This window comes from Stappia sp. (genome assembly GCF_965276915.1).
GTDB lineage: Bacteria > Pseudomonadota > Alphaproteobacteria > Rhizobiales > Stappiaceae > Stappia.
In genome coordinates this window covers 4,296,414-4,352,095 of the sequence record NZ_OZ255709.1, presented here as the reverse complement: position 1 = coordinate 4,352,095, position 55,682 = coordinate 4,296,414, and the positions used below count along the sequence as shown (strand labels likewise).

General features: G+C 66.6%; 54 protein-coding genes, 1 tRNA gene and 1 pseudogene (2 of these 56 cut by a window edge). 17 read left to right on the top strand and 39 right to left on the bottom strand.

What is annotated here, in order from left to right; genetic code table 11:
* A protein-coding gene (locus ACQY46_RS20370) for a thymidylate synthase (RefSeq protein WP_428697801.1) crosses the window boundary here: on the top strand, positions 1-79 show its 3' end. It extends 716 nt beyond the left edge of the window; 79 of the gene's 795 nt are visible here — the last part of the coding sequence; its start codon lies off the left edge, out of view; the stop codon is at positions 77-79.
* A 12-nt stretch (positions 80-91) separates the two neighbouring features.
* Here the strand turns inward: ACQY46_RS20370 and ACQY46_RS20365 are convergent, their stop codons facing one another.
* The 3 genes from ACQY46_RS20365 to ACQY46_RS20355 all read right to left on the bottom strand — a co-directional run bounded on the left by ACQY46_RS20365 (position 92) and on the right by ACQY46_RS20355 (position 2,148).
* Positions 92-853: an ABC transporter permease gene (locus ACQY46_RS20365; RefSeq protein WP_428697800.1), complete on the bottom strand. Its 762-nt coding sequence runs from the start codon at positions 851-853 to the stop codon at positions 92-94.
* Positions 850-1,776, bottom strand: coding sequence for an ABC transporter ATP-binding protein (locus ACQY46_RS20360; RefSeq protein WP_428697799.1), 927 nt, complete (start codon positions 1,774-1,776; stop codon positions 850-852). The genes ACQY46_RS20365 and ACQY46_RS20360 overlap by 4 nt, the downstream gene beginning before the upstream one ends.
* A 296-nt stretch (positions 1,777-2,072) precedes the next feature.
* Positions 2,073-2,148: transfer RNA gene (locus ACQY46_RS20355), tRNA-Lys, on the bottom strand.
* A gap of 664 nt (positions 2,149-2,812) precedes the next feature.
* On the opposite strand from ACQY46_RS20355, the gene ACQY46_RS20350 reads away from it, so the two are divergent.
* From ACQY46_RS20350 to ACQY46_RS20340, 3 genes are all read left to right on the top strand, one after another.
* Entirely contained in the window at positions 2,813-4,579 is a 1,767-nt protein-coding gene (locus ACQY46_RS20350) for an acetolactate synthase 3 large subunit (protein ID WP_428697798.1), read from the top strand.
* 21 nt (positions 4,580-4,600) lie between these two features.
* Entirely contained in the window at positions 4,601-5,173 is a 573-nt protein-coding gene (gene ilvN / locus ACQY46_RS20345) for an acetolactate synthase small subunit (protein WP_428697797.1), read from the top strand.
* A 439-nt stretch (positions 5,174-5,612) separates the two neighbouring features.
* Positions 5,613-7,160, top strand: coding sequence for a 2-isopropylmalate synthase (locus tag ACQY46_RS20340; protein WP_428697796.1), 1,548 nt, complete (start codon positions 5,613-5,615; stop codon positions 7,158-7,160).
* A gap of 99 nt (positions 7,161-7,259) precedes the next feature.
* Here the strand turns inward: ACQY46_RS20340 and ACQY46_RS20335 are convergent, their stop codons facing one another.
* Positions 7,260-7,802, bottom strand: a complete 543-nt coding sequence (locus ACQY46_RS20335; RefSeq protein WP_428697795.1) for a GNAT family N-acetyltransferase — start codon at positions 7,800-7,802, stop codon at positions 7,260-7,262.
* A gap of 255 nt (positions 7,803-8,057) precedes the next feature.
* Complete coding sequence (miaA, locus tag ACQY46_RS20330; RefSeq protein ID WP_428697794.1) at positions 8,058-8,963, bottom strand: tRNA (adenosine(37)-N6)-dimethylallyltransferase MiaA; 906 nt, start codon at positions 8,961-8,963, stop codon at positions 8,058-8,060.
* A gap of 29 nt (positions 8,964-8,992) precedes the next feature.
* Between miaA and serB the strand changes: the two genes are divergently transcribed.
* Complete coding sequence (gene serB, locus ACQY46_RS20325; protein WP_428697793.1) at positions 8,993-9,889, top strand: phosphoserine phosphatase SerB; 897 nt, start codon at positions 8,993-8,995, stop codon at positions 9,887-9,889.
* Between the two features lie 112 nt (positions 9,890-10,001).
* On the opposite strand, the gene ACQY46_RS20320 is transcribed toward serB, so the two are convergent.
* The 11 genes from ACQY46_RS20320 to ACQY46_RS20270 all read right to left on the bottom strand — a co-directional run bounded on the left by ACQY46_RS20320 (position 10,002) and on the right by ACQY46_RS20270 (position 20,417).
* Entirely contained in the window at positions 10,002-11,525 is a 1,524-nt protein-coding gene (locus ACQY46_RS20320) for a DegQ family serine endoprotease (protein ID WP_428697792.1), read from the bottom strand.
* A gap of 137 nt (positions 11,526-11,662) precedes the next feature.
* Positions 11,663-11,848: a DUF2065 domain-containing protein gene (locus ACQY46_RS20315; RefSeq protein WP_428697791.1), complete on the bottom strand. Its 186-nt coding sequence runs from the start codon at positions 11,846-11,848 to the stop codon at positions 11,663-11,665.
* Positions 11,845-12,807, bottom strand: a complete 963-nt coding sequence (hflC, locus tag ACQY46_RS20310) for a protease modulator HflC (protein ID WP_428697790.1) — start codon at positions 12,805-12,807, stop codon at positions 11,845-11,847. Before hflC ends, ACQY46_RS20315 begins: the two co-directional genes overlap by 4 nt.
* Positions 12,807-13,979, bottom strand: coding sequence for an FtsH protease activity modulator HflK (gene hflK, locus ACQY46_RS20305; protein ID WP_428697789.1), 1,173 nt, complete (start codon positions 13,977-13,979; stop codon positions 12,807-12,809). Before hflK ends, hflC begins: the two co-directional genes overlap by 1 nt.
* Before the next feature lie 329 nt (positions 13,980-14,308).
* Positions 14,309-15,151, bottom strand: a complete 843-nt coding sequence (gene fghA / locus ACQY46_RS20300; protein ID WP_428697788.1) for an S-formylglutathione hydrolase — start codon at positions 15,149-15,151, stop codon at positions 14,309-14,311.
* Positions 15,148-15,681 carry a GNAT family N-acetyltransferase gene (locus tag ACQY46_RS20295; protein WP_428697787.1) on the bottom strand — a complete coding sequence of 178 codons (534 nt, stop codon included), beginning with the start codon at positions 15,679-15,681 and terminating at the stop codon, positions 15,148-15,150. The genes fghA and ACQY46_RS20295 overlap by 4 nt, the downstream gene beginning before the upstream one ends.
* On the bottom strand, positions 15,678-16,082 hold the full coding sequence (locus ACQY46_RS20290) for a helix-turn-helix domain-containing protein (protein WP_428697786.1): 405 nt from the start codon (positions 16,080-16,082) through the stop codon (positions 15,678-15,680). Before ACQY46_RS20290 ends, ACQY46_RS20295 begins: the two co-directional genes overlap by 4 nt.
* Positions 16,083-16,158: 76 nt before the next feature.
* The gene (locus ACQY46_RS20285) at positions 16,159-17,268 is read right to left on the bottom strand and encodes an S-(hydroxymethyl)glutathione dehydrogenase/class III alcohol dehydrogenase (RefSeq protein ID WP_428697785.1); all 1,110 of its coding nucleotides are present in this window, start codon (positions 17,266-17,268) and stop codon (positions 16,159-16,161) included.
* A gap of 123 nt (positions 17,269-17,391) precedes the next feature.
* A complete protein-coding gene (locus ACQY46_RS20280) occupies positions 17,392-17,937 on the bottom strand; it encodes a dihydrofolate reductase (RefSeq protein ID WP_428697784.1) in 546 nt (181 codons plus the stop codon).
* A gap of 746 nt (positions 17,938-18,683) precedes the next feature.
* A complete protein-coding gene (gene ilvC, locus ACQY46_RS20275; RefSeq protein ID WP_428697783.1) occupies positions 18,684-19,703 on the bottom strand; it encodes a ketol-acid reductoisomerase in 1,020 nt (339 codons plus the stop codon).
* A 60-nt stretch (positions 19,704-19,763) separates the two neighbouring features.
* Positions 19,764-20,417 carry a TetR/AcrR family transcriptional regulator gene (locus ACQY46_RS20270; protein ID WP_428697782.1) on the bottom strand — a complete coding sequence of 218 codons (654 nt, stop codon included), beginning with the start codon at positions 20,415-20,417 and terminating at the stop codon, positions 19,764-19,766.
* 600 nt (positions 20,418-21,017) lie between these two features.
* On the opposite strand from ACQY46_RS20270, the gene ACQY46_RS20265 reads away from it, so the two are divergent.
* From ACQY46_RS20265 to ACQY46_RS20250, 4 genes and pseudogenes are all read left to right on the top strand, one after another.
* Positions 21,018-21,818 carry a matrixin family metalloprotease gene (locus ACQY46_RS20265; RefSeq protein WP_428697781.1) on the top strand — a complete coding sequence of 267 codons (801 nt, stop codon included), beginning with the start codon at positions 21,018-21,020 and terminating at the stop codon, positions 21,816-21,818.
* Positions 21,819-22,017: 199 nt separating this feature from the next.
* Entirely contained in the window at positions 22,018-22,611 is a 594-nt protein-coding gene (locus ACQY46_RS20260) for a PRC-barrel domain-containing protein (protein WP_428697780.1), read from the top strand.
* Positions 22,612-22,803: 192 nt separating this feature from the next.
* Entirely contained in the window at positions 22,804-23,376 is a 573-nt protein-coding gene (locus ACQY46_RS20255; protein WP_428697779.1) for a DJ-1/PfpI family protein, read from the top strand.
* A 157-nt stretch (positions 23,377-23,533) separates the two neighbouring features.
* Positions 23,534-23,875 (top strand): annotated as a pseudogene (locus ACQY46_RS20250) (ribbon-helix-helix domain-containing protein); the annotation flags it as partial.
* Between the two features lie 120 nt (positions 23,876-23,995).
* Here ACQY46_RS20250 and soxR read toward each other — a convergent pair.
* Complete coding sequence (gene soxR / locus ACQY46_RS20245; RefSeq protein WP_428697778.1) at positions 23,996-24,427, bottom strand: redox-sensitive transcriptional activator SoxR; 432 nt, start codon at positions 24,425-24,427, stop codon at positions 23,996-23,998.
* 66 nt (positions 24,428-24,493) lie between these two features.
* Here soxR and ACQY46_RS20240 point away from each other — a divergent pair, with 66 nt between their 5' ends.
* The gene (locus tag ACQY46_RS20240) at positions 24,494-25,972 is read left to right on the top strand and encodes an MFS transporter (protein WP_428697777.1); all 1,479 of its coding nucleotides are present in this window, start codon (positions 24,494-24,496) and stop codon (positions 25,970-25,972) included.
* Between the two features lie 206 nt (positions 25,973-26,178).
* On the opposite strand, the gene ACQY46_RS20235 is transcribed toward ACQY46_RS20240, so the two are convergent.
* The 5 genes from ACQY46_RS20235 to ACQY46_RS20215 form a co-directional block, all read right to left on the bottom strand.
* Positions 26,179-26,586 carry a DUF2000 family protein gene (locus ACQY46_RS20235; protein ID WP_428697776.1) on the bottom strand — a complete coding sequence of 136 codons (408 nt, stop codon included), beginning with the start codon at positions 26,584-26,586 and terminating at the stop codon, positions 26,179-26,181.
* A gap of 54 nt (positions 26,587-26,640) precedes the next feature.
* Complete coding sequence (locus ACQY46_RS20230) at positions 26,641-27,057, bottom strand: CopD family protein (protein ID WP_428697775.1); 417 nt, start codon at positions 27,055-27,057, stop codon at positions 26,641-26,643.
* Between the two features lie 5 nt (positions 27,058-27,062).
* Entirely contained in the window at positions 27,063-27,419 is a 357-nt protein-coding gene (locus ACQY46_RS20225) for a DUF3817 domain-containing protein (protein WP_428697774.1), read from the bottom strand.
* A complete protein-coding gene (locus ACQY46_RS20220; protein ID WP_428697773.1) occupies positions 27,412-28,056 on the bottom strand; it encodes a TetR/AcrR family transcriptional regulator in 645 nt (214 codons plus the stop codon). The genes ACQY46_RS20225 and ACQY46_RS20220 overlap by 8 nt, the downstream gene beginning before the upstream one ends.
* A gap of 279 nt (positions 28,057-28,335) precedes the next feature.
* Complete coding sequence (locus ACQY46_RS20215; RefSeq protein ID WP_428697772.1) at positions 28,336-29,247, bottom strand: PhzF family phenazine biosynthesis protein; 912 nt, start codon at positions 29,245-29,247, stop codon at positions 28,336-28,338.
* A 218-nt stretch (positions 29,248-29,465) separates the two neighbouring features.
* Here ACQY46_RS20215 and ACQY46_RS20210 point away from each other — a divergent pair, with 218 nt between their 5' ends.
* Positions 29,466-30,179 carry an SDR family NAD(P)-dependent oxidoreductase gene (locus ACQY46_RS20210; protein ID WP_428697771.1) on the top strand — a complete coding sequence of 238 codons (714 nt, stop codon included), beginning with the start codon at positions 29,466-29,468 and terminating at the stop codon, positions 30,177-30,179.
* 52 nt (positions 30,180-30,231) lie between these two features.
* A complete protein-coding gene (locus ACQY46_RS20205) occupies positions 30,232-31,068 on the top strand; it encodes a rhodanese-related sulfurtransferase (RefSeq protein WP_428697770.1) in 837 nt (278 codons plus the stop codon).
* On the opposite strand, the gene ACQY46_RS20200 is transcribed toward ACQY46_RS20205, so the two are convergent.
* The 3 genes from ACQY46_RS20200 to ACQY46_RS20190 all read right to left on the bottom strand — a co-directional run bounded on the left by ACQY46_RS20200 (position 31,046) and on the right by ACQY46_RS20190 (position 33,096).
* Positions 31,046-31,939 carry an SMP-30/gluconolactonase/LRE family protein gene (locus ACQY46_RS20200; RefSeq protein WP_428697769.1) on the bottom strand — a complete coding sequence of 298 codons (894 nt, stop codon included), beginning with the start codon at positions 31,937-31,939 and terminating at the stop codon, positions 31,046-31,048. The two genes, ACQY46_RS20205 and ACQY46_RS20200, sit on opposite strands and share 23 nt — an antisense overlap.
* Before the next feature lie 63 nt (positions 31,940-32,002).
* Complete coding sequence (locus tag ACQY46_RS20195; protein ID WP_428697768.1) at positions 32,003-32,485, bottom strand: response regulator; 483 nt, start codon at positions 32,483-32,485, stop codon at positions 32,003-32,005.
* A gap of 137 nt (positions 32,486-32,622) precedes the next feature.
* The gene (locus tag ACQY46_RS20190; protein WP_428697767.1) at positions 32,623-33,096 is read right to left on the bottom strand and encodes an Lrp/AsnC family transcriptional regulator; all 474 of its coding nucleotides are present in this window, start codon (positions 33,094-33,096) and stop codon (positions 32,623-32,625) included.
* Between the two features lie 161 nt (positions 33,097-33,257).
* Here ACQY46_RS20190 and ald point away from each other — a divergent pair, with 161 nt between their 5' ends.
* Entirely contained in the window at positions 33,258-34,394 is a 1,137-nt protein-coding gene (gene ald / locus ACQY46_RS20185; protein WP_428697766.1) for an alanine dehydrogenase, read from the top strand.
* Between the two features lie 96 nt (positions 34,395-34,490).
* Here ald and ACQY46_RS20180 read toward each other — a convergent pair whose 3' ends face one another.
* From ACQY46_RS20180 to ACQY46_RS20120, 13 genes are all read right to left on the bottom strand, one after another.
* Positions 34,491-34,760: a glycine zipper domain-containing protein gene (locus tag ACQY46_RS20180; RefSeq protein WP_428697765.1), complete on the bottom strand. Its 270-nt coding sequence runs from the start codon at positions 34,758-34,760 to the stop codon at positions 34,491-34,493.
* Between the two features lie 125 nt (positions 34,761-34,885).
* Positions 34,886-35,155 carry a glycine zipper domain-containing protein gene (locus ACQY46_RS20175; RefSeq protein ID WP_306029760.1) on the bottom strand — a complete coding sequence of 90 codons (270 nt, stop codon included), beginning with the start codon at positions 35,153-35,155 and terminating at the stop codon, positions 34,886-34,888.
* A gap of 157 nt (positions 35,156-35,312) precedes the next feature.
* The gene (pgi, locus tag ACQY46_RS20170; protein WP_428697764.1) at positions 35,313-36,986 is read right to left on the bottom strand and encodes a glucose-6-phosphate isomerase; all 1,674 of its coding nucleotides are present in this window, start codon (positions 36,984-36,986) and stop codon (positions 35,313-35,315) included.
* 50 nt (positions 36,987-37,036) lie between these two features.
* On the bottom strand, positions 37,037-37,966 hold the full coding sequence (locus ACQY46_RS20165; protein ID WP_428697763.1) for a calcium/sodium antiporter: 930 nt from the start codon (positions 37,964-37,966) through the stop codon (positions 37,037-37,039).
* Between the two features lie 126 nt (positions 37,967-38,092).
* Complete coding sequence (locus tag ACQY46_RS20160; RefSeq protein ID WP_428697762.1) at positions 38,093-38,392, bottom strand: hypothetical protein; 300 nt, start codon at positions 38,390-38,392, stop codon at positions 38,093-38,095.
* Positions 38,393-38,528: 136 nt separating this feature from the next.
* On the bottom strand, positions 38,529-39,164 hold the full coding sequence (eda, locus tag ACQY46_RS20155; protein ID WP_428697761.1) for a bifunctional 4-hydroxy-2-oxoglutarate aldolase/2-dehydro-3-deoxy-phosphogluconate aldolase: 636 nt from the start codon (positions 39,162-39,164) through the stop codon (positions 38,529-38,531).
* A gap of 43 nt (positions 39,165-39,207) precedes the next feature.
* On the bottom strand, positions 39,208-41,028 hold the full coding sequence (gene edd, locus ACQY46_RS20150; protein ID WP_428697760.1) for a phosphogluconate dehydratase: 1,821 nt from the start codon (positions 41,026-41,028) through the stop codon (positions 39,208-39,210).
* Positions 41,029-41,217: 189 nt separating this feature from the next.
* Positions 41,218-42,690: a glucose-6-phosphate dehydrogenase gene (gene zwf, locus ACQY46_RS20145; RefSeq protein WP_428697759.1), complete on the bottom strand. Its 1,473-nt coding sequence runs from the start codon at positions 42,688-42,690 to the stop codon at positions 41,218-41,220.
* A gap of 42 nt (positions 42,691-42,732) precedes the next feature.
* Complete coding sequence (locus ACQY46_RS20140; RefSeq protein ID WP_428697758.1) at positions 42,733-43,659, bottom strand: carbohydrate kinase family protein; 927 nt, start codon at positions 43,657-43,659, stop codon at positions 42,733-42,735.
* A gap of 110 nt (positions 43,660-43,769) precedes the next feature.
* Positions 43,770-44,552, bottom strand: a complete 783-nt coding sequence (locus ACQY46_RS20135) for an ATP-binding cassette domain-containing protein (RefSeq protein ID WP_428697757.1) — start codon at positions 44,550-44,552, stop codon at positions 43,770-43,772.
* Positions 44,549-45,625: an ABC transporter permease gene (locus ACQY46_RS20130; protein ID WP_428697756.1), complete on the bottom strand. Its 1,077-nt coding sequence runs from the start codon at positions 45,623-45,625 to the stop codon at positions 44,549-44,551. Before ACQY46_RS20130 ends, ACQY46_RS20135 begins: the two co-directional genes overlap by 4 nt.
* A gap of 122 nt (positions 45,626-45,747) precedes the next feature.
* Positions 45,748-46,764 (bottom strand): sugar ABC transporter substrate-binding protein, encoded by a 1,017-nt coding sequence (locus ACQY46_RS20125; protein WP_428697755.1) that lies wholly within the window; start codon positions 46,762-46,764, stop codon positions 45,748-45,750.
* Positions 46,765-46,828: 64 nt separating this feature from the next.
* Entirely contained in the window at positions 46,829-48,130 is a 1,302-nt protein-coding gene (locus tag ACQY46_RS20120; RefSeq protein WP_428697754.1) for an ROK family protein, read from the bottom strand.
* A gap of 263 nt (positions 48,131-48,393) precedes the next feature.
* Between ACQY46_RS20120 and ade the strand changes: the two genes are divergently transcribed.
* From ade to ACQY46_RS20105, 3 genes are all read left to right on the top strand, one after another.
* The gene (ade, locus tag ACQY46_RS20115) at positions 48,394-50,112 is read left to right on the top strand and encodes an adenine deaminase (protein ID WP_428697753.1); all 1,719 of its coding nucleotides are present in this window, start codon (positions 48,394-48,396) and stop codon (positions 50,110-50,112) included.
* A gap of 203 nt (positions 50,113-50,315) precedes the next feature.
* Positions 50,316-51,971, top strand: coding sequence for a long-chain-fatty-acid--CoA ligase (locus tag ACQY46_RS20110; protein WP_428697752.1), 1,656 nt, complete (start codon positions 50,316-50,318; stop codon positions 51,969-51,971).
* A 125-nt stretch (positions 51,972-52,096) separates the two neighbouring features.
* Positions 52,097-52,966, top strand: coding sequence for a substrate-binding domain-containing protein (locus ACQY46_RS20105; RefSeq protein ID WP_428697751.1), 870 nt, complete (start codon positions 52,097-52,099; stop codon positions 52,964-52,966).
* A gap of 19 nt (positions 52,967-52,985) precedes the next feature.
* Here the strand turns inward: ACQY46_RS20105 and ACQY46_RS20100 are convergent, their stop codons facing one another.
* Positions 52,986-54,011: a DMT family transporter gene (locus ACQY46_RS20100; protein ID WP_428697750.1), complete on the bottom strand. Its 1,026-nt coding sequence runs from the start codon at positions 54,009-54,011 to the stop codon at positions 52,986-52,988.
* 343 nt (positions 54,012-54,354) lie between these two features.
* Here ACQY46_RS20100 and ACQY46_RS20095 point away from each other — a divergent pair, with 343 nt between their 5' ends.
* A protein-coding gene (locus ACQY46_RS20095) for a xanthine dehydrogenase family protein molybdopterin-binding subunit (protein WP_428697749.1) crosses the window boundary here: on the top strand, positions 54,355-55,682 show its 5' portion. Its footprint extends 976 nt past the window's final position; the window shows 1,328 of its 2,304 coding nt (coding positions 1-1,328); its start codon is at positions 54,355-54,357; its stop codon lies beyond the right edge, outside the window.

The window sequence follows — 55,682 nt, the reverse complement described above, 5'->3', positions numbered from 1 at the left end:
CTTCGGCTTCCGCTTCGAGGATTTCGAACTCACCGGCTACGACCCGCACCCTCATATCAAGGCGCGGGTCGCTGTCTGAGAGGTTGCGACCTCAGGCTTTCAGCCGGTAGCCGGTCCTGAAGATCCAGGCGATCACCGCCAGGCAGGCGAACAGGAAGATGAATGTCATGGCGAGGCTGACCTCGACCCCGACATCGGCCTGTCCGTAGAAGCTCCAGCGGAACCCGCTGATCAGGTAGACCACCGGGTTGAACAGCGTCACCGTCTGCCAGAACGGCGGCAGCATCGAGATCGAGTAGAAGCTGCCGCCAAGGAAGGCGAGCGGCGTGATGATCAGCAGCGGCACGAATTGCAGCTTCTCGAAATTGTCGGCCCAGATGCCCAGGATGAAGCCGAGCAGCGAGAATGTGATCGCCGTCAGCACCAGGAACAGCAGCATCCAGGCCGGGTGCTGGATTTCCAGCGGTACGAACAGCCCGGCGGTGGCCAGGATGATCAGGCCGACGATGATCGCCTTCGTGGCGGCCGCGCCGACATAGGCGATGACGATCTCCAGATAGGAGACCGGCGCCGACAGCACCTCGTAGATCGTACCGGTGAAGCGCGGGAAGTAGATGCCGAACGAGGCGTTGGAGACACTCTGCGTCAGGAGCGACAGCATGATCAGCCCGGGCACGATGAAGGCGCCGTAGCTGACGCCGTCCACTTCCGAGATGCGCGAGCCGATGGCGGCGCCGAAGACGATGAAATAGAGCGACGTGGAAAGAACCGGCGAGACGATGCTCTGGAAGATCGTGCGGCCTGTGCGGGCCATCTCGAACCGGTAGATCGCCTTGATGGCATGGATGTTCATGACGGCGTCCTGACCAGGTTGACGAAGATTTCCTCAAGCGAGCTTTGGCGGGTCTGCAGGTCGCGGAAGCGGATGCCGGCCGTGTTGAGGTCCTGCAGCAGCGCGGTGATGCCGGTGCGCTCGCCTTGCGTGTCGTAGGTGTAGACGAGTTCGCTGCCGTCGCCCGAAAGCTCGAGATTGTGGGCGGCGAGCGCGCCGGGGATCGCGTCGAGCGGCTCGGCGAGATGCAGCGTGAGCTGCTTGCGGCCGAGCTTGCGCATCAGCTCGGCCTTGTTCTCGACCAGGACGATCTCGCCCTTGTTGATGACGCCGACCCGGTCGGCCATCTCCTCCGCCTCCTCGATGTAATGGGTGGTGAGGATGATGGTGACGCCGGTGTCGCGCAGCTCGCGGATCACCCGCCACATGTCGCGGCGCAACTCGACGTCAACGCCGGCTGTCGGCTCGTCGAGGAAGAGGACGCGCGGCTCGTGCGCCAGCGCCTTGGCGATCAGCACGCGCCGCTTCATGCCGCCGGACAGCGTCATCAGCTTGCTGTCCTTCTTGTCCCACAGGGACAGGTCGCGCAGCACCTTCTCGACGATTGCCGGGGCCTTCGGCTTGCCGAACAGCCCGCGGCTGAAGGAGACCGTCGCCCAGACCGTCTCGAAGGCGTCCGTGGTCAGTTCCTGCGGCACGAGGCCGATCAGGGAACGGGCGGCGCGGAAGTCGCGGACGATGTCATGGCCGTCGACCGTGACCGAGCCGCCAGTGCCGTTGACGATGCCGCAAATGATGCTGATCAGCGTCGTCTTGCCGGCGCCATTGGGGCCGAGAAGGGCGAAAACCTCGCCTTTCTCGATGTCGAGCGACACGGATTTCAGCGCGTGAAAGCCGGTGTCATAGGTCTTGGAAAGACCGGAAACAGATAGAATGGGTGCCATGGAATGCCCGGATGGGAAAGCGGGCGGACGAGACGATGCGTCGCACCGATGGCCACGTCGGCCCGGGAATGGGAAAGGGTTCCCGCAGCATATAGGGATAGAGCGGGGCTGCAACCAAGCTTTGTGGACGAAAAAAGATTCAGCCCGGACCGTGGACCGGAATGATGTCGGCGGCAAGGGGAGGCGGACCTGCGAATTCGTACGAAATTCGCAAACGTTCGCACGTTCGCCATCCGTTCACGTTGCGGACTTGCCGCCTTGCGGCGAATTCTTCTTTGATTTCAACGAGGAGAAAGTGGTGGGTGCACGGGGATTCGAACCCAGGACCGGCTGATTAAGAGTCAGCTGCTCTACCAACTGAGCTATACACCCACTGGCCGTTTCGGCCTGAGGAGGTTTCTACCCGGACATGTCCGGTTTCAAAACGTCCTCGCGGCGGGGAGCGAGATGCGCCCGCCGTCGTGAGCGGGTATATACAAAGGCGATCCCGTGCATGCAAGGGCTTTTCGCATCGCGTGTGTCACCGGGCGATTTTCGCATCCTCGCCTGGGGATATCTTCCGGGCTGAAACAGGGTGGCAATGCCCCGCTCTCTCCGGTCTCTGCAAGATTCGGCAAGCCTTGCGGGGGTTGTGCGAAATTTCCTGACATTGCGCTTGACCGTCGACCGACCCCCGTCTAGTTTGCGCGGCGATCGGATCATGCGGTGTCGGCGACCTTGTCGCGTGCATGCATGCCGGGTTCCGTGAGGGACCTCCCAAAAAGGGGGCCCCGCGGAAATGAAGAAGACAGGACGGATGGTACTGAAGTGACCAAGAGCATCGGACTCATTCTTGTATGCGGGGCGCGCGGAGCCGGGACGAGGTAACACTCGGTTTCCCAGACAGCTCAGCGCGCGCAAGGCCTCCTCGGGGGCCTTTTTTATTGCCTGCACGACAGGAAGACGATGCCCTGCGGGGTTGCGGGGCCGACCGCGATGGCGAACGGATTGATGTAATGTTGATGCAGGACGACTGCGGCAATCGAGGACAGGAACGATGAAGCGCGAGATGACCGGCGCCGAAATGGTGCTCCAGGCACTCAGGGACCAGGGGGTCAAGCATGTGTTCGGATATCCGGGCGGTGCCGTGCTTCCGATCTATGACGAGATCATCCAGCAGGACGACATCGACCATATCCTGGTGCGTCACGAGCAGGGTGCGGGCCATGCGGCCGAAGGCTATGCGCGCTCCACCGGCAAGCCCGGCGTCGTCCTGGTCACCTCCGGTCCGGGCGCGACCAACATGGTCACCGCGCTGACCGACGCGATGCTCGATTCCATCCCGCTCGTCTGCATCACCGGCCAGGTGCCGACCCATCTCATCGGCAACGACGCCTTCCAGGAGTGCGACACGGTCGGCATCACCCGCCCCTGCACCAAGCACAACTGGCTGGTCAAGCGGATCGAGGACCTGCCGCGCATCCTGCACGAGGCCTTCTACGTGGCGACCGCGGGCCGTCCTGGGCCGGTCGTCGTCGACATCCCGAAGGACATCCAGTTCGCCACCGGCACCTACGAGCCGCCCAAGAACATCGCCCACAAGAGCTACCGGCCGCGCGTGAAGGGCGATATCGACGCCATCCGCCATGCCATCGAGCTGATCGCCCGGGCGAAGAAGCCGATCCTCTACACCGGCGGCGGCGTCATCAATTCCGGTCCGGCCGCCTGCCAGCTGCTGCGCGAGTTCGCACAGCTCACCGGCATTCCGGTGACGTCGACCCTGATGGGGCTGGGCGCCTATCCGGCCTCGGGCGACAACTGGCTGGGCATGCTCGGCATGCACGGCACCTATGAGGCCAACATGGCGATGCATGATTGCGACGTCATGATCAATATCGGCGCGCGTTTCGACGACCGCATCACCGGCCGGCTCGACGCCTTCGCGCCCAACTCGCTGAAGGTCCATATCGACATCGATCCGTCCTCGATCAACAAGACGGTGAAGGTCGACATTCCGATCGTCGGCGATGTCGGTCACGTCCTGGAGGACATGGTCCGCCTGTGGCGTACGGGCTCGCATGCGCTGAATGCCGGTGCGATGAAGGGGTGGTGGGAGCAGATCGATCGCTGGCGGTCGCGCAACTCGCTCGCCTACCGTCCGTCCGAAGATGTCATCATGCCGCAATACGCCATCCAGCGTCTCTACGAGCAGACCAGGGACCGGGAGACCTATGTCTCGACCGAAGTCGGCCAGCACCAGATGTGGGCGGCGCAGTTCTACGGGTTCGAGGCGCCGAACCGCTGGCTCACCTCCGGAGGCCTTGGCACCATGGGCTATGGCCTGCCGGCCGCGATCGGGGCGCAGGTCGCCCATCCGGGGGCGCTGTGCATCGACATCGCGGGCGATGCCTCGATCCTGATGAACATCCAGGAGATGTCGACCGCGGTCCAGTTCGGGTTGCCGGTCAAGGTGTTCATCCTCAACAACCAGTACATGGGCATGGTGCGCCAGTGGCAGCAGCTGCTGCATGGCAACCGCCTGTCCAATTCCTACATGGACAGCCTGCCGGACTTCGTGAAACTGGCCGAGGCCTATGGCGGTCACGGCATCCGCGTCGACAAGCCGAAGGATCTCGACGGCGCCATCGAGGAGATGATCGCCTCGCCCAAGCCGGTGATCTTCGATTGCCGGGTGGCGAGCCTTGCCAACTGTTTCCCGATGATCCCCTCGGGCAAGGCGCATAACGAGATGCTGCTGCCGGACGAGGCGAATGACGAGGCGGTGGCGAACGCCATCTCGAGCGAAGGCAAGGCGCTGGTTTGACGGCGGAGAGGGAATAAAGAGATGAACGCACAGAACCTCAATGCGCCCTCCGCCTATTTCATGGCGGATATCGAGCAGCCGCCCGAGAGCCATACGCTCTCGGTTCTGGTCGACAACGAGCCGGGCGTGCTTGCCCGGGTCATCGGCCTGTTCTCGGGCCGCGGTTACAACATCGACAGTCTCACCGTCTCGGAGACCGAGCACGAGAAGCACCTGTCGCGGATCACCATCGTCACCACCGGCACGCCGATGGTGATCGAGCAGATCCACCATCAGCTCGACCGGCTGGTGCCCGTGCACAAGGTGACCAACCTCACGGTCGACGCGCGCCGCCGCAACTTCGAAAAGCCGCTGGAGCGCGAACTGGCCCTGATCAAGGTGGCCGGTATCGGCGAGAAGCGGCTGGAGGCGCTCAGGCTGGCGGATGCCTTCCGTGCAACCGTGATCGACGCGACGGCGGAGCATTTCGTCTTCGAGATCACCGGGCGCACCAACAAGGTGGAGCAGTTCATCGCCATCCTGAAGCCGCTCGGCCTGGTCGAGGTGTCGCGCTCCGGCGTTGCCGCCCTGCAGCGCGGTCCGGACGGGTTCTGAGGGAGCCCCCCGGTCTCGAGGCCCGGTTGCCGCATCGCCCGATTGCCCAAGTGTCTTGCAACGACGCGGGCAATCGGGTACGTGCTTGAGGCAGGTATTAACGATTTGATCAGGAACCTGCCTGCAGACTTGGCGCAGGTTTTTGAACCACCGGCCCTTCCGCGACTGGATGGGCCAGACGCAAGGAACTGGACGACCCGATGATCGCCGCTGGCACACATGCCGCTTTTGCGATCGACGTGCGCGCTGCGCGCGGCGGGCTCCTGCGTCGTGGCGGCCTCCTTCTCCTTATTTGCCCCTGAGCACCGACTGCCTCCCTGGCAAACGGAGGCGGGCGCTCAGGGGATCAAGACCTTCACCAGCACCATCATTGTTTTTCGGCCCGTGCGATCCGTGAGATGCGCGGCGACGGGCCCGACCTGAAAAGGGAACCGGTTCCATGTCTGGCCAGGACCAAATCTTCATCTTCGACACCACCTTGCGCGACGGCGAGCAGTCGCCCGGCGCCTCCATGACGCTGGAGGAGAAGCTGCAGGTCGCCGAGATCCTCGACGAAATGGGCGTCGACATCATCGAGGCCGGCTTTCCGATCGCCTCGAACGGCGACTTCGAAGCCGTCTCCGAGATCGCCAAGCGCACCAAGCGGTCGGTGATCGCCGGTCTGGCGCGTGCGATCCATGCCGATATCGACCGGGCGGGCGAGGCGGTACGCCATGCCGAGCGCGGCCGCATCCACACCTTCGTCTCCACCTCGCCGATCCATCTGGAACACCAGATGAAGAAGACCGAGGCGCAGGTGCTCGACATCATCACCGACACGGTGACGCGCGCCCGCAACCTCATCGACGATGTCGAATGGTCGGCGATGGACGCGACCCGCACGCCGATCGAGTATCTGTGCCGCTGCGTGGAGGCCGCGATCCGCGCCGGTGCCACCACGATCAACCTGCCGGACACGGTCGGCTACGCGACGCCGGACGAGTACAAGTCGATGTTCGAGCAGATCCGCGCGCGGGTGCCCGACGCGGACAAGGCGATCTTCTCCGTTCATTGCCACAATGACCTCGGCCTCGCGGTTGCCAACTCTCTGGCAGGCGTTGCCGGCGGTGCGCGGCAGATCGAGTGCACGATCAACGGCCTCGGCGAGCGTGCCGGCAATGCCGCGCTGGAGGAGATCGTCATGGCGGTGCGCACCCGCGCCGATGCGCTGCCCTATGCCTGCTCGGTCGAGCCGCGCTTCCTGACGCGGGCCTCCAAGCTCGTCTCGGCGGTCTCCGGCTTCCCCGTCCAGTACAACAAGGCCATCGTCGGCAAGAACGCCTTCGCCCATGAGAGCGGCATCCACCAGGACGGCATGCTGAAGAATGCCGAGACCTACGAGATCATGCGTCCCGAGGATGTCGGCGTGAAAGCCACGTCGCTGGTCATGGGCAAGCATTCCGGCCGCCACGCCTTCCGCCAGAAGCTGGAGGAGCTCGGCTACGAGATCGGCGACAACGCCTTCGAGGAGGCGTTCCGCCGCTTCAAGGATCTCGCTGACCGCAAGAAGCATGTCTATGACGAGGACATCGAGGCACTGGTCGAGAACGAGATCGCGACCCAGGGCGAGCAGATCAAGGTGATCGCGCTCACCGTCATCGCCGGCACCGGCGCCAACGGCAAGGCGATCCTGACGCTCGACGTCAACGGCCGCCACGAGACCCGCGAATGCACGGGCGACGGTCCGATCGACGCGACCTTCAACGCGATCAAGGAAATCGTGCCGCACGACGCCAAGCTCTCGCTCTATCAGGTGCATGCGGTGACCGAAGGAACGGACGCGCAGGCGGAGGTTTCCGTGCGGCTCGAGGCGAACGGGCGCATGGCCACCGGCAAGGGCGCGGACACGGACACGCTGGTCGCCTCGGCCCGTGCCTATATCTCGGCGCTGAACAAGCTGCTCGCCCGCCAGAACCGCCCGGACCACCAGGAGCTCAAGGCGGTCTGAACCGGGTTGGCTACGCGATCTGCTGAAGTGAAAAAGCCCCCGGCGGAGCGATCCGCCGGGGGCTTTTTCGTCCCGGGAGGGAGGAGGGAGGCGTGCCTCTCAGGCACTGGCCCGGGCGTAGCGGGCAAGCGTCGGGGAAAGCACCTGCAGGCAGTCGAAGGCGTTGTCGTCGATCACGGTGCGTTGGCGCTGGGTGAAGCCGATGCCCTCAACCATGCGCCGGGCCGGATCGTTGCCGGCGGCGACGAAGGCGATCAGATGCGTGAAATAGGTGTTCTCGAAGAACCAGGCGACCAGTGCGGCAGCCAGTTCCGAGGCGTAGCCCTGCCGCCAGTAGGCGGGCTTCAGGCAGATGCTGAGCGCGACTTCGGAGGTTTCCGGATAGACGGAAAACCCGGCGCGACCGGCGAAGGTGCCGTCGGCGAGTGTCGCCTTCCACTGGCTGAAGCCGCGATGCTCCTGGCCCTGGACATAGTCCTCCAGATGCCGGGCGGCGTCTTCGTGCGTTTCGATGATCTCGTGCGAGGCCAGAAACCGGTTGACGCTTTCCTCGCGGTGCAGGGCAAGGAGATCCCCCGTGTCCGCCACGTCGAAAGCTGTCAGCCGCATGCGCGGCGTTGCAAGTATCGTTCTGTCCGCCATGCTGTTCTCCTCCGGTCCGTTTCCGGCGTCCTGCCGGCACGGGTGCCGTAAAGACATGTCTGGCGGGATCGGGGCACACGGCCCGTCCTCCGAACAGGTCTTCCGATGGTCAGGCTGTCAGCCTGCCGACGGTAACTCTTCTTGAACCCATGCCTGCACCGATTCGCGCCGTAGCGGTAGCGATGACAGCCATTTCCTACGGCCAGTTTATGCGCAAAACATGGCGCTGCAATCACTGGCTGTATTGCCGATGATCTAAAGCGCAGCCTCTCTCCAGGCTGCGGAATCGGCCGGATCGAGGCGCGGCCAGTCGCCGAGTTGCCCGCGAAAGAAGGTTTCCTGCCGTTTCGCGTAGCGGCGCGTTTCGGTCGTGGCCCGCTCGATCGCATAGGCGAGGCATTCGGGCGTACCGTCAAGATTGCCAAGCTCGCGCAGCCCGATCGCCTTCATTGCCGGAAGGGCGGGATCGAGATCGCGGGCAAGCAGGCGCTCGGCCTCGCCACCCGCGCCCTGTGCGACCATGGCGGAAAACCGCTCGGCGATGCGGGCATGCAGCCAGGGGCGGGGCGGGGCGAGCACGAGCCGCCGGGCCGTCGGGCCAATGAGGCTTTCCCCGCTCTCCTTCTGCCAGGCATCGAGCGAACGTCCGGTTGCCTCCATCACCTCCAGGGCACGGGCGATGCGCTGCGTGTCGCCCGGCTCAAGCCGTTCCGCCATCGCGGGGTCGAGTGCGGCCAGCCTTGCGTGCAGCGCGCCGCTGGCAGCGGCCGCGGCCTCGGCGCGGATGCGGGTGCGGACGTCTTCGGGGATCGGCGGCACTTTCGACAGGCCGCCCAGCAGCGCGCGAAAATACAGTCCGGTACCGCCGACAATGACGAGCGCCCGCCCGGCCGCCCGCGCCGTGTCGAGAACCCCGGCGACGTCATCCAGCCAGCGCGCGACGGAATAGGCCTCGGCCGCGTCGACATGCCCGTAAAGCAGGTGGCGGGCCCGTGCGAGGTCAGCGGCGGGGGGGCGGGCCGTCAGCACGTCGAGGTCGGCATAGACCTGCATGCTGTCCGCGTTGACGATCCAGGCGTTGTCGCGCTCGGCCAGGCGCAGGGCGAGCGCCGACTTGCCGCTCGCCGTCGGGCCAGCTATCAACGTCACCGGTTCGCTCACGTCCTCTTTCCTTTCAAGGCGCCTTCACGATGTCGCTCGTCGCTACCCTTGTCGCCAATCCCGCACGTCCGGTGATCGATGCCGATCTTGTCGCGCGCGCGCTTGCCGTCCTGCCGGCCGGGACCCGAGTGAACGAGCTGTCCGCCGGAACCGCCGTCGATCTGGTTTTCGACGGCGATCCGTCGCACGCCGCCGACCACGACACGGAACTGCGCGCTGCCATCGGGGACGCTCCGGTCGACCTCCTTGTGCAGAAGCGCGAGGGCCGACGCAAGCGGCTGCTGATCGCCGACATGGATTCCACCATGATCGGCCAGGAATGTATCGATGAGCTTGCCGACGCGGTCGGCAAGAAAGAGATCGTGGCCGCGATCACGGAACGGGCGATGCGCGGCGAGCTGGAGTTCGAATCCGCGCTGCGCGAGCGTGCCACGATGCTGGCCGGGCTCGAGGCGGGGGTCGTCGACACGGTCCTCGCTGAGCGGATCACGCTGACGCCGGGAGCGGCCGCCCTGCTCGCCACCATGAAGGCGCACGGCGCCTATTGCGCGCTGGTCTCCGGAGGGTTCACCGCCTTTACCGGCCATATTGCCGCGACGCTCGGTTTCGACGAACACCGGGCCAACACGCTCGGGATCGCGGATGGCCGGCTGACGGGCAAGGTCGGCGAACCCATCCTCGGCCGCGCCGCCAAGCGCGAGCGGCTCGCCGAGCTGCTGGCAGAACACGGTCTCGATGCGGCGGAGGCGATTGCCGTCGGGGACGGGGCCAACGACCTTGCGATGATCGAGCTTGCCGGTCTCGGGGTTGCCTACCACGCCAAGCCGTCGGTGGCGGCCGTCGCCGATGCGAGGGTCGATCATGGCGACCTGACGGCGCTGCTTTATTTCCAGGGCTACGGGGCGCACGAGATTTCCGGCGGTTGAGGCATCGCTGATCGGCAGCTGAAAAAAAGGCCGCGACAGTGTCGCGACCTTTTTTGTTTCAGGCGGCGGGAACGCGCCGCCTCACTCCTCGATGGCCTAGCCCTCGATGGCCTCAGTCCTCGATCGAGAGCGGAATGAAGCGAACCTCGCCCTGTGCGTTGGACATCAGGAACAGCGCCAGCCGGCGATCCTCGTCCTTCAGCGCCTTGACCCGGGCAGTGACATCGGCGGGCGCCGAGACGCTTTCCTGGGCAACCTCGACGATCACGTCGCCGGCCACGATCCGCTTCTCGGCGGCGTTGCTGCCGTCGGCGACGGCCGTTACCATCACGCCCTTGACGTCGTCGGAGACCGTGTACTGGGCGCGCAGCTCGTCGGTGATGGGAGAAAGCGTCATGCCGAGCACGACGGGGTTCTCGTCCTTGGCATCGTCATCCGACTGCTTGCCGGTGGTCTCGGCCGCGGCCGTGTCCGCCTCTTCAAGTCGGCCAAGCGTCACCTTCAGGGTGACTTCCTCGCCCTTGCGCAGCACGATGACGTCGACTTCCTCGCCAACCGGCGTGTCCGCGACCATGCGCGGCAGGTCGCGCATAGACGGCACCCGGGAGCCGTTGAACTCCACGACGACGTCGCCGGCCTCGAAGCCGGCGTCCTCGGCCGGACCGCCTTCCGTGATGCCTGCGATCAGCGCGCCCTCGGCCTTGGACATGCCGAGGCTCTCGGCGATCTCGTCGGTGACTTCCTGGATGCGCACGCCGAGCCAGCCGCGGCGGGTCTCGCCGAACTCGCGCAGCTGCGCGATGACGCGCACGGCGATCTCGGAGGGAATGGCGAAGCCGATGCCGATCGAGCCGCCGGACGGCGAGATGATCGCGGTGTTGATGCCGATGACCTCGCCGTTGCGGTTGAACAGCGGACCGCCGGAATTGCCGCGGTTGATGGAGGCGTCCGTCTGGATGTAGTTGTCGTACGGACCGGAATTGATGTCACGGTTGCGGGCCGAGACGATGCCGGTGGTCACCGTTCCGCCGAGGCCGAACGGATTGCCGATCGCCATCACCCATTCGCCGACGCGCAGGTTTTCCGAATCGCCGAAAGGCACCGCCTTGAGCGGCTTGTCCGGCGTCACCTTGAGAACGGCGAGGTCGGTCTTGGGATCGCGGCCGATCACCTCGGCGGCGAGCTTGGTGCCGTCGTTGAAATTGGCGGTGATCTCGTCGGCGCCTTCGATCACGTGGTTGTTGGTGATGATGATGCCTTCGGTGCCGTCGACGACGAAACCCGAGCCGAGCGACTGTACGCGGCGAGGGCGGTTCTCGTCGCGCTGCTGCCGGTTGAAGAATTCGTCGAAGAACTCCTGGAAGGGGGAGCCTTCGGGAACCTGCGGCAGCGGCACGGAGCGTTGGGCCGTCACGTTCTGCGCGGTGGAGATGTTGACCACCGCGTCAAGCAGGGACTCGGCAAGGTCGGGGATGGATTCCGGCGCCTGGGCGCGGGCTGTCCGGTGCTCCGTTGCAAGCAGGCCGCCGGCCAGGACAAGAGCCAGCATGGCGCTGGCGACGCCGCGTCCAATGGCAAGCAAGGGGGCCTTGCGCGACCGGGACGTCGCAGGCGGAGCGATGTTCAACAGGGCCATTGGCCGTTGTCCTCCAGTTGAGCGGGGATCGTCTCCCCGGATTGCGGCGCCGCGTCCGGCGGCACCGCCGCCGGGACGATTGCCGATACTGCTTCGGCGCGGGCGGACGGGCAAGCCTGATGCCCGGGCGACTTGTGCTATCCGCGCACGAGCCAGACGATGGCGACGCCGATGGCCAGGGCGGCCAGACCGCCGGTTCTCAGTACGGTGTCCGGCAGATCGAGGATCTGCCGGACAAAGTTCTTGGCAGCGCCCGGTGCGAGCGCATAGAGGGTGCCCTCGAGCGCAAGCACGAGCCCGAGGGCAACCCAAAGGTCGTTCACTGCGCGACGGGTGCCTGTGCGGCCGGGGCTTGCGCAGCCGGGGCTTGTGCAGCCGGGGCGATGCTGGCCGGTGCACGGGTCGGCGACAGTTCGGTGCCGCGCGGGTCACGGAAATAGCGGAAGAACTCCGAGTTCGGTGACAGCACCATGGAGGTCTCGCCGGATTCCAGCCCGCTCGTATAGGCCTGCATCGACCGGTAGAAGGAGAAGAACTCCGGATCCCGGCCGAATGCCTCGGCGAAGATCCTGTTCCGCTCGGCATCGCCGTCACCGCGAACGATTTCCGCGTCGCGGTTCGCCTCGGCGACGATGACGGTCGAGTCGCGCTCCGCACGCGAGCGGATGCGCTGCGCCTGCTCGGCGCCCTGGGCGCGGATTTCCGTCGCCTCGCGCTGACGCTCGGTCTGCATGCGGCGGAAAATCGCCTCCGAGTTGGTCTGCGGCAGGTCCGCGCGGCGGATCTTCACGTCGACGACCTCGATGCCGATCGGCGCGGCGCGGCTGGCCACGTCGTTGCGGATGCTGTCCATCAGTTCGGCGCGCTGGTCGCGAACCACCTGGACGAAGGTCGCCCGGGCCAGCTCGGAACGCAGGCTGGACTGCAGGAAGGTCGACAGGCGCTGGTTGGCCTCGTTGATGTTGTTCACCGTCTGGAAGAACAGCACCGGGTTGGTGATGCGGTACCGGGCGAAGGCATCAACAATCAGACGCTTCTTGTCCGAGGCGATGGCCTCGATCGGCGGCATGTTGAGGTCGAGCACGCGCTTGTCGAAATACATCACGTTCTGGACGAAGGGCACCTTGAACTTGAGACCGGGCTCCTGAACGCTGCTCTTCACCTCGCCGAACTGCAGGACGAGCGCCTGCTGCGTCGGGTTGATGATGTAGATGGAAAGATAGGCAACGAGCGCCACGACGGCGACAAGAATGCCGCCAAGTCCGAAAAGACCGTTTTTCATCACTGGTTGCCTCCGCTGCGGGCGGCGCCCTGGTTACGGTTGAGCTGGTCGAGCGGCAGGTAGGGGACGACGCCCGATCCGCCGGCGCTCTCGTCGATGATGATCTTCGAGTTCTTGCCAAGCACGTTCTCGAGGGTCTCGAGATAGAGGCGCTCGCGGGTCACGTCGGGGGCCTTGGCGTATTCGTCGAGGATCTTGATGAAACGCTGCGCCTGGCCGTTCGCCTCGGCAACGGCCTGCTCGCGATAGGCGTTGGCCGCTTCGCTGATCCGCGCCGCCTCGCCTCGGGCTTCGGGAACGACGCGGTTGGCATAGGCCTGCGCCTCGTTCTGGATGCGCTCCTGGTCGGCGCGGGCGGCCTGCACGTCGCGGAAGGACTCGATCACCTGCTGCGGCGGATCGACCTTCTGCATCTGCACTTCCGTGACCTCGATGCCCGCATTGTAGCTGTCGAGTGCGGTCTGCATCAGTTCGAGCACGGCCTGCTGGATGGGCGTCCGGTTCTCGCCGAGGATCGAATCGATGTTGCTCTGGCCCACGACCTCGCGCATCGAGCTTTCAGCCACGGCCTTCACGGTCCCGGCCGGGTTCTGGATCTCGAAGAGGTAGTTGGAGACGCCTTCGGGCGTGTTGCGGATACGCCACTGCACCTTGAAGTCGACGTCGACGATGTTCTCGTCGCCGGTCAGCATCAGGCTTTCCTCGACGACGTCCTGGGTGTTGACGCGGCCGCTGTTGACGGATTCGCGCAGGCCCACGGTCAACTCGCGGATACGCAGGACTTCCGGCGTGTAGACCGCACCGACCGGATAGGGCCAGTTGTAGTTCAGGCCCGGGGACGTCTGGTTGGTGACCTCGCCGAAGACCAGTTCCACGCCCACTTCGTCCGGCTCGACCCGGTAGAAGCCGGTGGCCAGCCAGATGCCCGCGGCGATGATCAGCGCCAGCAGGATGCCCTTGAAACCGAGATTGCCACCGCCGGGCAGAACCGTCTTGAGCGTGCTCTGGCCGCGTTTCAGCAGTTCTTCCAGATCGGGCGGGTTGCCGCCGCCGCCGCCACCGCGCTGCGGCCCGTTACCCCACGGCCCGCCGCCGCCACCGCCGGAACCGCCCCAGGGTCCGCCGTTGCCGCCGCCCTTCCAGCCGCCGCCGTTCTGGTTGCTCCAAGGCATCACACATCCTTCGTTTTGGAACGCCGGCCCGGGGGCCGTTTCCGGTTGTTTGTCGACACGCCATCAAGGCCTTGTCGGGTTATAGGGAGATTGCCCGTTGCTTTCAACGAAAGCCGGCGCGCGCACCAGACTCGGACTTGGCGATCCTGCCTCGCCATGTCAATGCGTGGATGGCGGGTTTCTGCCGTTTCTCGCGCATTCACGGTGGATTTGCGTGCAGATGGCTGATGCGGACACGCCCGCCGGGCTCCAACAGGGGAGACAGGGTTGCCGCCCGCCGGCGAAAAGCTGCCCTGGCGCCGGCCCTCGAACCGGCGGCGCGGGCCCGCCTATCCGGTCAGCCGCTCGGCATGCCAGGCGAAGTGATCGGCCAGAAAGCTCGCGATGAAATAGTAGGAATGGTCGTAGCCGCCCTGCATGCGCAAGGTGAGGTCGATCCCGGCATTCCGGCAGGCGGTATCGAAAACCCAGGGGCGCAGCTGTTCCTCCAGGAACCCGTCTGCCCCGCCCTGGTCGATGAGAATGTCGCGCTCCCAGCCGCGTGTCCCGGCAAGGTGGCAGGCATCGTGATCCGCCCATGCCGCGCGGTCGCTGCCCAGATAGGCGGTGAAGGCCTTCTCGCCCCACGGGCAGGCGGCGGGATTGACGATCGGGGCGAACGCGGAGACCGAGCGAAAGAGCTCGGGATGCTTCATCGCCAGCGTCAGCGCGCCATGGCCGCCCATCGAATGGCCGGAAATGCCGATGGCTTCTTCCCATACGGGGAGTTCGGCGGCGGCAAGCTCCAGCAGTTCGCCCGCGACGTAGCTTTCCATGCGGAAATGCGGTGCCCAGGGGGCCTGGCTTGCATCGATATAAAAACCGGCGCCCTGGCCGAGGTCATAGGCTTCGTCATTGGCGACGTCCGCGCCGCGCGGGCTCGTGTCGGGCGCAAGCACGATCATCCCGAACTCGGCCGCCAGCCGCTGGTAGCCCGCCTTCGTCGTGGCGTTCTCCCAGGTGCAGGTGAGGCCGGAAAGCCAGACGAGCGTCGGGCAGGCTTCGCCGCGCCGCGCCTCGGCCGGCAGGAAGGCGGCGAACTCCATGTCCGTGCCGGTCGCGGCGGAGGCGTGGCGGTAGACGCGCTGCTCGCCGCCGAAGGCCCGGGTCGAGGAAACAAGGTCAAGTGTCATGGATGGATCGGTCCGGTCCTGGTTTGCACGGCCGCCGGGGACGCTGCGGCCTTTCTCATGTCTATATGCGGGATGCCGTCCTCGAGATAGGTTTCGGAAACCGCCTCGAAGCCGTGCGAGCGGTAGAATTTCAGCAGATGCGCCTGCGCGGAGAGCTCGACATCGCGGCCGGGAAAGGCGCGCGCCGCCTCGGCGAGACCCTCTTCCATCAGGTATCCGCCAAGCCCGATGCCGCGCCTTGCCGGTGCGATGACGATGCGGCCGAGCCGCACGCCGCCTCCCGCTTCCGGGGGCAGGAGCCGCAGATAGGCGGCGAGCTGGCCGCTGTCAGCGTCCTCGACCAGAAGGTGCCGGGCGAGCGGGTCCAGGCCGTCGATCTCCGCATAGGCGCAAGCCTGCTCGACGACGAAGACATCGACGCGCAGCCGCAAGACCGCGTGCAGGCGCGTCGGCGAAAGATCGCCGAAATCCGCCCACAGGGCCGCGAGCCGGTGCTCTTCCGCCGGCGCGGCGGTCGCAGCAATCGTCACGCGGACGCATCCTCCTTGCCGGCGATGCGCGCGATCTGTGCGATTTGCGCCTCGATGCGGTCGAGCGCCTCGCCGGTGCGCTCGTGGTTCTCGCGCAGCAGCTTCAGGGTCGAGGCGACCACGGCGAGTTCGCTGGCAAGCGGGCTTTCGACAGGGGCATCGCCAAGGCCGTAGAGCAGCCATGTCGGGCTGACGCCCAGAAAACCCGCCAGCATGGTCAAGCGGTTGGCGCGCGGTTCCGAGCGTCCCGCTTCCCAGGCGGTGACGGTCGACGTCTTGACGCCGAGGCGCCGTGCCAGTTGCGCGCCGGAAAAGTTCGCCGCCTCGCGTGCCCGGCGGATGCGACCGCCGATGCTGTCGCCGTCGCGGGCTTCCGACCACATCGATCCGGTTTCCGTCATCGTCCGCTCTCCCTCGTTGTCCGGTTGTCGTGGTGACCCGGCCGGGTCCTGCTTCCGGCCGGGGCGGGCTTTTTCGTCAGAACGTCACGACCGAGCGGATCGACTTGCCGTCATGCATCAGGTCGAAGGCCTTGTTGATCTCGTCGAGCGGCATGGTGTGGGTGATCATGCTGTCGATCTCGATCTTGCCGTCCATGTACCAGTCGACGATCTTCGGCACGTCCGTGCGGCCGCGCGCACCGCCGAAGGCGGATCCGCGCCAGGAGCGGCCGGTGACGAGCTGGAACGGCCGGGTGGAGATTTCCTGTCCGGCGCCGGCAACGCCGATGATGATGGATTCGCCCCAGCCCTTGTGGGCGCATTCGAGCGCCTGGCGCATGGTCGTGGTGTTGCCGATGCATTCGAAGGAATAGTCGGCGCCGCCCTTGGTCAGGTCGACCAGATAGGGGACGAGGTCGCCTTCGATCTCCTTCGGATTGACGAAATGGGTCATGCCGTAGCGCTCGGCGATTTCCTTCTTGTCGTCATTGATGTCGACGCCGACGATCATGTTGGCGCCGACGAGGCGGGCGCCCTGGATGACGTTGAGGCCGATGCCGCCAAGGCCGAAGACGACGACATTGGAGCCGGGCTCCACCTTGGCCGTGTTGACCACCGCGCCGATGCCGGTCGTCACGCCGCAGCCGATGTAGCAGATCTTGTCGAAGGGGGCGTCGGGACGCACCTTGGCCAGCGCGATCTCCGGCAGCACCGTGTAATTGGCGAAGGTCGACGTGCCCATGTAGTGGAACACCTTCTCGCCGCCGACCGAGAAGCGCGACGTGCCGTCCGGCATCAGGCCGGCGCCCTGCGTGGAGCGGATCTTCTGGCAGAGGTTGGTTTTCGGGTTGAGGCAGTAGTCGCACTCGCGGCATTCCGGGGTGTAGAGCGGAATGACGTGGTCGCCCGGCTTCAGCGAGGTGACGCCCTTGCCGACCTCGACGACGACGCCGGCGCCCTCGTGGCCGAGGATCGCCGGGAAGATGCCTTCCGGGTCGTCGCCGGACAGGGTGAAGGCGTCGGTGTGGCACACGCCGGTTGCCTTGATCTCGACCAGCACCTCGAAGGCGCGGGGGCCGTCCAGCTGCACCGTCTCGACGGAAAGGGGTTGGCCGGCCTTGAAGGCGACGGCGGCGCGTACATCCATGGAAGTTCCTCCAAAATTGCTGGCCGGTTGCGCGCGCATCGCTCATGCGCCCTGGCCGGTGTCGGAGGCGATCCTAGGAAATTGAAGGGACGGGCGAAAGGCCCGAGGCGACGCGAAGATGTGTCAACGCGACGCGGACGGTTCGCGGCGGCGATAGGTGAGGAAGGTCACGGCGGCCGTGTCCTTCGGCCCGCGCTCGGGTGTCTCGCGTGCGACTTCCCGCCAAATCTCGGGGTCGATGGCCGGAAAATGCGTGTCGCCGGCGGGCTTCGCGTGGACGCTGGTGATCTCCAGCCGGTCGGCGCGGGGAAGGGCGGCTTCGTAGATCTGGCCGCCGCCCACGACCATGATCGCCTCGGCGCCGGTATCGCCGGCGCTTGCGCGGGCCCGTTCCAGCGCGGCCTCGAGCGATCCGGCCCGGATGATGCCGTCAATGCCTTCCGCCCAGCCGAAATCGCGGCTGATGACGATGTTGTCGCGACCGGGAAGCGGGCGGCCGATCGACTGGAACGTCTTTCGGCCCATCACCAGCGGGCAGCCGAGGGTCAGGCGCTTGAAGCGCTTGAGGTCGGTCGACAGTTTCCAGGGCATGTCGCCGTCGGAGCCGATCACGCCGTTTTCGCCGACGGCGGCAACGAGCACGATTTCAGGCGTGTCGGATTTTGTCATGGGCCGTGCTCCGGAGGCGGGAGAAAAGTATCTTGCGCCTCTAGTAGCGCCCCCGGTGCCAAATGAAAACGGCCCGCGGGTACGGGCCGTTTCCGTTTCTTCGATGATCCGGCGTCATCAACTCAGGTCGTTGTGGCGGTCTCTCACTCCGGGAGTGAAGACGATGACGATTTTTCGCATATCGGCGAGGAAAGCACGTCGTCCGCCCCCCTCCGGCGTCATCCCGGACAGCGCGCAAGCGCAGATGCGGGATCGGAGAGCCGAGAGCGCTTGTGGAAACGCTCAAGGGTCCGCTCCAGGCGCCGTGCCTCTCCGGTCCCGGGTCTCGCGATGCTCACCCGGGAGGACGCCAGAGAGGCCTTCGATCAGTTGCGCGTCCCAAGTCGAGCTCGCCGCCCCCCCTCCGGCGTCATCCCGCACAGCGCGCAAGCGCAGATGCGGGATCGGAGAGCCGAGAGCGCTTGTGGAAACGCTCAAGGTTCGCTCCAGGCGCCGTGCCTCTCCGGTCCCGGGTCTCGCGATGCTCGCCCGGGAGGACGCCAGAGAGGTCTTCGACCAGTTGCGCGTCCCAAGTCGAGCACGTCGTCCCCCCCTCCGGCGTCATCCCGCACAGCGCGCAAGCGCAGATGCGGGATCGGAGAGCCGAGAGCGCTTGTGGAAACGCTCAAGGTCCGCTCCAGGCGCCGTGCCTCTCCGGTCCCGGGTCTCGCGATGCTCACCCGGGAAGACGCCAGAGAGGTCTTCGATCAGTTGCGTTCCTTGTCGACCAGGGCGCCCTTCTTGATCCACGGCATCATGCCGCGCAGCTTCTCGCCGACTTCCTCGATCTGGTGGGCGTCGTTGAGGCGGCGCGTGGCCTTGAAGCGGGCCTGGCCGCCCTTGCATTCCTGCATCCACTCGGAGGTGAAACGGCCGGTCTGGATGTCGGTCAGGATGCGCTTCATCTCGGCCTTGGTCTCGGACGTGACGAGGCGCGGGCCGGACATGTACTCGCCCCACTCGGCGGTGTTGGAGATCGAGTAGTTCATGTTGGCGATGCCGCCCTCATAGATGAGGTCGACGATCAGCTTGACCTCGTGCAGGCACTCGAAATAGGCCATTTCCGGAGCGTAGCCGGCTTCCACCAGCGTCTCGAAACCGGCACGGATCAGTTCGACCAGACCGCCGCAAAGCACGGCCTGCTCGCCGAACAGGTCGGTCTCGCACTCTTCCTTGAAGGTCGTCTCGATGATGCCCGAACGGCCGCCGCCGACGCCCGACGCATAGGCAAGGCCAAGGTCGAGCGCGTTGCCGGACGCATCCTGGTGAACGGCGACGAGGCACGGCACGCCGCCGCCCTTCTCGTATTCGCCGCGCACGGTGTGGCCAGGGCCCTTCGGCGCGATCATCAGCACGTCGACGGTGGACTTCGCCTCGATCAGGCCGAAATGCACGTTGAGGCCGTGGGCAAAGGCGATCGCCGCGCCGTCACGGATGTTGTCGGCGATGTGGTCCTTGTAGATGTCGGCCTGGAGCTCGTCCGGGGTGGCCATCATCATCAGGTCGGCCCAGCCGGCGGCCTCGGCGACGCTCATCACCTTGAGGCCGTCGGCCTCGACCTTCTTGGCGGTGGTGGAGCCGGGGCGAAGCGCCACGACGATGTCCTTGACGCCGCTGTCCTTGAGGTTCAGCGCATGGGCGCGGCCCTGGCTGCCATAGCCGATGACGGCGACCTTCTTCGACTTGATCAGGTTGAGATCGGCATCGCGATCGTAATAAACGCGCATCTTGGTGTCTCCCGTTGTGGCGTTTTGGTTGACCGGCGGATTTCCCCCGCCGGCCGGGGCTCAGTCCCGCGTGGTCGCGCTCCCTTGCGTGACGGTCGGCGGGTGAAGGGTGAGGAACTGGTCTATGGCGCGCACCGCCTGTCCGGCAAAGTCGGCATCGGCGCCGCCTGGCGGCTGGCCGAGCAGCCAGCGGCCGTGGGCATCGCGCACGATCAGTCCGTAGAGCGTGCGATAGGCCTCCGTCGGATCGCCGAAGGTGACGTGGCCCTGTCCGCGTCCCGCCTCCAGCAACACGCGGGCGCGGGTCGAGATGCGCTCGCGTCCGCGCTCCAGCAGCAGCCGGCCGAGCGGCGCGCCCTCGCGACTCGCCTGGCTGATGGCAAGCCGGTTGAGCGCCAGCGAGGTGTCGCCGGCCAGGACGCTCAGGAGATCCTCGGCGAAGGTGACGAGCCTTGCCCGGAACTCCGCGGCGGTCAGTTCGCCGGCGCTTTCGCTCGGCACCCGCACCTTGGCCGCCTGGTGCGCGACAATCGCGGCCAGCAGCCCGTCGCGGTCGCCGAACCAGCGGTAGAGGCTTTCCTTGGAGCAGTTGGCGGCGCGCGCCACGGCGGCCGTCGTCAGCGCCTTCTCGCCGCCGTCGACGACAAGCCGCAGCGCCGAGGCGAGGACCTCGTTCTGGCGCGGCGTGAAGTCGCTGTCGGGGACGGGAGCCATGCGGATCTTTCGGTTCGACCGGTCGCGGCGGACGCGTGCGTGGGCGGATCTGCGCCCTTGCGGTCGGGCGGGACATTGGGAAAGAAGAGGAATTTGCATCTTGGTACCGTACGGTACGGTTCGGTGAGGGTTATCGCATCGCCAGGAAACAGGGTCAAGGGGAAACTGCCGGCAAGGGCGATGACGCAGGACTGCGCCGCGGGAGGGCGTGACCGGGCCGTTTGCCGGAACGGGCGGAGGCCTGCCCCCGGTTTCGCTCCCGCGCCGGATTGCGCAATGACTTCCGGTTCCTGGTTGAAATTCAGACGGTTGCTTTCATCTTTCGCTCATTCAGTGTTGACCTGCCAGCAACAGTGATCGACCAATTTTCCTGATCAGGGTTTTCCCGAATACTGCCTTGCGACAATATAGGTGACCCTTGGTCAGATTTTGTTAACCATGGTGTATTACCCTTCAGGTATGTGCTGTAGGTGGCGATATCTTCGAACAACAGGCCCGTATCCCGGCAGACCTGTAAACGGCAACGGCGGCGCGTTACCGGAAACCTGAAGATCTCCGGGCGGCTGCACCGACCCTCCTGACAAGCGGGCGAATCTCATCGTGGTGAAACTTGCGCGTTTTCCGGTGCTGGCCGGATTGGTCACCGGTCTGGTCGCCGGTCTGGTCACCGGTCTGGCTGCCGTTTCGACCGCACCGGCCCAGGCCTCTGGTGCCAGGGCGTTCAACCCCCTTACCCTCGATGGGCATGTCGTCAAATGGGGCGCGCCGGAACTCGGCACGCCGGCGCATGTGACCTACGCATTCGCGGTCGGGCCGGTCGCCAACATCAACGCGCGCAACTGCCGGGCGATGGACGCGCTCGACGGGCTTGCCGCCGCGGCCGGGGTGGGTCTGGCGCGACTTCGCGGCGAGGCGAGGGCCGCCTTCCGGCTCTGGGAGGCGGCGAGCGGGATCACGTTCGAGGAGGTGACGTCGGTCGGCGAGGCCGATATCGTCATCGGCAGCCAGTCGGCGCCGCGCGGCTTTGCCTTTACCAATGTCCGGCATGCCGGGGAGGTCCTGCGGCCGGCGCTCATCGTGTCCGGCGGGGCGCGGGGGCTTGGCAAGCCGGGCTCCGGGGCGCGGGAGGCGCAGGATGCCGTCGCCGCGCCGCGCGTCTCGCGGATCACCGAGGCGGCCGTCTGTCTCAATCCGGCGCATATGTGGAAGGTCGGCTTCGACGGGGACCTGGGGACCTACGATCTGCGTTACACGTTCGCGCATGAAATCGGGCATGCGATCGGACTGGATCACCATATTCAGGATCCCTCGATCATGCATTTCAAATATAGTGAAAAGTTCCAAGGTCTTCAGCCCGGGGATGTTGCCGGCGTCAAGTGGCTTTATGGTTCTCGAAAGTAAGTTCGAATGCCATTCATTGAACACGATTTACGTGTACAAGAGGCGCTATAAAATAATTTAAGTTGTTGTTTTAATTCTGTTTTCATAATCACAAAAAGCCGGAAAAAAATCACGATCGCTTCCTATATCAAAGGTTGCATCCCGCGCAGGGCGAGCCCCCCGCCGCCCTGGTTGACGGGATACAGCAAGGGAGTTGGTCATGATTAGCAAGCTTCTTGCCACCACCGCCACGCTCGCAGTCCTGTCGCTGGGCCCCGCATGGGCGCAGACGGCCGTGGAGCCGAAGGGCGAGGCCCCTCTTGTTCAGGACAGCGCGCCGGGTGCCGCCATGCCGGCGGACGAAGCGCCTGCGCCGGATGCCGGAGAGGCCCCGGCAACGACGGCTGCGAGTGACCTGACCTTCCTGCCCGCGCAGAAGGAAGGGCACTGGCTGACCAGCGGGCTCATCGGCCAGGAGGTCACGACCCCTGACGGCGAGGCCGTCGGAGAGGTTGCCGCGCTCGAGATCGGGCCGGACGGCAAGGTCGTCTCGGTCGTGATCGATGCGGGCGGCTTCCTCGGATTGGGCGCCAAGCGCGTCGCCGTGCCTTACGAGGCGGTCCGGCACATGAGCGACACGCCCGACGGGCAGCGCCTCGTGGTGTCGGCCACCGCCGACCAGTTCGAGGCGGCGCCCGACTACGTCACCCTGGTGCAGATGCGGCAGGAGGAAGAGGCGATCCGCGCCCAGCAGGAAATGCAGGCGACGCAGCCGCGCACGGTCGATCCGGCCAATCCGCCGGCGACCGAATAGGTCCGGCGCCCCAATTGTTCCCTGCAGGCCGCGGCATGTCCGCGGCCTGCATCTTTTTGCCATGGAGCTTCTTCTTGTCATGGGGCTTCCGGCGCCGGACACCGTGCTCCCGCTTGTAGTATCGGCCTAATACCCCCCATCGGGCATCTGTTGCTAGCCTCCCCCGGTTCAAATTCGCTGCGGGAGGACATGATGAGCGCGAAGAAGAAAATCCTGATGATCACCGGTGACTTCACCGAGGATTACGAGACGATGGTGCCGTTCCAGACGCTTCTGGCCGTCGGCCACGAGGTGCATGCGGTGTGCCCGGGCAAGAAGGCGGGCGAGAGCGTCGCCACCTCGATCCACGATTTCGAGGGGGACCAGACCTACAGCGAGAAGCGGGGGCACAATTTCACGCTCAACGCGACGTTTGCAGAGGTCGACGTCGCCGATTACGACGCGCTGGTTATCCCCGGCGGCCGGGCGCCGGAATACCTGCGGCTCGACAAGGACGTGATCGACGCCGTTCGCCACTTCTTCGAGGCTGGCAAGCCGGTCGCCGCGATCTGCCACGGGGCGCAGCTGCTGGCCGCCGCCCGCGTCATCGAGGGGCGGACCGTTTCGGCCTATCCGGCCTGCCGGCCCGAGGTGGAGCTTGCCGGGGGAACCTATGCGGAGATCGCCATCGACGGCGCCGTGACGGACGGCAATCTCGTCACCGCGCCGGCATGGCCCGCGCATCCGGCCTGGCTGTCGCAGTTCATGACGGCGCTTGCCGCCTGATCATTGGGCCTGGTCATTGGGCCTGATCACTGGTGGCCCTCGGGCCGGTTGATTTCGCGAGACGGCAAGGCCACCCTGTTCGGAGAGAGCAGGGTGGCCTTGCCTGCAATCGTCGGCGGGAGGCCGGCGGCCAGGCCGTACGGGGAGGGACAGTGTCATGTGCAAGCTCTTTATCGAGGCCGAACCGGGGCTTTGGGAAAGCTCGACGCGGTCGCTCAGGATCGAGCGGATGGTGACGAGCGTCCGGCTCGAGACCTTCTTCTGGAGCGTTCTCGAGGAGATCGCCGAGCGTGACGGCATGAACCTCGTGCAGCTCATCACCCGGTTGCACAACGAGTCCATCGAGGCCGGCCACGACCTTGGCAACTTCGCCTCGTTCCTGCGGGTCTGTTGCGGCCGCTATCTGGCCCTGCAGCTCAGCGGCGACATTCCGGACGACCTGACGACGCCCATCGCCGCGCTCGACAGCGCCCGCATTCTCGACAAGGAGCGCGGCCGCATGCGGCCCGTCGCACCGGCCGGTGCCGGATCAGGGGCCGGATCCGGGGCCTCAGTGCACCCCGCTGCCCGCCTTGTTTCGTAAGGGGATGCGCGGCTGAGGCTGGAGGCCCTCGCGGTCCTATAGCAACCGGGCGCCGGGACCGTCTTTCGCCAGGTGATCGTCCGCGTTGACCAGCGGGCAGCGTTGCACGCTCAGGCATCCGCAGCCGATACACATCGCCATCTTGTCGCGAAGCGCCGTGAGACGCTCGATCCGCCGTGTGAGATCGTCATGCCAGTTTTCGGCGATGCGCTCCCAGTCGTGTGTGTCGGGGGAGGTGTCCCCTGGCAGTCCAGAGAGCGCGTCGGCTATCTCGGCAAGCGGGATGCCCGCGCTCTGGGCGATCTTGATGACCGTCACGCGTCTCAGGATTTCACGCCGATAGACCCGATGATTGGCCGATGTCCTTTCGGATGCGATCAGCCCCTTGCGTTCATAGAAATGGAGCGTGGACACCGGCAACCCGCTGCGGAGCGAGAGTTCGCCGACGGACAAATTCTTCTTCGTCATTCGTAATCTCCTTGACCTCAACCAATGTTGAGGTCGTAGCAACATGTCCGTCAACAGGAGACGGGCATGGCGGACACGGACAGCGACACGGGCAGCGACACGGGCAGCGACACGGAGAAGGACACGGAGACCTTCGTCTCATGGAGGGAGTTTCTGGCAAGCCCTTACGCGGCATCCCTGGCCCTGGTTTGCCTGGCCGTCTGGCTGCACGCGGCCGACAGCCTGATCGTCGCCACCATGCTCCCTTCCATCGTGGCCGAGATCGGGGGGGTCGCCCTGGTGGGCTGGTCGGTCTCGCTCTACGAGATCGGGTCAATCGTCGCGGGAGCGGCAAGCGCGTTGCTGGCAATGCGCTTCGGCCTGCGCACGCCGATGAGCATGGCCGCCATCCTGTTCGGGCTCGGCTGCCTCCTCAGTGCCGTCAGCCCGACCATGCCGTTGCTTCTGACGGGACGCATCCTGCAGGGGCTCGGCGGCGGCGGTCTGGTGGCGATGGGCTTCGTCGCGGTCGGGCTGATCTTCCCGCGTCGCTACATGGCGCGCGCGATGGCGGCCGTTTCGACCCTTTGGGGCGTCTCGGCATTCGCCGGGCCGCTGGTCGGCGGCTTCTTCGTGGAATATGCGACCTGGCGTTGGGGCTTCGCCTTCTTTGCCTGCCAGGCATTCGCCCTCGCCCTCTGGATCGTCTTGCGAGGCGAGGCGGCCGTGAGCCGATCCACGGCCGACGCCACCGGGTTCCCTGTCAGGCGTCTGTCCCTGTTGTGTCTCGCCGTCGTTCTGGTCGCCTTTGGCGGCGTCGAGGTCTCGATCCCGCGAACGGTCCCTTCCGTTGTCGCCGGTCTGGTCTGCCTGATCGCCTTTCTGCGGCTGGACGAGCGCGCGGGCGACACCCGGCTTCTTCCGCACCGTCCGTTCGATCCATGGCGCCCGGCTGGCGCCGCGCTGCTCATGATCCTGTCGATGTCCGTGGCGACCATCCCCGTCACGGCGTTCGGACCGCTCCTGGTAACAGCCGTCCACGGCGTATCCGCGCTGACCGCCGGTTATATCGTTGCCTGTTCGTCCATCGGCTGGACGGTCATGGCCGTTCTGGTCAGCGGATTGCCCGAGCGGTTCGACCGGCTGATGATCGCCCTTGGCATGACGGTCGTGGCCCTCAGCATCCTCGGCTTTCTCCATGCGGTTCCCGAAGGCCCCGTCTGGCTGATCGCGCTCTTCGCGGCCATGGAGGGCGGCGGCTTCGGGATTGCCTGGACATTCGTTCTCAGGCGAACGATGGGGCTCGCCGGCGCCGACGAGGCCCAGCGCATTTCCGGAGCGATCCCCACGATACAAAGGCTCGGCTACGCTCTCGGCGCGGCCTATGTCGGGATCGTGGCGAATGCCTCGGGCCTGCTGTCCATCGAGACGGCCGGGGACGCCGCGAAGGTTGCCCGATGGGTCTTCGCCTCATGTGTCCCCTTCGCGGCAATCGGGCTGATCGCCATGAGCGCACTGGTGCGCGACCGGTCGGGAAATCGCGGCAGTGGCGGCAGCAGCAGTTGAAACAGCCTGAACCGCAAGCCGGACAGTCCGCGTCCCGCCCGATGTCGGCGCTCGACAGCGCCCGCATCCTCGACAAGGAGCGCTGCCGCATGCGGCCCGTCGCACCCGCCGGTGCCGGATTAGGGGCCGGATCTGGTGGTCATACTCCAGGTTCGCAGAGGGTGAAGTTGTGCACCGGCGCTCAACTGACGAAATCTGGCAGGAAACTATTCATGGAGGCGGCCACCCTTGATCGCCTTGTCCACATCCTTCTTCGGACCGCGCAAGCCTATGCCGACCAGATCTGGTGTTTCAGCCGGTTCCTGCTGAAAGGCCTCGCGGTTCGCAGCGTCATGTCCGGTTGAAAACATCGACCGGACATAGGCCGCGCAAGTGAGATCCCGAGCGAGCGCCTGATTGCGGGCGCGCAAAAGCACTTCGGATGTTGCCGAGAAGACCATGACCGGCTGTCCAAGCAGAGCAGCATAGATGCGGTCGGCGCCATCCTTGTAGGGCATGCCCATAGCCTCAGGTGCAGAGCCCACAATACCGGAGGTCAGAAAGGCCGTGACGTTGAGCTTTTGCCAGACGGGAAGGTCATCGAGAATCAGAATGGCAATTTTTGTATCGAACACAACGAGTTCCGGTGTCTGGAACGGGTTCAATCGGTTCAGGAAGGGATGCTCGCGTCAGAACGGTTTCACCACGGCGAGGATCGCGATGGTCAGCATGCCGATGAGAATCGACGTTCCCGACCAGGGGATGGTCGATGCCGGTCTTTCATCCCGCAGCATGCGGCGCAATTGCCCGGACTGAACACCGTGGAGCCCCGACAAGCCGATGACGACGATCAGCTTGACCACGAGCCACATATCCGGAAACCAGCCTCCCCAGAGCGCCAGACCAAGCCCGAAAGTCCACGTCAGCAGGAGGGCCGGCGCGGTTACGGACCGCTCGAGGCGGCGCAGCGGTTCCAGGGCCGCAGTTTGTCGGTCGAGCGGATACTGGATGATCGCGTTCATGATCCGATTATGCGCAAACATGCCTCCGATCAGAAACACAACCGCAGTGATATGCGCGGCAACGAGATAGGAATAAAACGCCATGGCTGTTACCTCTCGGCCTGGCCTTCGAGGATCTCGCCGCGCTGCCTCAGCCAGCCGATGTTGAAAAAGCCTGCGAATGGCAGGAACGCGACGATGAGCAATCTTGCGACTTCACGCCGTTGCCACCCGCCACCTGCCACCGTTTGAAGTACGGTCCAGATATAGGCGAGGAAGGCAATGCCGTGGAGCGGACCCAGAATCCGCGATCCGGTCGGCCAGTCCAGCATGTGCTTCAGGGGAACGGCGACGCAGACCAGCGTCACCAGGGTTGCTGCCTCGACAATCGACATGATCTCCAGGCGCTTCAACTGTGCACGCTCATGGCTGATTGTCGGGCGCGAGCGTGTTCTCTGCTCAGTCATGGACATCTCGCTTCGAACCGATTTTCAACTGGACGCTATCCGATCCGTGGGTGGCCCTGTTGCGTGCAAGGAGCGCGTCGAATGCCTGCCTGGCGCGGGTGTCGGCTTCATTGTCACGGAGGAAACGGCTCGAGGCGTGATGGGCAAGATAGATGCCGCCGAGTTCCCAGACGAACTGCTCCACATCCGTTTCCGCGGACAGGTGCTTCTCGGCGACTGCATCGCGAACAATCTGGAGCAGCAACAGCCGCCACTGCGCTTCGAGCTTGCACACATGCTCGCGCACGACGGTGTCTATGTCGTCCAGCTCGAACAGCGCCGCCGCTGCCGGACAGCCGCCTTCAAGGCCTGCGCGGTGCGGCCAGCCAAACCAAAGGTCCACCAGGGCCTTCAGCCGTGGAAGCCCCGTTGCTTCGCGCATGGCCGGGACAACCACGGTGCGATCGGCGGTTCGTGCCATTTCTTCCAGCAGTTCGATCTGCAACTGCTCCTTGGACTTGAAATGGGCGAACAGACCGCTCTTGGAGAGCCCGGATGCGCTGGCAAGCTGGCCGAGCGTCACGCCCGAAAGACCGCGAACGCTTACCTGGTCAAGCCCTATCGTCAGAAGCTTTTGTTTGGTCTCGCTGCTTTTCATGATCGAATGATACGACCGGTCGTTCTTTTTTGCAATTGCCTGTTTCGTGATTTCCGACCTGGCAGCCAGGGATGTCCGCTTTTCAGCGGTGGCGAAGATATGCTGAACGACAAATGCGAGGGGGTGCCGCCGTCGAAACCGACTGGCCTTGGGGAAGGGCAGCTAATGCGACCTTGCAGTCGAAAAACCCACCAATCTCCTTCCCAACAGACCAGCCACCGGCCAAGCCGCCCGAAACCTGACGCGCGTTCGCTGCGGATATCGTCGGGGCCGGAGGCCCTAAAGATACAACTCGCCGCTGGAAACGACCACCGCCTGGCCGCCGATGCGCACGGCGTTGAGCTGGCCCGCCTCGACGTCGACCTCCAGGTCGATCATCGACGGACGGCCCATGTCGAAGCCCTGCTCGATGCGCAGGTAGTGGGTGCCGTCGGTGATCTTGTCGTAGTGGCGCACCACGCCGGCGAAGGCGGCGGCGGCCGATCCCGTCGCCGGGTCCTCGCCAATGCCCATATGCGGGGCGAACATGCGCGCGGCGAAGGTGCTGTCATGCGAATTCGTCTGGCGGCAATAGATATAGGCGCCCATCTGGCCGCCGCGCCCGAAGGCATCGTCCCAGTGAGCGTGATGGGGCGACACCCGGGCAAGTGCCGCAAGGTTCGCCACCGGCACGAAGGCGAAGGGGACGCCCGCCTCGAAGGCGCAGGGGCGATGGTTCTCGAAGCCGATCTCGTTGGGCTCCAGGCCAAGGGCGGCGGCGATCAGCTCCTTGTCGCCGAGCGGGTCGGCGGGGCGCGGCAGGCGCGGCACGTCGAATTCGGCAAAGCCGGCGGCGCCGTTTTTCAGCACCACGCCGCAGCGCACATTGCCGATCGCCTCCTCGAGCACGACCATGGCGTTCTGGTCGGCGTCGCTGTCGCCGAACCGCTCCCTGGCCAGCAGGATCGCGGTGCCGACGGTCGGGTGGCCGGCGAAGGGGAGTTCCTTTGCCGGGGTGAAGATCCGCAGCTTCGCCGAGTGCGCCGGGTTTTCCGGCGGCAGCACGAAGACGGTTTCCGACAGGTTGAATTCCCGCGCGATCGACTGCATGCGCGCGTCCGACAGGCCTTCCGCGTCCAGGACGACGGCCAGCGGATTGCCCGCGAGCGCCTGGTTGGTGAAGACGTCTAGGACGAAGAAGCGTCGTGCCATCTCGCGGGATCCTTGGTTGAAAGCCGTGTTGCCGTCTGGTCTTGCCCGCTGCGGGCGCCAGACTGTCGCATGCCGGGTGCCCGCTTGCCAACCTGCTCGCTGGCAGGCACCGCCTGCGGTTAACGAGGCGTTAACCCCTCTGGCGGGAACTCCTGTGGCGGGCCGGGCCGTCGCCCCTCCCGGGTGAACCGCGCCGCGCCCTGCCGCGTAACCCCGGCATGAGCGATGCACTGAACGGTTTCCCCTCCGGCGGCGTTGCCGTCGTCATCGGCGCCAGCGGCGGGCTGGGATCGGCGTTTTTCCGCCAACTGGAGGAAAGCGGCCGGTTCGCGCGCGTTGTCGGCTGCAGTCGGGCGGGCGTCCCGCGTATCGACCTGGAGGAGGAGGCGAGCATCGAGGCCGCCGCCGCCCATGTCGCGGGTCTCGGCCCGCTGAGGCTCGTCGTCGATGCCACCGGCATCCTGTCGGACGGGGCGATGGTTCCGGAAAAGGCGCTCGCCCGGATCGATGCGGAGCAGATGGCGCGCGCCTTTCGCATCAATGCCATCGGTCCGGCGCTGCTGATCAGGCATTTCGCCCCGCTCTTTCCGCGCAAGGGCAAGAGCGTTTTCGCCACCCTGTCGGCCAGGGTCGGCAGCATCGGGGACAACGCGCTGGGCGGCTGGATCAGCTACCGCTCGGCCAAGGCCGCGCTCAACCAGATCGTCCGCACTGCGGCCGTCGAGATGGCCCGCGGCCGGCCGGAGCATGTCATGCTGGCGCTGCATCCCGGCACGGTCGACACGGCGCTCTCCCGGCCCTTCGCCTGCAAGGGGCTTGCCATCCGCACGCCGGACGAGGCGGCCGGCCTGCTGCTCCGGGTGATCGACCGGGCCGATGCCGCCGACACGGGCGGGTTCCTGTCTTATGCGGGCGAACGCCTTCCCTGGTAGGGAGGGGGCGTGTAGAAGCGGTGCTGACGACAGCACCCGGGCCGCGCCGACCATGACAGATTTCCGGATTTCCGCCTTCTTTCACTTCGCTCCGCTCGACGATTACACGGCGATGCGCGAGCCGCTTCTGGCTGTCGCGCGCGAGGCGGGTATTCGCGGGTCGATCCTGCTGGCCGGCGAGGGCGTCAACGGCACCATCGCGGGCACGCAAGCCGGGGTGGAGCGGGTGCTGGCCCATTTGCGCGCCGATCCGCGCCTGGCAGGTCTCGTCGAGAAGGCATCCTTCGCTGGGCGCATGCCCTTCGGCCGGCTGAAGGTGCGGCTGAAGAAGGAGATCGTCAGCCTTGGCGTTGCGGGCATCGATCCGCGCAAGGCGGTCGGCACCTATGTGGCGCCGGCGGACTGGAACGCCCTGATCAGCGATCCGGACGTGGTGGTGCTCGACACGCGCAACGATTACGAGATCGCCTTCGGCAGCTTCGAGGGCGCGATCTCGCCCGATACCCGGACCTTCCGGTCCTTCCCCGACTGGGTGCGAAAGGCCCGCGCGGATGGCGACGGGCGCAAGGTCGCGATGTTCTGCACCGGCGGCATCCGCTGCGAGAAGGCGAGCGCACTGCTGCTGTCCGAAGGCTTCGGGGAGGTCTTCCACCTGGAGGGCGGTATCCTCAACTACCTGGAAAAGGTGCCGGAGGCGGAAAGCCTCTGGCAGGGCGCGTGTTTCGTCTTCGACGAGCGGGTCGCCGTCGACCATGCCTTGCGCCCGACCTGGGGGCGGGGCGCGCCGGAGGCGGCGCGCGAGGTGTTGCCCGCCGGTCTGACAGATGAACTGGCCGAGGGAGGTCTGGCCGGCGCCGATGCGGGAGCTAGGCCCGACCCTGAAGAGTGAAGCGCTCGGCCGTCAGGCCGCGAACGCCGGGGCGCAGCATGAACAGCCGGCCTGAATCCGGATGGGCTTCCAGCAGCGCCGCGTCGGCAAGCGGGCGCAGGCTCGTCACCACCAGCGCATCGAGGTCCGGTCCGCAGAAGCACGGCATGGTCGGGCGCGGCACGGGCATGGCGATGACCTCCACCAGCGTTCCGTCCGGCGAGAAGCAGTTGAGGAGCCCGGCGGAAACGCCTGCCGACCAGTAGCGGCCGTCGGCGTCGACCGTTCCCCCGTCCGGCCGCCCGGCCTCGTTGGCGAGCCTGGCGAAGAGGCGGCGGTTTGACATTGCCCCGCTTGCCGGATCGAAGTCCCAGGCCTCGATGATGCCGGGCCGGCTGTCGGCGTGATACATGGTGCGCCCGTCCGGCGACCAGGCAAGGCCGTTCGAGACCGTGACACCCTCCACCAGCTTCTCGCAGCTGCCGTCCGGGCGCACCCGGTAGAGCGCGCCGATCGGCTGCCGGTCGGGCCGGTCGTCCATGGTGCCGACATAGAAGGCGCCGTCGGGGCCGACCTTGCCGTCGTTGAGGCGGGTGCGCGGATCGCCGGTCTCGATTTCGGCAAGCACCTCCAGCGAACCGTCCTCAAGGCCGAACAGCGCGACCCGGTCGCGGATGGCGACAACCAGGCGGCCCGCATCGTCGGTCAGGCCGAAGGAGCCGATCACGTCGGGAAGATCCCAGTGCCGCTCCTGGCGCGTTGTCCAGTCGAGCGCGTGCAGCCGCTTGCCGAGAATGTCGCACCAGTAGAGGCGTCCGAGCCGGTCGTCCCAGGTGGGTCCCTCGGCCAGATCGCTGCGGGTTTCGCTCAGTCGTGAAATCTCGTGCGCCATCAGATCGCTCCCCTCGCGGCTTCGGTCCACTTGTCGGACGGATGGGGCGAGGGATCAAGGGTGTCAGGCGCTGGCCCGGTGCGGATCGCGGTGCAGGGGCGGGCGGTTGCCGAGCCATGTCCTGAAGATGGTGCTGGCGAGTTCGGCGATGCTGTGCATGGAATCGGGCTTGGTGATCACCGCGTCGGCCCCGTGCCGCAGGGCCTCGTCGGCCGCCTCCCGGTTGCTTGCCGTCGACAGGATGAGGATCGGCGTGTCGGCCAGCGCCGCGCTTGCCCGCATCATCCTCAGCACGTCGAGACCGGAGAGGCCGGGCATGTTCATGTCCAGCAGGATCAGGTCGGGCAGGGGGGATTTCGCCGCGACGGCCGCCTCGATGCGCGCCAGCGCCTGCACGCCGTCCACCGCCTTGACCAGCGCGAACCGGTCGGGCCAGGGGCAGGCCCGCTGAAGCAGATGCCCGAATATCCACAGATCGTCGGGATCGTCGTCGACGAGCATCAGCGTGGAGCCGCGTCCGGTCGCGGAAAACCTCTCTTCCGTCATGGCTGGACCGCCGAAGTCGAAACTGCGCGAATTTCTGATTGCGGCAATTATTCTATCAGCAAATCCGACAGGGTTCCAGCCGGCGGCCATGCGACGCGCTCGTCAAATCGGGCAAGGTGCAACCCGCGCGGCGCGGATCAGTGTGCGGCCTCCGGCAGCGGGAAGGCGGTGCTGCGCGCCACCGTGCGGATGGCGAAGGACGATTTCATCCGTGAAACGCCAGGCAGGCGGGCAAGGTGGTCGCGGTGAATCCGCTCGAAATCGGTCGGGTCGGCGGCTGCGATGCGCAGCAGATAGTCGGCATCGCCCGCCATCAGGTAGCACTCCATGATCTCCGGCGAGAGGGCGACCGCCTTTTCGAAGCGGGTCAGCACCTCGTTGGCCTGGGAGTTCAGCGAGATCTCCACGAAGATGTCCATGCGCCGGCCGATCTGCGACTGGTCGAGCAGGGCGACGTATTTCTCGATGACGCCGGCCTCCTCGAGCGCACGCACCCGGCGCAGGCAGGCGGAAGGGGACAGGCCGACGGCTTCGGCAAGGTCGGCGTTCGCCATGCGGCCGTCCTCCTGCAGCAGGGTCAGGATACGCCGGTCAATACGGTCGAAGTTCACAAGGTCCTCCGCAGATAATTTGGCTTACGTCGGGTTTCACGCTCTGAAATTGCATGAAACTCCTTACCCGGGTCAAGTACGCAAGCACATTCGAAGCGCTTTCCCGTATCCTTGCAGTCAAAGGGCGGAAGGTGTCCGGCCCGTGCTGGAGGAGGCTTGTGATGCGCATCGGTGTGCCGAAAGAGATCAAGAACCATGAGTACCGGGTCGGCCTGACCCCTGACAGCGTCCGCGAACTGGTGGCCAACGGCCACGAGCTTTTCGTCGAGACCCAGGCCGGCCAGGGCATCGGCGCGGACGATGCCGAATACGAGGCGGCCGGCGCCAGGATCCTTGCAAGCGCGGCGGAGGTGTTCGCCACGGCGACGATGATCGTCAAGGTCAAGGAGCCGCAGGCGGGCGAGCGGGCCATGCTGCGTTCCGACCATCTGCTCTTCACCTACCTGCATCTGGCGCCCGATGCGGCCCAGACCGCCGACCTGGTCAAGTCCGGCGCGACCTGCATCGCCTACGAGACCGTGACCGACGCGCGCGGCGGCCTGCCGCTGCTGGCGCCGATGTCGCAGGTTGCCGGCCGGCTTTCGGTCCAGGCGGGCGCGACCGCGCTCGAGCGCGCCCATGGCGGCGCCGGCGTGCTTCTGGGCGGCGTGCCCGGCGTTGCCCCGGCCAAGGTGGTGGTGATCGGCGGCGGCGTCGTCGGCGCCCATGCCATCACCATGGCGCTCGGCCTTGGCGCGGATGTCACCGTCCTCGACCGCTCGATCGATACGCTGGGCAGCCTGTCGGCGCGGTTCGGCTCGGCCCTGCGCACGGTCTATTCGACCCGTGCCGCGATCGAGCAGTATGTGCTGGAAGCGGACCTTGTCGTCGGCGCGGTGCTGGTCGCCGGCGCGGCTGCGCCCAAGCTGGTCACCGCCGACCATGTGCGCCGCATGAAGCCGGGTTCGGTGCTTGTCGACGTCGCCATCGACCAGGGCGGCTGTTTCGAGACCTCGCACGCCACCACCCATGCGGAACCGACCTATGTGGTCGACAACGTCGTGCATTACTGCGTTGCCAACATGCCCGGAGCGGTCCCGCGCACCTCGACCTATGCCCTCAACAACGCGACGCTGCCCTTCGCGCTGGCACTGGCCAACAACGGCTACGCGAAGGCGCTGGCCGAGAACCCGCACCTGATGAACGGGCTCAACGTTCACGCCGGGCAGGTGACCTGCCAGGCCGTTGCCGAGGCGCTCGGCTACGACTATGTCGCCCCGCGCGAGGCGCTGGCGCGGGGCGTTGCCGCCGCCGCCTGATCACGCGTCTTCTGCAGGGGGGTTCAACTGAAAACGGCCGGCAAGGGATCCCTTGCCGGCCGTTTGTGTCTGGTGCTTGCGGCAACTGCCCGGTGTCTAGGGGCAGGCAACGCGATAAGGCCGACCGTAGCGGTCGTACTCGACGCAGTTCTTCGGCGTGGTGGCCGCGCCAACGACCGCACCGCCGGCAGCACCGATGGCGCCGCCCACAAGCGCGCCGCCGACATCGCCGGTTGCGGCGGCGCCGACCGCCGCGCCGGTGGCGGCGCCGAGGCCACCGCCGACCAGGGCCCGGTCAGACTGGCTGTCGGACTGGCACGCGGCAAGAAGCAGGGCCGTCGCCGCAACGATCACGAGTTTAGACATGAAATTCGCCTCCGATTGGTTGGCCGGACTGCGTTTCTTCGAAACGCATGTGCCACCGCAACGGTTGGCCGGAGCTTCCGTTGCGGCGGTCAGGCATGTCCTCTCGGGCAGGCGATTGGCGCCTCTTACGGGCAGACGACCCGATAGCGGCGGCCGTAGCGGTCGCGTGCGATGCAGTTCTTCGGCGTGGTGGCCGAACCGACCATGGCACCGCCGACACCGCCGATGACGCCACCCACGAGAGCGCCACCGACATCGCCGGTTGCCGCCGCTCCGATCACTGCACCCGTTGCGGCGCCAAGGCCACCGCCGACAAGTGCGCGGTCGCGCTGGCTGTCGGACTGGCATGCCGCCAGCAGAAGCGCAGCTGCGCCCACAAGAACAATCCTGACCATCGTATAACTCCTCACATGTCCACTTGGTTCCGGCGAATGTCGCCTCCCGGTAGGCACCGCCAAAGGGAGAGGGCGAACCGTCCCTCCGTTGCCGCCTATCTGAGCACTAAAACACCACACAGTCTAGCGGCTCGCTGACGCCAAGCTGTGACGCAGATCATTGGTTGGGCGTTCCTTTTGACGATTTTTCGCGAGATGCGACGGGTTCCTGGCCGCGCAGTCGGCGCAGCAGGCCGAGCGTCGAGGCGTCGCGCCCCTTCGCCGGCGCGCGGCCGTCGACCATCGGCAGCAACTCGCCGGCAAGCACCTTCCCCAGTTCCACGCCCCACTGGTCGAAGGAATTGATGTTCCAGATCGCGCCTTCCACGAACACCCGGTGCTCGTAGAGCGCGATCAGGCGGCCGAGCGCGAAAGGCGTCAGCCGGTCGTGCAGGATGGTGATCGAAGGACGGTTGCCGGGAAAGACCTTGTGCGGGGCAAGCCGGGCGACATCGTCCTCGCTGCGGCCTTCCGCGCGCAAGGCGGCTTCGGCCTCCGCCCTCGTGCGGCCGGTCATCAAGGCCTCCGACTGGGCGAGGCAATTCGCCGCCAGCAACGCATGGTGATGGGCAAGATCCGGCTCATGCCCCTTCGCGGCGAGAATGAACTCGCAAGGGATCACGTCGCTGCCCTGGTGCAGGAGCTGGTAGAAGGCGTGCTGGCCGTTGGTTCCGGGTTCGCCCCAGACCAGCGGGCCGGTTGCCTCGCTCACCGGATCGCCGGCAAGCGTCACCCGCTTGCCGTTGGATTCCATGTCGAGCTGCTGGAGATAGGCGGGCAGGCGGGCGAGCCGCTGGTCGTAGGGAAGGACCGCGCGGGCCGGAAAGCCGCAGGCATTGCGATGCCATATGCCGGCAAGGCCGAGCAGCATCGGCAGGTTGACCTCCGCCTCCGCCGTCTCGAAATGCCGGTCCATCGCATGGGCGCCATCGAGGAAGGCGCCGAAATCGTCAGGCCCGATGGCGATCATCACCGGCAATCCGATTGCCGACCAGACGGAATAGCGTCCGCCGACCCAGTCCCAGAAACCGAAGGTGCGGCTGGCGGCAATGCCGAAGGCGTCGACCCTGTCGAGGGCTGTGGAAACGGCGGCGAAATGGGCGCCGACGGCGTCTTCGCCGAGGTGCCGGACGATCCAGGCGCGCGCCGTCGCGGCATTGGTCATCGTCTCTATGGTCGTGAAGGTCTTCGACGCGACAATGACGAGCGTTGTCGCCGGATCCAGCGCCTTCAGCGTGTCCGCGACATGGGCGCCGTCGACATTCGACACATAATGCAGGCGGGGACCGTCGGCGAAGGGGGCAAGCGCCTGTGTCACCATGGCCGGCCCGAGATCGGAGCCGCCGATGCCGATATTGACCACGTCGGTGAACGGGCGCCCGCCCGAGCCGGCGAGGGTGCCATTTCGAACGGCATCGGAGAAGTCGGCCATGCGCGCCAGCGTTGCCTCCACGTCCGGCGTCACGTCGTGTCCGTCGATCTCGACCGGGCGGCCGGAGCGGTTTCTGAGCGCGACATGAAGCACCGCGCGGCCTTCGGTTCCGTTGATCGGGCGGCCTTCGAACATCGCCGCCCGCCGGTCCTCCACACCGCGCGCACGGGCAAAGGCGGTAAGGGCGTGGATCGCCTCGCGGTCCCAGTGCATCTTGGAAAAGTCGATGAGCAGGTCGTCGAGCGCGACGCTCAGCCTGTCGAACCGGCCCGCATCGTCAGCGAAGATCCGGCGCAGTCCCGTTGCCTGCAGCTCCGTGGCCCGCTGCTTAAGCTCATGCGGCATGGCTGCCTGCGTCATCGGTGTCCTCCTCTTTCAATGTCTTTGGAGCGGGCGGCGTCCGCTCGACCCTAGGCAAGCAATGTGGCGCAATACCAGCCATAGGCCGCGAGAAACGGGAGCCCGGCGAGACGCGGCACGCGGCCGGGAATGGCGAGCAGCAGGGCGGCAAGCGCCAGTGAAGCGACCAGCATCACCGGAATGTCGAAGGTGGCGATCCGATTGGCAATCGGCACCGGCGCCAGGGTCGCGGTTACGCCGAGGATCGCCAGGATGTTGAAGATGTTCGAGCCGACCACGTTGCCGATGGCGATTTCCGGTTGCCGGCGAAACGCGGCAGTGACGGAGGTCGCAAGCTCCGGCAGGCTGGTGCCGACGGCCACAACGGTAAGCCCGATCACGGCCTCCGACAGGCCGAAGGTACGCGCGATCCGCGTGGCCCCGTCGATCAGGCAGTCGGCTCCGAAAACCAGGGCCGCAAGACCGCCGCCGACAAGGGCGAGGGCTTTCCATACGGGCATCGGGCAGGGGGTGGCGGCCGTGTCGCAGGGCGTGCTGCGGCCGGTCTTCGCGCAATAACCGAGATAGCCGGCAAGCACTGCCACAAACGCGATGCCGACCGGTGCGGACAGGGTGCCGGTCCAGGCAACGACGGCCAGGGCGACGGCGCTTGCGAGCATCGCCGCCAGGTCGCGGCCAAGCCCGTCGATGCGCGTCGGCATGGCCGCGACGAGCATGGTGAGGCCGAGAATGAGCAGGATGTTGGCGGTGTTGGAACCGACCGCGTTGCCCACGGCGATATCCGGCAGGCCGGCCATCGCCGCCTGCAACGAGACGAGCATCTCCGGCATGGAGGTGCCGAAACCGACGATGGTCAGGCCGACAAGAAGAGGCGGTACCCGAAGGCGCGCGGCCAGCGAGACCGCGCCGCGCACAAGCGCGTCGCCGCCGCCGAAGAGCAGGGCAAGACCAAGGGCGAGAAGCCCGGTATCGATGAGCATGACAAGGCTCCGGCGCCTCGGGCGGGGCGCGCCGGAGGCGACAAGGGAGGACTGGGTGGCGACGGAATGCCGCCCCGGGAGATTGCAGGTCCGGGCGCGCGGGGCGCCGGTGCGGTCCCTGCCGGATCAGGTCACGGTCGGAGGCTGCCGGAGCAGGTCGCGTTCGCCCTCGAAGGCCATGACGGCGAGCTTCCAGGTGGCGAGGGTGGCGGCCGGCAGGAGCAGGGCGGCGACGACCGCGACGCCTGTCGGGCCAAGCGACAGGATGCCGCTCAGCGCCCACAGGAAACCGAGCGTCATGGTCCAGACTTCGGCGCCGAACAGGGCAATCGCGGAGATGAGGATGATGTAGAAGACAAGTCCCGGACGTGCGTCGCGCGCGCGGGGGGAAACCGCCGGATTGTCGGCGGCAGGTGAGCCTGGCATGGCCGTGACCCTTGAAGGACGCGGGCATGATCGCCCGCGGCCAATCGCAAATGGGAAGGTCCGGGCCCGGGCGCAAGATCTCCTTTCGGGCCTGCGAGAGATATTTTTTCACGCTCGCCGTCATGCCGGGCGGCGATCAGGACAGCGCGGCTGCGAGGCGCGCCCGCGCCTCGATCCCGGCCCAGTCGCCGCTGGCGATGGCGTCCGCCCCGGCGATCCAGGAGCCGCCGACGCAGACCACGTTGGGAAGCGCCAGATAGGTCGACGCGCTCTTCTCGGTGATGCCGCCGGTCGGGCAGAAGCGGGCGGCGGGCAGCGGCGAGGCCAGCGACTTGAGCAGGTTGGCGCCGCCGACGGCCTCCGCCGGGAAGAGCTTCAGCCGCGAGTAGCCGGCTTCCAGCAGCCGCATCACCTCGGAGGCCGTCGCCGCACCCGGCAGCAGCGGCACGTCATGTCCGGAGGCCGCCTCGATCAGCGCTCCGGTGGCCCCGGGCGAGACGACGAACGTCGCCCCGGCGGCGACAGCCTCGTCATACTGGAAGGCGTCGAGCACGGTGCCGGCGCCGACCATCGCGCCTTCCACCTCGGCGGCGACGGCACGGATCGCCTCGAGCGCGCGCGGGGTGCGCAGCGTGATCTCGATGGCCGGCAGTCCGCCGCGCACCAGGGCGCGCGCCATCGGCACGGCCTTGGCCGGATCCTCCACGATCAGGACCGGGATGACCGGGGCGGCGCCCATGACGCGGTCGAGGATGTCGGTGTTCTGTGCCATGCGGTGGTCTGCTCCGGATTGCTGGGCCTTGCGGCGTGAGGGTTCAGGCGCCAAAGACATGGGCGCCCTGGTCGGCGGGGCCGGCATGGGCCCTGAAGGCGGCGAACAATTCGCGGCCGATGCCCTGCTGGTGCGCCGAAAGATCGGCCGTCGCGGGGGCGCGGGCCTCGAATTCGGCCGCGTCGACGAGAACCTCGAGACGGCCGGACGTTGCATCGACGCGGATCATGTCGCCGTCGCGGATGCGCGCGATCGGGCCGCCGTCGACGGCCTCCGGCGTCACGTGGATCGCTGCCGGCACCTTGCCGGAGGCGCCCGACATGCGCCCGTCGGTGACCAGCGCGACGCGGATGCCGCGATCCTGCAGGACGCCGAGCGCCGGGGTCAGCTTGTGCAGCTCCGGCATGCCGCAGGCCCGGGGACCCTGGAAGGGCAGCACGGCGATGAAATCCTGCGTCAGTTCGCCGGCCTTGAAGGCGTCCTGCACGGCTTCCTGCGAGTTGAAGATCCGCGCCGGCGCCTCGATCACCCGGCGGTCCTGTGCGACGGCGGAGACCTTGATGACCGCCCGCCCGAGATTGCCGTCGAGCACGGTCAGCCCGCCATTGGGCTGAAAGGGTTCGGCCACGGTGGAGAGCACCTTGGCATCGCCGCTCTCGCGGGTCGCCGGCACCCAGGCGACGCCGCCGCCCTCGCCGAGGCGCGCCTCGACCGTATAGGTCGACAGGCCGGTGCCGTTGACGGTGCGCACGTCCTCGTGCAGCAGGCCTTCCGACAGCAGTTCGCCGATCAGGTAGCCCATGCCGCCGGCCGCCTGGAAGTGGTTCACGTCGGCCATGCCGTTCGGGTAGATGCGGGCGATCAGCGGCACCGCCCCGGAAAGGTCCGAGATGTCGTCCCAGGTCAGCCGGATGCCTGCCGCATGGGCGATGGCGACCAGGTGCAGCGTGTGGTTGGTCGAGCCGCCGGTCGCGTGCAGGCCGACGACGCCGTTGACGATGGCGCGCTCGTCGATCATCTCGCCGACGGGCGTGTAGGCATTGCCGAGCGCGGTGAGCGCCAGCGCGCGCTTGGCCGCCTCCTTCGTCAACGCATCGCGCAGCGGCGTGTTCGGATGGACGAAGCTTGCCCCCGGCAGGTGCAGGCCCATGATTTCCATCAGCATCTGGTTGGAATTGGCCGTGCCGTAGAAGGTGCAGGTGCCGGGCGAATGGTAGGACTTGCTCTCCGATTCCAGCAGTTCGGCGCGGCCGATCTTGCCTTCCGCGTAGAGCTGGCGGGTCTTGGCCTTCTCGTCGTTGGAAATCCCCGACGGCATCGGTCCGGCCGGCACGAAGACCGCCGGCAGGTGGCCGAAGGAGAGCGCCGCGATCATCAGCCCGGGCACGATCTTGTCGCAGATGCCGAGGAACACGGCGGCGTCGAACATCTGGTGCGACAGGCCGACGGCCGCCGACATGGCGATCACGTCGCGGGAAAACAGCGACAGTTCCATGCCGGTCTGGCCTTGCGTGACGCCGTCGCACATGGCCGGCACGCCGCCGGCCACCTGGGCGACGCCGCCGACCTCGCGCGCCGCGTCGCGGATCAGCTCGGGGAAGCGCTCATAGGGCTGGTGGGCGGAGAGCATGTCGTTATAGGCGGTGATGATGCCGAGATTGGGCACCACGTCGCCGGCCAGTCGCGACTTGTCGGTGACGCCGCAGGCGGCGAAGCCGTGGGCGAGGTTGCCGCAGGACAGCGTCGAGCGCTTCGGGCCGGCCTCGCCGGCGGCGCGGATCCGCTCCAGATAGCGCGTGCGGCTGTCGCGGCTGCGCTCGGTGATGCGTTCGGTGACGGCTGCGAGTGTCGAATGAAGGCTCATGGCGGTCTCCGTCCTTTCGGTTGCGGCGCCCGGGGGGAGATGTCCGGGACCGGCTTTCCTGTTGGACCGGCGGGTGTGATACCCGTTCCGGCACGATGTTTAAATCGATTTAATTCCGTCTTCAACCGGGCGCCGTGCGCGATGCAGATGCACGGTGCTGCCCGGCCCGGCGGGTGCTCGCCGCACCGGTCAGATCAGGTCCTCGAACCATGTCCGCCCGTCGCGCTCGATCAGGGCGATGGCGGCGGAAGGGCCCCAGGTGCCGGAGGTATAGCCCTTCGGCGGTTCCTTCTGGCTCGCCCAGGCCTGCAGGATCGGATCGACCCAGGCCCAGGCGGCCTCGACCTCGTCGCGGCGCATGAACAGCGTCTGGTTGCCGCGGATCACGTCCATGATCAGCCGCTCGTAGGCATCCGGGTTGCGCACCTTGAACGCCTTGGCGAAGGACATGTCGAGGGGCACCTGGCGCAGGCGCATGCCGCCCGGTCCGGGGTCCTTGATCATCACCTGCATGCGCACGCCCTCGTCCGGCTGCAGGCGGATGACGAGCCGGTTGGAGGAGATCGCGCCGGCCTCCTCGCCGAAGATCGAATGGGGGATCGGGCGGAACTGCACGACGATCTCCGAGACGCGGGTGGCGAGCCGCTTGCCGGTGCGCAGGTAGAAGGGCACCGTCGCCCAGCGCCAGTTGGCGATCTCCGCCTTGACGGCGACGAAGGTCTCGGTCTGCGAAGAGGGGTCGTCGAGTTCCTCCAGGTAGCCCGGCACGGCCCCGCCGGCGGAAGCACCGGCCCGGTACTGGCCCCGCACCGTTGTCTTCGCCGCATGTTCGGCATCCATCGGCCTCAGGGCCTTCAGCACCTTGAGCTTCTCGTCGCGCACCGAGTCCGCGTCCATGGATTCCGGCGGCTCCATGGCGACAAGGCACAGGAGCTGGAGGATGTGGTTCTGCACCATGTCGCGCATCGCCCCGGCGGTGTCGTAATAGCCGGCGCGGCCCTCGACGCCGAGCGATTCCGCCACCGTGATCTGCACATGGTCGATATGGGCGGCGTTCCACAGCGGCTCGAACAGCGCGTTGGCGAAGCGCAGCGCCATCAGGTTCTGCACGGTCTCCTTGCCGAGATAGTGGTCGATGCGGAAGATCTGGTCCTCGCGGAAGACCGCGCCGATCGCCGCGTTGACGGCGCGCGCGGAAGTGCCGTCCTTGCCGATCGGCTTCTCGATGACGACGCGGGCAAGGTCGGTGGACAGTGCGTGGGCGCCGATGCGTTCGCAGATCGGGCCGAAGAAGTCGGGCGAGACGGCCAGATAGAAGGCGCGCACCACCTCCTCGCGGCCCTCAAGGGCAGCGGCGAGCTCGCGCCAGCCCCTGTCGCCGGCGGCATCCACCGCGAGATAGGAGAGCCGGTCGAGGAACCGGGCAAGGGCTTCGTCCTCGATGTCGTCGACGTGTTCGCGCACCGCTTCGTCCGCGAACTTGCGATAATCGGCATCCGACATGTCGCGGCGCGAGCAGGCGAGAATGCGGGCGTCCAGCGGGATCTGCCCGTCCAGATCCCGGTGATAGAGCGCCGGCAGAAGCTTGCGGTGGGCAAGATCGCCGGTCGCACCGAAGACGATCAGGTCGAACGGGACTACTTCGATGACGCGCGTTGCCATTGCGATCCTTTCAAGAGGCGGTTCGTGCCCTCGGGCAACCCTTCAGGCAGCGAGGTCGGCGCGGCGGGGGAGGTCCGCTCCGCGCCGGGTGCAGGTGATTGCGGCGGCCCGCCCGGCATAGGCGAGCAGGTCGGCGAGTGCTCCCTCGTCGAGCCCCTTCAGCGCCGCGCGGGTGCGGCCGACCGTCTCTCCGAGCCGCGCCAGCAGGGCCGCCTGGTAGGTGTCGCCGGCACCGACCGTGTCGGCGACGGTGACGCGCTGGCCCTCGGCAGAGGCGACGGCGGAGGCCGTCACACCGAGCGCACCCTCGCCGCCGCGGGTGATCACCACCAGCGCCGGCCCGTGGTCCAGCCAGTCGCGGGCGAGCGCCAGCGGATCGGCCCCGGGATAGAGCGTCTCCACATCCTCCGCGCTGACCTTGAGCAGGTCCACATGCGGCAGCAGCACGCTGATGCGGTTCCGCCAGGCGTCGAGATCGGCGACCACGGTCGGGCGGATGTTCGGATCGTAGGCGATCATCCGGCGACCGTGCTCGCGCGCGGCGAGCGACAGCAGCGTGTCGCCGATTGTCGGCACCAGCGCGGAGAAGGATCCCAGATGGATGGTGTCGATCGCCTCCGGCAGGTCGGGAATGTCGGCGGGGGAGATCATCCGGTCGGCCGCTCCCTCGCCGCAGAAACTGTAGGCGGGGCTTCCCGCCGCGTCGAGGCCGACCAAGCTTAGCGTTGTCGGCGCGTCGCTGTCCACGACAAGGCTCGTGTCGACGCCTTCGCGCTCCAGCGCCGCCTTCAGCCTGCGGCCGAGAAAATCGCGCGACAACCCGCCGAAATAGGCGGCCGGCGCCTCCAGCCGGGCAAGCCCGACAGCCACGTTGAAGGGCGAGCCGCCGATGCGCGCATCGAGCGTCAGCCGCGCGCCGTCTTCCTCGGCGAAGAGATCGAACAGCGCTTCGCCGCATACGAGAATCATTGAGCGGGGCTCCTATGTGCCGTTTTTTCCAGGTCGCCGGATATTGTTGCCGCGATGGCTTCCGCCGCGCTGCCGGTGAACGGCATGAAGGTGTCGGTGTCCAGTCTCATTCAGGCGGCCTTCGTGCTTTCGGGAGGTTCCATCGCGCCGGTCATGATGGCGACGGCATCCGACATGGAGAAGTCGCCGGGCTTGATGACACAGGCGCGACGGCCGAGGCGATGGATATGGATGCGGTCGGCCACCTCGAACACATGCGGCATGTTGTGCGAGATCAGCACGATCGGCAGGCCGCGCGCCTTCACGTCGCGGATCAGGTCGAGGACCTTGCGGCTTTCCTTGACGCCAAGGGCGGCCGTCGGCTCGTCCATGATCACCACCTTGGAGCCGAAGGCGGCGGCGCGCGCCACGGCAACGCCCTGACGCTGGCCGCCCGACAGTGTCTCCACCGCCTGGTTGATGTTCTGGATGGTCATCAGGCCAAGCTCCGACAGCTTGTCGCGGGCGATCTTCTCCATCGCCTTGCGGTCGAGCCGGCGCAGGTACTTGCCCATCCACCCTTGCATGCGGATCTCGCGGCCCATGAACAGGTTGTCGGCGATCGACAGCGCCGGCGACAGGGCAAGGTTCTGGTAGACCGTCTCGATGCCGGCATCGCGGGCGCGCATCGGCGAGGAGAACTGGACCGGCTTCCCTTCTAGCCGGATTTCGCCCTCGTCCGGGGTGACAGCACCGGAAATCGCCTTGATGAGGGTCGACTTGCCGGCGCCATTGTCGCCGATCACGGCCAGTACCTCGCCGGGATAGAGGTCGAAGTCTGCCCGGTCGAGAGCGACGACGCGGCCGTAGCGCTTGACGAGGCCCGTTGCGGTGAGGATCGGTTCGCCGGTCATCCTGCAACCTTTCTGATCCATTGGTCGATGGCGACGGCCGAGATGATCAGCACGCCGATCAGGAGATAGGTCCATTGCGGGTCGGTGCCGATCAGGCGTAGGCCGAGCGAGAAGACGCCGACGATGAGCGCGCCGAACAGCATGCCGAGGATCGAGCCGCGTCCGCCGAACAGCGAAATGCCGCCGATCACCACGGCCGTGATGGATTCGATGTTGGTGAACTGGCCGGTGGTCGGCGAGACCGAACCCAGACGGCCGATCATGGCCCAGCCGCCAACGGCGCAGATCAGCCCGGCCAGCGTGTAGACGGAGATGCGCATGCGGGCGACGCGCACGCCGGCCAGTTCCGCCGCCTCCGGATCGTCGCCGATGGCATAGACATGCCGGCCCCAGGCGGTGTGGTTGAGCACGTAGTTGAGCACGATGACCAGTGCGAACATGGCGATGACGCCATAGGTGAAGACGGCGCCGCCAATGCTGAACTTCTCGCCGAAGAACTGGAGGATCGGCGCCTGCGCCTCGATGTCCTGGCTGCGGATGGTCTCGTTGGCGGAGAACAGGAAGTTGGTGGCGAGCACGATCTGCCACATGCCGAGCGTGACGATGAACGGCGGCAGCCGCATCCAGGCGACCAGCACGCCGTTGATGAAGCCGCACAGCATGCCGCAGGCCAGCCCGCACAGGACCGCGATCTCCGGTGGCAGGCCATAGCGGAAGGTGAACTGGCCCATCACCACCGAGGACAGGACCATGATCGCGCCGACCGACAGGTCGATGCCGGCGGTGAGGATCACCAGCGACTGGGCGCAACCGACGATGCCGACGATGGCGACCTGCTGCAGGATCAGCGTCAGCGCGAAGGGAGAGAAGAATTTCGAACCGAGCAGGATGCCGAACACCGCCAGCGACAGGACCAGCACGATCAGCGGCACGAATTCGGGCCGGGCGTGGAGCCGGTGCTGGACCCTGTCCAGGAGCGAGCGATGGTGGCTGTCGAAGGCGGCAACCGTCGCGGCGCTGCCCGCCAGGCTTTTTTCGAAGTCGTCCGCACCGGATGTCTGCGCGTCGCTCATGCTCTCCTCCCCGGAAGAGGGCCCGGTTCCGGCCGGACCCTGCCTTGCGCGATGCGGGGGCGGAGCGTTCCGCCCCCGCGTTGATGGTTGGTCCGGATCGTCATGTCCGACCGGTCAGGCGATCAGCCCCAGCACTTGTCCGTGCCTTCCTTGGTGTCGATCGAGGACACGCCCTCGGCCGGCTTGTCGGTGACGAGCGCCACGCCGGTGTCGAAGAAGTTCTTGCCCGGCGTCGGCTCCGGCTTGGCGCCGGTGTCGGCGAAGGCCTTGATCGCCTCGATGCCGAGCGAGGCCATCAGCAGCGGGTATTGCTGCGAGGTGGCGCCGATGACGCCCTCGGCAACGTTCTTGACGCCCGGGCAGCCGCCGTCGACCGAGACGATCAGAACGTCGTTCTCGCGTCCGACCGCCTTCAGCGCCTCGTAGGCGCCGGCCGCTGCCGGCTCGTTGATCGTGTAGACGACGTTGATCGTCGGGTCCTTGGTGAGAAGGTTTTCCATCGCCGTGCGGCCGCCTTCCTCGTTGCCCGAGGTGACGTCGTTGCCGACGATGCGCGGATCGTCCTCGTCGCCCCAGCGGGCCGGGTCCTTCACGTCGATGCCGAAGCCGGTCAGGAAGCCCTGGTCGCGCAGCACGCCGACGGACGGCTGGCTGACGGCGAGATCGAGCATGGCGATCTTCGCGTCGGCGGCGGCATCGCCAAGCGTTGCCTTCGCCCACTGGCCGATCAGTTCGCCGGCCTTGAAGTTGTCGGTGGCGAAGGTCGCGTCGGCCGCGTCGATCGGCTCCAGCGGCGTGTCGAGGGCGATCACCAGAATGCCGGCGTTGCGGGCCTGCTCGACGCTGTCGACGATGGCCTTGGTGTCGGAAGCGGTGATCAGGATGCCCTTGGCGCCATCGGCGATGCAGGTCTCGATGGCCGCGACCTGGCTTTCGTGGTCGCCGTCGATCTTGCCGGCATAGGACTTCAGCACGATGCCGAGTTCGGTCGCCTTGGCGGTGGCGCCTTCCTTCATCTTGACGAAGAAGGGATTGGTGTCGGTCTTGGTGACGAGGCAGGCGGAAATGTCCGCCGCCATGGCCGGCGCTGCGGCCGTCATTGCGAGCATCGAGCCGGCAAGCATCAGTTTGCGTAGCATGTCAGTTCCTCCCAGTGTGTGTTTTGGCCAGGCAGTCTTCCAGCCGTATCGGCCGGCCGGCTCCTCATGCCGGACGGCCATCCTGTGCAGGTCCGTTGCCGGCGCGCAGCCTTTCGGGGCCGGTGTCGGTTGCACTTCGCATCGCCTCGTTGGCCGTCAGGATCGCGGCGCGGGGCGAATAGTTGAAGAAGATCGGCAGGTTGGCGGCGCCTGCCGCGCCCGCGTCCTGGCCGAAGGAACCGCGCTGCACGCGTGGCGGCCGGCGGGCTTCGGGGGCGGCGCGTTGCAGCGCGTCCCCGAGCGCTGCGAGCAGCCGGTCGGCGAGGCCGCCGTCGATGTCGAAGTCGATGACGACCAGCGGCACGTCGATCAGCGAGATCGCCGACCAGATGGCCGGCGTCAGCGCCGCGACGCAGTCCGCCATCCATTCGTCGACGGCCGGGTGACGCGCCGCGACCGCCTTTTCCAGATCGCCCCGGGTCTCGGCCCCCAGGCCGTGATGGGCAAGGTGCCGCTTCAGCGCCACCATCGAGGCGCGGGTCAAGAGGATGTCGAGTTCGCCGCTGCGCGGCGCCGGCGCCGAGGCAAGGCGGCTCGGCGGCACCGGGATCATGGCGACGTCGCCGGCATTGCCGTTGACGCCCTTCAGGCAGTCGCCGCCATAGACGAGGCCGCCGCCGATGGCCGGTCCCATGAACAGGTAAAGGAAGTCGTCGGCATGCCGTCCGGCGCCGGAGAACAGCTCGGCGATGGCGGCCGCCGTGCCGTCGTTTTCGGAAAAGACCGGGAATTCGATCTCCGCTTCCAGCATCTGCTTGAAGTCGATGTCGTCCCACAGGTGAAAATGCTCGCTCGGCAGGCCGAGCTCGTGCAGCCAGGAGCCGAGATTGAAGGGCATGGCAAGGCCGACGCCGGCGATGCGGATGCGCTCTTCCGGGGCGATCAGCTTCAGCAGGCTGGCGATGTCGCGCGACACGATCTCGACGGCGCGCTCGGGCGAGGGCAGGAAACGGTCGTGCGACTGGCGGCCGATGATGCGGCCGGAAAAGTCGGCGATCACCGTCTCGATCGAGGTGCGGTCGAGACGGACGCCGAAGCCGTAGGCACCGGTCGGGGCGAGCCGCAGCATGGTGGCCGGCTGGCCGCGTCCGCCATGGTGGCGCTTGCCCAGCGTCTCGATCAGGCCGAGGGCTGCAAGGTCCTGAATTATTCCGCCTATCGCCGCATTGGTAAGCTGGGCGAGGCGGGCAAGGTCCGCCTTCGAGGCCTCGCCGACACGGCGCAGGACCTGCAGCACGATGCGCTCGTTGTAGCGGCGCAACTGCACGGAATTCGAGCCTTGTCCGACAAGCGGGCGTCTGGCCACCGCCTTGTTCCTCCCACGGAAGCGACGTTGCGTCAGGATAGCCGGCAAGAGGCCTTCCTGACCATTCGCATTTATTTCTTTTAGTTGATTTATAAAATCTCTGATGGTGGCAACCTGTCAACTGAAATCGTTTTTGCACTGCGCAATCGCGAGGGTGCCCGGGCAGGCTGGCGCGGTCCCGTCCGCCTGTGTCATGGTCCGGGCAGCGCCGTCATCGCCTCTTCCGGCGGCCCTGTCACGCGGTTGATCCAAGGAGACCTCCCATGCCGAACACTCTGGCAACGCAAGCCTTCCTTGATCGTGCGATTGCCGCGGGGCGGGGCGAGGTGCCGGCCGACCTGGTGATCCGCGACGCCCGGCTGTTTTCCGTGATCGACGGCTCCGAGACGGTGACCGACATCGCCATTGTCGGCGAGCGGATCGTCGGCACGCACGGCGCCTATCGCGGCGACAGGGAGATCGATGCCGGCGGCCGGCACGCGGTGCCGGGTTTCATCGACACCCATTTGCATGTGGAATCCTCGCTCGTGACGCCGCTGGAATTCGACCGCTGCGTGCTGCCGCATGGCGTGACGACGGCGATCTGCGATCCGCACGAGATCGCCAATGTGCTGGGCACTGAGGGCATCCGCTATTTCCTCGATGCGGCGGAGCGCACGGTCATGGACCTGCGCGTCAATCTCTCGTCCTGCGTGCCGGCCACCGCCTTCGAGACCGCCGGCGCACGGCTGGAAGTTGGCGACCTTCTGCCCTTGCGCGGCCACCCGTCGGTGATCGGCCTTGCCGAGTTCATGAATTTTCCGGGCGTGCTCGCCCGCGATCCTGCGGTTCTGGCAAAGCTCGCCGCCTTCCAGGACGGACACATCGACGGGCATGCGCCGCTGCTGTCCGGGCTCGATCTCAACGGCTATCTCGCCGCCCGCATCCGCACCGACCACGAGGCAACGAGCGCTTCGGAGGCGCGCGAGAAACTCGCCAAGGGCATGACCGTCCTGATCCGCGAGGGCTCAGTGTCGAAGGATCTCGAGGCGCTGGCGGAAATCCTGACGCCGGACACGGCCTCCTTCGTCTGCCTGTGCACCGACGATCGCAACCCGCTCGACATCGCCGAGGAGGGCCATCTCGACAGCATGATCCGCCGGCTGATCGCGAAGGGCGCGCGCGCTTGCGATGCCTACCGCGCGGCCAGCTGGTCGGCGGCGACCGCCTTCGGCCTGCGCGACCGGGGGCTGGTGGCGCCGGGCTGGCGCGCCGACATCGTGCTGCTCGACGATCTTGCCGACTGCCGTGTCCATGCGGTCGTCGCCGCCGGCCGGCCGGTCGATGCGGCGCTTTTCGCCGCGCGTCCGCCGCTCGCGCCGGTCGGGCTGGAGAGCGTCCACCTGCGCAACATGAGCGCGGAGGATTTCCGGATCGCGGGCGACGGCTCCAACGCGCGTCAGGTGATCGGCGTCGTTCCCGGGCGCATCATCACCGAGCGGCTGACCCGCTCGCTCGCCGTCGCCGGCGGTTTCGTGCCGGCCGATCCGGCGCAGGACGTTGCCAAGGTCGCGGTGGTCGAGCGGCACGGGAAGAACGGCAATATCGGCCGCGCCTTCGTCTCCGGCTTCGGCCTGACGCGCGGTGCCATCGCCTCCTCGGTCGGCCATGACAGCCATAATGTCTGTGTCGTGGGTGCGGACGACCTCTCCATGGCAAGCGCGGTGAACCGCATCGCGGCGCTGCAAGGCGGCTTCGTTGTCGCCGACGGCGAGCGGATCGTCGCGGAACTCGCCCTGCCGGTCGCCGGATTGATGAGCCTCGAGCCCTTCGAGGAGGTGCGCCACGCGCTGGAGGCGCTGCGCCGTGCCGCCCGGGAGCTGGGATGCGCCTTGCCCGAACCCTTCCTGCAGGTTGCGTTCCTGCCCCTTCCGGTCATTCCCCATCTGAAGATCACCGACATGGGCCTCTTCGACGTCGACCGCTTTTCGCTTATCGATTGAAAGGGATGCGCGGGTCGCGACGAGTGCCGCGAAGCCGTGCTATTCTGGCATCGGCGGGCGTGCACCGAACGGCCGAGTCTGTCATTTAACGTTGACGTAAACGGAAGCTTGATCCATGTTTTGCCGGCGCCGCGCAAGCCGGCGTTGCCGCCTGCGGGGAGGAGGCGGCGAGACCAAGAACATCCGGTCCGGGAGGAACCATCTTGAGCGAACCCCAGGTTTGGCTTGCCGCTTTTCGTCCGCAGCCCATCCACACCTATCTCGACGACACGGTGCGCCAGTTCGGCCATCGCCCGGCGATCGACTTCCTCGGCAAGGGCTGGACCTATGCCGAGCTCGGCGCGCTGGTCGACAAGGCCGCCGCCGGCCTTCAGGCGATGGGGGTGGTGAAGGGCGAGAAGGTCGGCCTGTGCCTGCCCAACACGCCCTATTACACGATCTTCTATTTCGCGGTGCTGAAGATCGGCGGCGTCATCATCAACTTCAATCCGCTCTACGTGGAGCGGGAGCTGTCGTTCCAGGCGCGCGATTCCGGCACGCGGATCATGGTGACCCTCGACCTGAAGATCATCTACGACAAGGTCGAGGCGGTGCGCCGCGAGGGCACGCTCGACAAGATCATCGTCTGCCCGATGGCCGACATCCTGCCGCAACCCAAGAAGCTGCTCTTCACCCTGTTCAAGGGCAGGGACCGGGCGAAGATCCCGGATGACGCCGCCCATCCCCGCTATGCCGGGGTGATCGGCCATGGCAGGTCGCCGCGGGTCGCCGACATCAATCCCGACACCGACATTGCCGTGCTGCAATATACCGGCGGCACCACGGGCGTTCCCAAGGGGGCGATGCTCACCCACACCAATCTGGCCGCCAATCTGGAGCAGATGCGCACGCTGTTCTCCGCCGCCCGCCCGGGGGAGGAGAAGAAGCTCTGCGTGCTGCCCTTCTTCCACGTTTTCGCGATGACGGTGGCGCAGAACCTTTCGGTCGCCATCGGTGCGGAAATGGTGCTGATGCCGCGTTTCGAGCTGAAGATGCTGCTCGACACCATCCAGCGCAAGAAGGTCACGCTGTTCCCCGGCGTGCCGACGATCTACACGGCGATCAACAATGTCGAGATCACGAAGAACTACGACCTGACCAGCATCCGCCTGTGCTTTTCCGGCGGCGCGCCGTTGCCGGTGGAGGTCAAGGAGGAGTTCGAGAGGCGGACCGGCTGCCTGCTGGTCGAGGGCTATGGCCTGACCGAGTCGTCGCCCGTGGTCACCGGCAATCCGCTCAACGAGAACCGCCGGTCGGGCTCCATCGGCCTTGCCCTTCCCGGCACCTCGCTGGAGTTCCACGACATCGAGGAGCCCGGCAAGCTGATGCCGGAAGGCGAGAAGGGAGAACTCGTCGTGCGCGGCCCGCAAGTCATGATGGGCTACTACAACCGGCCCGAGGAGACCGCGCGCACCATCCGCAACGGGGCGCTTCACACCGGCGATGTCGGCTATCGCGACAAGGACGGCTTCGTCTACCTTGTCGACCGGATCAAGGACCTGATCCTGTGCTCGGGCTACAACGTCTATCCGCGGGTGATCGAGGAGGCGATCTATCAGCACCCATCCGTCGAGGAGACGATCGTCATCGCCATTCCCGACGCCTATCGGGGGCAGGCGCCGAAAGCCTTCGTCAAGCTGCGGACCGGCAAGAGCCTGAGTGCCGAGGACCTGCGCACCTTCCTGAAAGACCACCTTTCGCCGATCGAGCTGCCCCAGGAGGTGGAGTTCCGCGACAGCCTGCCGAAGACCATGGTCGGCAAGCTCTCGAAGAAGGAACTGGTCGAGGAGGAGACCGCGAAACGCGCGCAAGGCGCCTGACCTTGCGCGTCTTCCCCGGGGTCGGGTGACGCGTCGCGCTTGAAGTGCGGGCGGCGGCTTGGCATTGTCGGACGAGCGTTTTATTTCGCCGCAACAGGCTGCCCGCAAACAGGATTCCCGGCACGATGACGGCCGAACCGCCGACCTATCTGACGACCAAGGAAATGGCGGACCTGCTCCGCGTCAAGGAACGCAAGATCTATGACCTTGCCGCCGCCGGGGAGATTCCGCACAGCCGCGCCACCGGCAAGCTGCTGTTCCCGCGCGAGGTGGTGCTGGCCTGGATCGAGAATGCCAGCGATGCGCCCGGCCACGAGGCCGCGCGCCCGCAGGTGGTTCTGGGCAGCCATGACCCGCTGCTGGAATGGGCCTTGCGCGAATCCGGGTCCGGCCTTGCCACGTTCTTCGACGGCAGTCTCGACGGGCTCGACCGTTTCGACCGCCTGGAAGGGATCGCCGCCGGCCTGCACGTGGTCGAGGACGAGGGCTGGAACAGGGAGCTGATTGCCCGCCGGTTCCGCTTCCGTCCCGTTGTCCTGGTCGAATGGGCCTGGCGCAGCCGCGGCATCATCGTGCCGCCGGGCAATCCCGCCTCGATCTCGGTCCTCCGGGACCTTGCCGGCAAGAGGATCGTGCGCCGGCAGGCTCAGGCCGGCGGGCAGCTGCTGCTGGAGCGGCTTTTCGGCGAGGCGGGCCTTGCCGTGCCGCAGGGCGGTCCGATCGCGCGCGACGAACGCGAGGCAGCGCTTGCCGTGCTCGACGGCAGCGCCGATGCCGCCTTTGGCCTTGCCGCCTCCGCTCGCCAGTTCAAGCTGGATTTCGTGCCCGTGTGCGAAGAACGCTTCGATCTGCTCGTTGCCCGGCGCGAGTGGTTCGAGGCGCCGTTCCAGGCATTGGTCGCCTTCACCCGCTCCCCGGCTTTCGCCGCCATGGCCGCCTCGCTTGGCGGCTATCGGGTGGACGGGATCCTGACCCCGCATTTCAACGGCAGCTGAGGTCGCCCCGGGGGCTCCCCTATGGCGGGTCGGCACGCACGCCGGTGCGGGCGGTGACCTGGCGTCCGAGCCGGTTCTCGCGCCACACCGTGTAGAGCGCGCCGGCGACGATCAGCGCCGCGCCCGCATAGGTCGCCGGCGCCGGCAGGTCGCCGAAGACCAGGAAGCCGATCACCGTCGCATAGAGAAGCCGGGCGTAGTCGAGCGCCGCCAGCGCGGAGGCCTCGCCGGCGCGAAAGGCGCGGATATTGCACATCTGCCCGGCCCAGGACACCAGCCCGACGACCATCAGCAGGCCCCATTCGGCCAGGGTCGGCGTCACCCAGTAGTAGAGCGCGATGGGCAGCATGATCAGGCCGACAAAGACCGCCTGATAGGTGAGGATCGTCACCGGCCTCTCCACCTGGGACAGCTTGCGGATGATGATCATGACGACGGCGGCTGCCGCCGCACCGACGACCGCCATCGCCGCGTAGATGTTGAAGCCGCTGTCGCCGCCCGGCTGGAGGATGACGATCACGCCGAGGAAGCCGACAGCCGTCGCCGCCCAGCGATGCCGTCCGACGGTCTCCCCGAGAAACAGGATCGCGAAGATCGTCAGGAAGAACGTCTTGGAAAATCCGATCGCTGTCGCATCGGCAAGCGGCAGGTGGACGACGGCGGTGAAGCCGGTGAGCATCGCCACCGAGGCGCAGCTCACCCGGATGACATGCAGGTGGGGCCGACTGGTCTTGAGCGATCCCGGCAGGCCGTAAATGATCGTCGGGGCGACGATCGTCGCCATCACCATCTGGCGGATGAAGATGATCTCGGCGACGTGAAGCCGCTCGCCGAGCAGCTTGATCAGGGTCACCATGAAGGTGAAAAACAGGCCGGCAACCAGCATCCAGAGAATGCCGCGCACATTGCCCGGCAGCAGCGACAGCCGGTCGCCGGCATCGCGGTAGCGTGCCGCAAGTCCGGGTCGCCCCGAAGGCCTTGCGGCCGGCGCCTGTCTCCCCTTGCCGTTGTCGCCGGGGTCGGGGCGCTCTTGGTTTGCGGACATGGGCGGGCCGATCCGTGCCGGTGCGATGGGAGGCGGGTTGAACCCGTCGAGGCGAGGCGGCAAGCATAGCGCGCCTCGCGGCTCCGGCGAAAGGGGCGTGCTGCATACGAATTCAACTGTCGCTTCGAGAGACTTGGCGAAAGGTGCCGATTGCCGTTACAGTTGCGGGAACGCTTGGCTTGCGGCTCCGCTGCGGGTCCGCTTCGCTCCGGCCGGGTTCCTCCACGCCCGGACGGCTCGCCCTTGACCCTCCCGGTTCGCGCGACATGTCGCACGCAACGATTTTCACATTCACCGCAGCGATTTCCGGGCCTGGCCCGGCCGTAGCAACGAGGCATTTTCAATGAACGAAACGGTTCACGCCAAGTTCGGGATGGGTGCGCCTGTCCGCCGCAAGGAAGACGACGCGCTTGTCACCGGCAATGGCCGTTATACCGACGACCTTGCGCCGGACGGAGCCTTGCGGGCCTTTGTCCTGCGCTCCACGATGGCGCATGCCCGCATCGCGCTCGGGCCGCTTGACGATGCCCGCGCCGCGCCCGGCGTGGCCATGGTGATGAGCGCGGCCGACATTCCCGACCTCGGACTGATGCCGACCAAGGTGGTGCTGACCCAGACCGACGGTTCCCGCCACGCGGTGCCGCCGCGCCCGGTGCTGGCCACCGACACGGTGCGCCATGTGGGCGAACCGGTGGTGCTCGTCGTCGCCGACACGCTGGCCAATGCAAAGTCGGCGGCCGAACTCATCGAGATCGACTACGAGCCGCTCGATGCGGTGGTCGAGACGGGGGACGCCTTGAAGCCCGGCGCGCCGCTGGTGTGGCCGGAAACGGGCACCAACGTCGCCTTCAACTACGAGATCGGCGATGCGGGCGCGACCGCCGCCGCTTTCGACAAGGCCCATCACGTCACCCGCATCGAGATCGTCAACAACCGGCTCGTGTGCAACTACATGGAGCCGCGCGGCTGCATCGCCGAATTCGATCCGGAGACCGGCCGCTACACGCTGACCGCCGGCACCCAGGGCGGTCACGGCATGCGCGACATCATCGCCGGCGACATTCTGGGGATCGGCAAGGACCGGCTGCGCGTCGTCACGCCGGATGTCGGCGGCGGCTTCGGCACCAAGAATTTCGTCTATCCCGAATATCCCGTCTGCCTCGTCGCCGCCGAGCGGCTCGGGCGTCCGGTGAAATGGATCTGCGATCGCACCGAGCACTTCCTTGCCGATGCGCATGGCCGCGACAATCTCGCGGTTGCCGAGATGGCGCTCGACGCGGACGGCCGGTTCCTCGCGATGCGGGTCGACCTGATCGCCGCGATGGGCGCCTACCTGCATCAGTACGGACCGTTCATTCCCTTCCTTGGCCTGTCGATGACGACCGGTCTCTACGACATCCCGGCCATGCATGCGGCGATGAAGGGCGTCTTCACCCATACCGTGCCGACGGACGCCTATCGCGGCGCGGGCCGGCCGGAGGCCGCCTACCTTCTGGAGCGTCTCGTCGACAAGGCTGCGGCCGACATGGACCTTGCACCGGCCGAGATCCGGCGGCGCAACTTCATCACGCCGGAGCAGCTTCCCTACACGACCCATACGGGCCGCATGTACGACACCGGCGAGTTCGCCGCCCACATGGACAAGGCGCTGGCCGATGCCGACTGGGACGG

What these genes read in the sequence shown, in the direction of transcription:
- ACQY46_RS20225 (WP_428697774.1), bottom strand. Translation starts at nt 27,419, where the DNA reads ATGACTGAGCAGAGAACACGCTCGCGCCCGACAATCAGCCATGAGCGT.
- ACQY46_RS20340 (WP_428697796.1), top strand. Translation starts at nt 5,613, where the DNA reads ATGTCTGGCCAGGACCAAATCTTCATCTTCGACACCACCTTGCGCGAC.
- eda (WP_428697761.1), bottom strand. Translation starts at nt 39,164, where the DNA reads ATGGCACAGAACACCGACATCCTCGACCGCGTCATGGGCGCCGCCCCG.
- ACQY46_RS20255 (WP_428697779.1), top strand. Translation starts at nt 22,804, where the DNA reads ATGAGCGCGAAGAAGAAAATCCTGATGATCACCGGTGACTTCACCGAG.
- ACQY46_RS20210 (WP_428697771.1), top strand. Translation starts at nt 29,466, where the DNA reads ATGAGCGATGCACTGAACGGTTTCCCCTCCGGCGGCGTTGCCGTCGTC.
- ilvC (WP_428697783.1), bottom strand. Translation starts at nt 19,703, where the DNA reads ATGCGCGTTTATTACGATCGCGATGCCGATCTCAACCTGATCAAGTCG.
- ACQY46_RS20140 (WP_428697758.1), bottom strand. Translation starts at nt 43,659, where the DNA reads ATGATTCTCGTATGCGGCGAAGCGCTGTTCGATCTCTTCGCCGAGGAA.
- ACQY46_RS20230 (WP_428697775.1), bottom strand. Translation starts at nt 27,057, where the DNA reads ATGGCGTTTTATTCCTATCTCGTTGCCGCGCATATCACTGCGGTTGTG.
- ACQY46_RS20350 (WP_428697798.1), top strand. Translation starts at nt 2,813, where the DNA reads ATGAAGCGCGAGATGACCGGCGCCGAAATGGTGCTCCAGGCACTCAGG.
- ACQY46_RS20135 (WP_428697757.1), bottom strand. Translation starts at nt 44,552, where the DNA reads ATGACCGGCGAACCGATCCTCACCGCAACGGGCCTCGTCAAGCGCTAC.
- edd (WP_428697760.1), bottom strand. Translation starts at nt 41,028, where the DNA reads ATGAGCCTTCATTCGACACTCGCAGCCGTCACCGAACGCATCACCGAG.
- ACQY46_RS20270 (WP_428697782.1), bottom strand. Translation starts at nt 20,417, where the DNA reads ATGGCTCCCGTCCCCGACAGCGACTTCACGCCGCGCCAGAACGAGGTC.
- hflC (WP_428697790.1), bottom strand. Translation starts at nt 12,807, where the DNA reads ATGAAAAACGGTCTTTTCGGACTTGGCGGCATTCTTGTCGCCGTCGTG.
- fghA (WP_428697788.1), bottom strand. Translation starts at nt 15,151, where the DNA reads ATGACACTTGACCTTGTTTCCTCGACCCGGGCCTTCGGCGGCGAGCAG.
- ACQY46_RS20175 (WP_306029760.1), bottom strand. Translation starts at nt 35,155, where the DNA reads ATGGTCAGGATTGTTCTTGTGGGCGCAGCTGCGCTTCTGCTGGCGGCA.
- ACQY46_RS20160 (WP_428697762.1), bottom strand. Translation starts at nt 38,392, where the DNA reads ATGCCAGGCTCACCTGCCGCCGACAATCCGGCGGTTTCCCCCCGCGCG.
- ACQY46_RS20360 (WP_428697799.1), bottom strand. Translation starts at nt 1,776, where the DNA reads ATGGCACCCATTCTATCTGTTTCCGGTCTTTCCAAGACCTATGACACC.
- ACQY46_RS20335 (WP_428697795.1), bottom strand. Translation starts at nt 7,802, where the DNA reads ATGGCGGACAGAACGATACTTGCAACGCCGCGCATGCGGCTGACAGCT.
- ACQY46_RS20200 (WP_428697769.1), bottom strand. Translation starts at nt 31,939, where the DNA reads ATGGCGCACGAGATTTCACGACTGAGCGAAACCCGCAGCGATCTGGCC.
- hflK (WP_428697789.1), bottom strand. Translation starts at nt 13,979, where the DNA reads ATGCCTTGGAGCAACCAGAACGGCGGCGGCTGGAAGGGCGGCGGCAAC.
- ACQY46_RS20220 (WP_428697773.1), bottom strand. Translation starts at nt 28,056, where the DNA reads ATGAAAAGCAGCGAGACCAAACAAAAGCTTCTGACGATAGGGCTTGAC.
- zwf (WP_428697759.1), bottom strand. Translation starts at nt 42,690, where the DNA reads ATGGCAACGCGCGTCATCGAAGTAGTCCCGTTCGACCTGATCGTCTTC.
- ACQY46_RS20365 (WP_428697800.1), bottom strand. Translation starts at nt 853, where the DNA reads ATGAACATCCATGCCATCAAGGCGATCTACCGGTTCGAGATGGCCCGC.
- serB (WP_428697793.1), top strand. Translation starts at nt 8,993, where the DNA reads ATGTCGCTCGTCGCTACCCTTGTCGCCAATCCCGCACGTCCGGTGATC.
- ACQY46_RS20215 (WP_428697772.1), bottom strand. Translation starts at nt 29,247, where the DNA reads ATGGCACGACGCTTCTTCGTCCTAGACGTCTTCACCAACCAGGCGCTC.
- ACQY46_RS20195 (WP_428697768.1), bottom strand. Translation starts at nt 32,485, where the DNA reads ATGACGGAAGAGAGGTTTTCCGCGACCGGACGCGGCTCCACGCTGATG.
- ACQY46_RS20100 (WP_428697750.1), bottom strand. Translation starts at nt 54,011, where the DNA reads ATGTCCGCAAACCAAGAGCGCCCCGACCCCGGCGACAACGGCAAGGGG.
- ACQY46_RS20260 (WP_428697780.1), top strand. Translation starts at nt 22,018, where the DNA reads ATGATTAGCAAGCTTCTTGCCACCACCGCCACGCTCGCAGTCCTGTCG.
- ACQY46_RS20165 (WP_428697763.1), bottom strand. Translation starts at nt 37,966, where the DNA reads ATGCTCATCGATACCGGGCTTCTCGCCCTTGGTCTTGCCCTGCTCTTC.
- ACQY46_RS20280 (WP_428697784.1), bottom strand. Translation starts at nt 17,937, where the DNA reads ATGACAAAATCCGACACGCCTGAAATCGTGCTCGTTGCCGCCGTCGGC.
- pgi (WP_428697764.1), bottom strand. Translation starts at nt 36,986, where the DNA reads ATGACGCAGGCAGCCATGCCGCATGAGCTTAAGCAGCGGGCCACGGAG.
- ACQY46_RS20105 (WP_428697751.1), top strand. Translation starts at nt 52,097, where the DNA reads ATGACGGCCGAACCGCCGACCTATCTGACGACCAAGGAAATGGCGGAC.
- ACQY46_RS20130 (WP_428697756.1), bottom strand. Translation starts at nt 45,625, where the DNA reads ATGAGCGACGCGCAGACATCCGGTGCGGACGACTTCGAAAAAAGCCTG.
- ilvN (WP_428697797.1), top strand. Translation starts at nt 4,601, where the DNA reads ATGAACGCACAGAACCTCAATGCGCCCTCCGCCTATTTCATGGCGGAT.
- ACQY46_RS20285 (WP_428697785.1), bottom strand. Translation starts at nt 17,268, where the DNA reads ATGGATGTACGCGCCGCCGTCGCCTTCAAGGCCGGCCAACCCCTTTCC.
- ACQY46_RS20240 (WP_428697777.1), top strand. Translation starts at nt 24,494, where the DNA reads ATGGCGGACACGGACAGCGACACGGGCAGCGACACGGGCAGCGACACG.
- ACQY46_RS20125 (WP_428697755.1), bottom strand. Translation starts at nt 46,764, where the DNA reads ATGCTACGCAAACTGATGCTTGCCGGCTCGATGCTCGCAATGACGGCC.
- ACQY46_RS20290 (WP_428697786.1), bottom strand. Translation starts at nt 16,082, where the DNA reads ATGACGGAAACCGGATCGATGTGGTCGGAAGCCCGCGACGGCGACAGC.
- ACQY46_RS20205 (WP_428697770.1), top strand. Translation starts at nt 30,232, where the DNA reads ATGACAGATTTCCGGATTTCCGCCTTCTTTCACTTCGCTCCGCTCGAC.
- ACQY46_RS20320 (WP_428697792.1), bottom strand. Translation starts at nt 11,525, where the DNA reads ATGGCCCTGTTGAACATCGCTCCGCCTGCGACGTCCCGGTCGCGCAAG.
- ACQY46_RS20180 (WP_428697765.1), bottom strand. Translation starts at nt 34,760, where the DNA reads ATGTCTAAACTCGTGATCGTTGCGGCGACGGCCCTGCTTCTTGCCGCG.
- ald (WP_428697766.1), top strand. Translation starts at nt 33,258, where the DNA reads ATGCGCATCGGTGTGCCGAAAGAGATCAAGAACCATGAGTACCGGGTC.
- soxR (WP_428697778.1), bottom strand. Translation starts at nt 24,427, where the DNA reads ATGACGAAGAAGAATTTGTCCGTCGGCGAACTCTCGCTCCGCAGCGGG.
- ade (WP_428697753.1), top strand. Translation starts at nt 48,394, where the DNA reads ATGCCGAACACTCTGGCAACGCAAGCCTTCCTTGATCGTGCGATTGCC.